Raw genomic sequence first — 57,671 nt, forward strand, 5'->3', positions numbered from 1 at the left:
TGGGCCGCTTCGGCGGCGCTGCTGGTCACCCGCCGAATGGTGCCACGTCCCACCGACGTTGCCCAGCACCGACGGAGCGGGCGCGGGCCGCCGGGCCGGTGCGCCGCGCTGCCGGCTCCGACCTGCGCCGCGCTGGCGGGCCGCACCTGGGTCGTGGCCCGTCGGTATGGTCGGGCGGGTGTCGCGGCCTGCGGTGCCGCGCCGGAGCGGAGGGGGACGATCGTGACGAGTCCGGGTGCGGTGCCGCCGGTACGCCAGTTGCGGCTGGTGGTCGAGGCCGAGGACTACGAGGCGGCCGTCCGGTTCTACCGTGACGTGCTGGGCCTGCCCGAGCAGGCGGCGTACTCCGGCGGTGACGGTGCCGAGGTGGTGATCCTGGACGCCGGCCGGGCCACGTTGGAGATCGCCAACCCGGCGCAGAAGCGGATGATCGACGACGTCGAGGTGGGCCGGCAGGTCGCGCCGCGCATCCGGGTCGCGTTCGAGGTCGACGACGCCCGGGCCACCACGCAACGGCTGGTCGACGGTGGCGCCGCCGAGGTGGCCCCGCCGACCACCACGCCCTGGCAGTCGGTCAACGCCCGCCTCGACGCGCCGGCCGACCTGCACATCACCGTCTTCCAGGAGCTGCGCACCCTCGACGAGCGCGCCGCGCTCGACGGGTTCGGCACGGACGGCTCGGGCACCGACGGGGACCCGGCACCGGTCGTGGACGGCCCGCCACCGACCCGTTGACTCCGCACCGGCCCGCCAACCGCGCCGCCGGTCCGCTGGTTCGCCGGCCACGCCACCGGCCCGTGGGGCCGGTGGCGTGGCCGCCGCTCAGAGACTGCGGTTCGTCCAGCTCCAGTAGCTGCCGTTCCACCATCGGCTCCACAGGTTGCCGGCGGTGTCCCGCAGGAAGATCGCCGGTCGGGTGGAGTTCTGCGGCGCGAGCACCGCCGTGCCGGTCAGGGCGGGCCGGAACGGTGGACTCTGGTCACTCCAGTACCAGTTGGACCCGTCCCAGTAGTTGATCCACAGGCCGCCCTCACGGCCGGCGAAGAAGGAGAACGGCGAGGTGCCGTTCACCGCGAGGGCACCGAGCGTGCCCGGGATCAGTTGCTCCGGCGGTGAGCCCAGGTTGTGCCACTCCCACTGGCTACCGGTCCACCAGCGCAGCCACGCGTTGTCGTCGCTGCCGGTGGCGAGGAGGTACGGCCGGGCGTCCGGCGCGACCTGCACCGCGCTGCGGGCGCCGAAGGGCGTACCCCCGTCGGTGAGGCAGACGCCGGGCGGCTGGCCGAGGTCGACCCAGGGCGCGGCCACGTCGTCGAAGCGGGTGGTCCAGAGCCGGCCGACGTTGCTGACGGTGTAGACCTGCGGCGTGCCGTTCTCCAGCAGCACACCGACCGGGCCGGTGGCCGCGATGCCGTCGGGCGGTGAGCCGATGTTCGTCCAGTTCCACACCGCCCCGTTCCACCAGTTGACCCACACCGTCTCGTCGCCGTCGCTGCGGACGAAGAGGTACGGGCTGGTGTCGTCCACCGCGACGGCGGCGAAGCTCGGCCAGCTCACGAAGTTGGCCCCCGGTGGGCTGCCCTGGTTGCGCCACTGCCAACTCGTCGCCGACCGCCACAGGCTCCAGACGTTCTGGTCGGTGCCGAGGACGAAGGCGTACGGGCGGCTGAAGCCGTCGACGATGGTCACGCCGATCGGCATCCGCAGGCCGACCCCCGGCGGTGTGCCCATGTTCGACCAGTTCCACTGCTCCGACTGGTCCTGCCAGTTGATCCAGAGGTTGCCGTCGGTCCCGATCACGAACACGTACGGATACCGGTCGCCCACCGCGACCGCGCCGACGATCTGCCGGGTCATCGGCGCTGTGCTCGCGGCGGCTGCGGTGAGCTGTTGCGTGCCGGCGGCGGCCGGTGCCGCCGTCACCGGTGTGGCCAGCGACGCGACCCCCAGCGCGATCGCGGTCGCGACGGCCAGGAACCGGCGCGTGATGGTGCTGACTCGCATGCTGTCCTCTCGTGGCAGGAGCATTGTCCGCAGGGAGTATGAGCCCTGCTCGCCTTCTCACTGCCGGGAAGGCGACCGGATCGCTTTCCCGACAACGGTTTGCGGTCCCGTCCACCCCGATCTCCCGCCACCGCACCGGAATCGGCGACTGCATAGGGTGGGCCGATGCTGCGGATCGGCCTTCCCGGGGTGCTCGCCCTCGCGCACTGCACCGACGTCGGCGGTGACCTGGTCGTCGTCGGCCCCGACGAGGGCGGTGAGTTCGTCGTGGTCTGGGTGACGGCGTCCGGTGCGAGGGTGGTCGACCTGGACGTCGTGCTCTCCGAGGCGCAGCGGTTCGCCAACCCGACCGTGGTGGCGCATCCGGACGGCGGGGTCGTGGTGCTGGCCGGTGTCGACCGTGCCGTCTTCGTCGCCGGGCCGGACGCTGCACCGGTGCCGTTGCGGGTGACCGGTCTCGACCGGCTCGCCACCGTCCGTCCGCTGCCCCTGATGCACGGCGGATCGGCCGTCTCCGACAGCGCCGTCTGGCACCTCGTGCTCTCGCACGGCAACCTGATGGGCGATCTGCGGTACGCGGCCCCGCTGCGGGTCGACCTCGCGGAGCGCGCGGTGCACTGGGAGGCCGCGCCGTGGCAGCTCGTCCCGGACGACTTCCCGGTCGACCTGGCGGGCATCCCGCAGGACGACCCGCACGTGTCGGTGAGCGCGACACTGCTGCGGGCGGGCGTGCGCTACGTCTGCTCGGAGGGCTCCCGGATCCGGAACAACATCGGCTCCGGGGCGGACTTCTTCGGCTGCGTAACGCTGGCCGCCGACGGCACGGTGGCCGAGTGGATCCACCAGGCGTCTGGCTGGCGGCAGATCAGCGGCAAGTGGGCGATCCGGGGCCGGTTCACCGGCTGCGGTGAGTACGCCCTGCTGGCACCGGTCTTCCGTCGGCTCTGGAGCGGGCGTACCCGGGTGCTGCGGCTGGCCGACGGCGAGCTGCTGACGCCACGGCTGCCGCGCGGTCTGACCAACGCCGAGATCCTCGACCACCACCCCGACCGGGGCTGGTGGCTGCGCCTGGACGCCGAGGTCGTGGCGGTGCCGGACATCGTCGGGTGACGGGTCGACCCGGGTCGGTGTGACCGGTACGCCGGTCGCGACGGGTGGCGTGACTGTCGCCGCGTACACTGGTCGGCACCTGGCCGCGCTTCGCGGCCCTCGCGCGAGGCGGTGATGGACATGGTGCTGGTCACCGTCCGCCGCTCGCGCCTGCGACGACGATAGTCGTCCGCTTCTCCGCGCGTTCCATCCGTCGTGCCCGCATCCGTGCGTGCGCTCGACGTGTCTCGTGACGATCCTGCTCGATCCCCACCGGGAGTCCCCGTGACCGTGCCCTCGCTGGCCTCGTCGTTGTCCGCCGCCGTCACCACCGCCGCCGCCGAGCTGCCGGGATTCGTCCCGCTGGTGCGCCGATCCGACCGGGCCGACTTCCAGGCCGACGGAGCGCTGGCGGCGGCGCGGACGCTGCGACGCCACCCCCGGGACGTGGCGGCGGAGATCGTCGCGGCCCTGCCGGCCGATGGTCTGGTGGCCACCGCCGAGGTCGCCGGGCCGGGCTTCGTCAACCTCGGTCTGACCGACACGGCGTTGCTGTCCCAGGTCGCCGGCCGGCTCGCCGATCCCCGGCTCGGCGTCGGCACCCCCGAGGCGGGCCTCACCACCGTGGTCGACTACTCGCAGCCGAACATCGCCAAGGAGATGCACGTCGGTCATCTGCGCTCCACGATCATCGGTGACGCGCTGGTGCGGATCCTGGAGCACCTGGGCGGGACGGTGGTGCGACGCAACCACGTCGGCGACTGGGGCACGCAGTTCGGGATGTTGATCCAGTACCGGTCCGAGCATCCCGCGCCGGACGCGGAGGAGGCCACCATGCGGGGGCTGGCTCTGCTCTACCGTCGGGCTCGGGCGACGTTCGACGCCGACCCGGCGTTCGCCGAGCGGTCCCGGCGGCGGGTGGTGGCCCTCCAGGGCGGCGACCCGGAGACGACGCGTGCCTGGCAGCAGATCGTTGCCGAGTCGACCCGCTACTTCACCGAGGTCTACGACCTGCTCGGCGTACGGCTGACCGCCGCCGACGCGGTGGGGGAGAGCGCGTACAACGCCGCACTGCCCGGCGTGGCCGCCGACCTCGCCGCCCAGCGGACGGCGGTGACCAGCGACGGCGCGCTCTGCGTCTTCTTCGACGACGTACGCGGACCGGACGGCGAGCCGACGCCGCTCATCGTGCGCAAGCGCGACGGCGGGTTCGGGTACGCCGCGACCGACCTCGCCGCGCTGCGGCAGCGGGTCACCGAACTGCGCGCCGACCGGCTGCTGTACGTGGTCGACGCCCGGCAGGCGCTGCACTTCCGGATGGTGTTCGACACCGCGCGGCGGGCCGGTTGGCTGCCGTCGGACGTCCCCGCCGCCCATGTCGCCTTCGGCACCGTGCTCGGTGCCGACGGGCGGCCGTTCAAGACCCGCGCCGGGGACACCGTCCGCCTGGTCGATCTGCTCACCGAGGCGGTGGACCGGGCCCGCGAGGTGGTCGCCGCCAAGAACCCCGACCTGACCGGCGCGGCACGCGACGAACGGGCCCGGCAGGTCGGCATCGGCGCGGTCAAGTACGCGGACCTGGCGACCAGCCGGACCCGCGACTACACCTACGACCCGGACCGGATGCTGGCGTTGACCGGCAACACCGGGGTCTACCTCCAGTACGCGCACGCCCGGGTGCGGTCCATCCTGGCCCGCGCCGCCGACGCCGACGAGACCGTGGACCCGACCGTCGCGCTGGACCCGGCGGAACGCGCGCTGATCCTCGACCTGGACGCCTTCGCCGACGTCCTCGACGAGGTGGTGGCCGGGTACGAGCCGCACCGGCTCTGTGGACACCTGCACCGGCTGGCGCAGAGCTTCACCACGTTCTACGAGCGGTGTCCGGTGCTGCGGGCCGAGTCGCCGTACCGGGGCAACCGGTTGGCGCTGTGCCGCCTCACCGGCGACACCCTGCGTACCGGCCTGGGCCTGCTCGGCATCGACGCCCCCGAGCGGCTCTAGCGTCTCGTGCGGCGCAAGCGTCGTCGTGGTAGGGCTTCTCGGTGTAAGGAGGGGTCCCCTGCTAACGCCTGGTGTATAGCAGGGGACCCCTCCTAACACCCCGGCGCTCAGCGCGGCTCGGACAGCCAGGGGATGAGGGTGTCCGGTGCCGCGACGGCCTGCCGGACCCGGTCCTGCTCTATCGGGGTCAGCCGCAGGGACCGCAGCCGCTCGCCCCACTCGGGTACCCGTTCCGGCTCGTCCAGCGCGTCCGACAGCTCGATCAGGCAGGCCAGCGCCACCGCCTGCTCCACCGGTGGCGCGGCCTCGCCGTGCCGGCGCAGTCCCGAGTTGAGCGCCCGGAACGCCGCCTGGTCGTCGCGCTTGAACTCGCGCAGGATCCGCGCGTTGTCCAGCACCCGGGCCAGTCCGGTCAGCTCTTTCGCACCGCCGTAGTCGAGGTCCGCCGGCTCGTCGCGTCGGATGAAGACGACGGTGTTGCCGGACGGGTCGACGACGCTGAACCGCGACGCCCCGGGCCGGTAGCGGGTGATCCGGGGCAGCCCTCGGGAGAGCACCCTGCCGTAGGTGCGACGCATCGCCTCGGTGAACGTCGCGTGGTAGGGCGCGACCGAGTCGACCAGCACCAGACAACTGCCGGTGTTCTCGGCCGCCGGGTCGAGGCCGCGCGGTGCCGGGCCGTAGTGCAGCTCGAAGCCGCTCCACCGGAAGGCCAGATAGACGTACGGCTTGCGCTGCTCGTACGTCACGGTGAAGCCGAGTGCCCGCCAGAAGGCGAGCATCTCCTCCGCCGAGGTGCAGGGCAGCAGGGGCACGGTGGTCTCGTTCGGGCGGACGCGGTCGTCGGGTTGCTCCTGCGGGCTCGGGTGCGACATGCCGGCAGTGTGCCAAGAGCGGCCGGGCCTGACCGGCACACCCGCACGCGCGGCGGGCCGACGTGATCTGATCTCGGGGCGGTCCGACGGGTGCGTATCGGGTGCTGTGGTGCACGCTCACACCGCCGTGTCGGGTGCGGCGCACGACCGAGTCGACACCCGTCTTGACAGTGGGCGAAGGGGCGTCGAGACTTCGAAACAAGCCCGAAACAGTGATTGTCGCCGATCGGTTTCGAGGGGCTTGTTAACGCTCACAATCGTTTCGACCCGGTGCGTCCGAGGAGAGTCGTCGATGCCGAGAGTCCTGGCCCGGGTGAGCGCCCTGCTCACCGCCTTCCTGCTGATGGTGTCCGCCGCGCCCGCGCCGCGCGCTGACGCCGCCGCACTCGACCCGTTCACCGGATACCTGATGGCGCACTTCATCGGGGAGTCGGCGAACGGGGAACAGCTCTACCTGGCCCACAGCCGCGACGGGCTGACCTGGCGCGACCTGAACAACGGCGCACCCGTGCTGCTCTCCACCATCGGCACGCGGGGCGTCCGGGACCCCGCCCTGGTCCGCTCGCCCGCCGGTGACCGCTACTGGATCGTCGCCACCGACCTGCGCATCGCCAGCGGCACCTCGTGGAGCGACGCGGCCAACCGGGGCAGCACCAACCTGGTCGTGTGGGAGTCACGCGACCTGGTGAACTGGTCCGCGCCGTGGCTGATCAACGTCGCCGGGGCGATCCCCGGCGCCGGCAACGCCTGGGCACCCGAGGCGATCTACAACCATGCCACCGGCGACTACGTCGTCTACTGGGCCACCAACTCCGCGCGCAACGGCGTCACCAAACACCGCATCTGGTACGTGCGGACCACCGACTTCCGCAGCTTCACCGCACCCCAGCTCTACATCGAGCGCCCCGGCACCCAGGGGCTGATCGACACACAGATCGTCGAGGTGCCGAACAGCGTCGGCGGCTACCGCTACTACCGTGCCTCCGCCGACGGGCACATCACCATCGAGGCCAGCAACTCGATCCTCGGCTCGTGGACCACCCTGGGCAACCTGTCGCACCTCGGCATCTCCAACGGCACCGGCGGCGGCAACGTGGTGGAGGGGCCGATGTGGGCCCAGTTCAACGGCCGCAACGAGTGGGCGCTCTGGCTGGACCAGTACGCCACCGGGCGCGGCTACATGCCGATCACCTCGACGAACCTGGGCAGCGTCAGCAACTTTCGGACCCGCACCGACTACGCCATGGGCGGCACCCGCAAACGCCACGGCTCGATCCTCAACCTGACTGCGGCCGAGGAGAGCCGGGTGCTCGCCCGCTGGGGCACCAGCACGCCGGTCAGACGGATCCAGGCGTACACCCACCAGGACCGGTACGTGCGGCACGTCAACTACGACGTCCGCATCGACCCGAACGTCAACCCGGCCCAGGACGCCCAGTTCCGGGTGGTGCCCGGTCTGGCGAACGCGTCCGGGAACGTGTCCTTCGAGTCCGTCAACCACCCCGGGTACTACCTGCGGCACTACGGTTTCGACTTCGTGCTGGCGGCCAACGACGGCAGCCCGGTGTTCGCCGCCGACGCCACCTTCCGGCAGGTCGCCGGGCTGGGCAACGCGTCCTGGAGTTCGTTCCAGTCCTACAACTACCCGGACCGCTACATCCGGCACTACGACTACCAGTTGCGGCTCGACCCGGTCGGCGACACCCAGGCGCGTAACGACGCCACCTTCCGCCTGACGTCCTGAGAGGTACGCCCGGCGAGCCCGCCGGCTCCGGCGCCACCCGGCGCCGGAGCCGGCGCGTCGTCGACCACTAGGTGGTGGTGGTGCCACGGGAGGCCGGCGGGCTCGTACGATTGCCCCGGAGTCGTGGACAGGACAGCGGGGAGGGGTCATGGGCAAGGGCATCTACGTGCAGGAACTGCCGGGCATCGGCAAGCGGTACGACGTCGACCTGGGCAGCAACACCCAGCGCATCTCGATCGTGGTACGCCGCGACGGCAACCGCGACCTGTACGTCTTCGCCGCCGGCGCGGACGATCCGGTGGCCGTGATCGAGATGTCCGAGGAGCAGGCCCGCAAGGTGGGCGCGCTGCTCTCCGGCACGTACTTCTCCGAGTAACCGGCGCGCCGCCCGCTCCGCCCCCTCTAGCCCGCTCCAGGAGTCCTCACCGTGCACGCTGACCTCGTGGGCTTCGGTGCCCTTGTGCTCATCGCCGGTTTGCTGGCCCGCTTCGGTCGCCGGATCAACCTGCCGACCGTGCCGTTCTTCATGCTCGCCGGCATCCTGTTCGGGCCGGGCACCCCGGGGCCCGTGCTGGTCGCCCACCCCGAGGACCTCAGCCTGCTGGCCTCGCTCGGTCTGGTGCTCCTGCTGTTCCACCTGGGCGTGGAGTTCCCGGTCGAGCAGGTGCTCGGCAGCGGCAAACGGCTGTTCGTCGCCGCCGCCGCGTACATCGCCCTGAACGTCGGCGCGGGGCTCCTCTTCGGGTTCGCCCTCGGCTGGGGCGGCTACGAGGCGTTCGTGATCGCCGGGGCGCTCGGCATCTCCTCGTCGGCTATCGTCACCAAACTGCTCATCGAGTTACGCCGGCTGGCCAACGCCGAGACCCCGGTGATCCTCGGCATCATCGTGATCGAGGATCTCTTCCTCGCGCTCTATCTGGCGCTGCTGTCGCCTCTGCTCTCCGGTGCCGGGTCGGCCGGTGAACTCACGCTGCGCATCGGGCTGAGCTTCTCGTACCTGGTCGTCCTGTTCGCCGTCGCCCGGTTCGGCGCCCGCCTGGTCGGCAAGCTGATCGACAGCCACGAGGACGAGCTGCTGGCGGTCCTGATGGTGGGGCTGGTGGTGCTGGTCGCCGGCATCTCGGCCGAGATCGGCGTCTCCGACGCCATCGGCGCGCTGATGATCGGCCTGGTGGTGGCCCGTACCCCGATCCGGGAACGGGCCGAACGGCTGGTGCTGCCGCTGCGGGACGTCTTCGCGGCGGTCTTCTTCGTGGTCTTCGGCCTGAGCATCGACGTGGGCGACTTCGGCTCGGTGGCGTTGCCGGTGTTGGCGGCCGTCGCGCTGACCGTCGTCACCAACGTGCTGGCCGGTCTGATCGCCGGGCGGCTGTTCGGGCTCAACCAGCGGGGTGCGGCCAACGTCGGCCTGACGGTGCTGGGGCGCGGCGAGTTCTCGCTGATCCTGGCCACCCTCGCTCTCAGTGCCGGCCTGGACGAGCGCCTTGGCCCGTTCATCGCCCTGTACGTGCTGGTGCTGGCGGTGGCGAGTCCGCTGCTCGCGGCGAACTCGCGCTATCTCGCCCGGATCATCCCGGATCGGCTGCTGCACGCCAGTTGGCGGTACGTGCGGGAGGAGACCATGAGCACCGCCTGCACCCACCTGGACCGCATCCAGATCACCGAAAGCGACGCCGAGGCGTGCCCGCAGTGCCTGGAGACCGGCGACGACTGGGTGCAATTGCGGATGTGCCTCACCTGCGGCGCGGTCGGTTGTTGCAGCGACTCGGCCAACAACCACGCCGAGGAGCACTACCGGCAGACCGGCCACCCGTTGATCCGGTCCCTGGAGGAGGGGGAGGACTGGCGGTACTGCTACATCGACGGCGCGCTGGTCCGGGCACCGATGGGCGCCGACCGGTGAGGCGGGCGCTCAGCGTCCCGCCGGTCGGGGCGTACCGACCCGGGTGACGCCGGAGCCGTGCTCGACCAGGGGCGCGACCAGTGCGGCGAGGACCCCGCCAAGCAGCGGGAAGACGATGAACACCCAGAGCTGGCGGAGGGCGGTCCCACCTTCGAAGATTGCCGGTCCGAAGGCCCGCGCGGGGTTCACCGCTGCCCCGGTCAGCGCCACGCCGACCAGGTTCGCCACGGCGAGGGCCATCCCGATGGCCAGGCCGGCGAAGCCGGACAGGTCGGTGCTGCGTTTGCCCACCACCAGCACGACCAGGACGAACAGGAACGTCAGGACGGTCTCCAGCAGCATCGCGCCACCGGCGTTGATGTGCGTGCCGTAGCCGTTGGCGCCCAGCACACCCGTCTGGTCGGTCACCCCGCCCCAGCGGACCAGCACCCAGAGCAGGAACGCGCCCAGGGCGGCACCGGCGAACTGCGCGACCCAGTACGCCACCGCCCCGATCGGCGAGATCTTGCCGGAGAGCAGGACGCCGAGGGTCACCGCCGGGTTCACGTGGCTGCCGGAGAGCTGCCCGATGGTGTAGACCAGCGCCAGCATGACGAACCCGAAGGACAGCGCGACCACCACCACGCCACCTTCGACGCGGGCCGCGACGGCGCTGCCCACACCGAGGAACACCAGCAGGAATGTGCCGATGAACTCGGCCACGTACCGCCTGACGTCGACCATGGCGTCAGTCTCGCCGAGCCCGCTGGACGCCGTCGGGCATACTGCGAAAGCGGCGACCGAGAGGCCGGACCGTGGCATTGTGGCTGGCGCGGGCCCGGCGTGTCGGACAGCTGGAGTGCCACGATCCTGCGAGGGGGCGGGTCAGCGGGTGCGGTTCAGGCGGCGGTAGAGCGGTGCCAGCCGCCGGTGCAGCTCCCGGTAGTCGGCGAAGATCTCGTCGTAGGTGGCCCGGTGCGCCGGGTCCGGGGTGAAGATCCGGTCGGTCCGCATCAGCGCGGGGATGTCGGCGAAGGCGAGCAGTCCGGTGCCGACCGCGCCGATCCAGCCCGCGCCCCGGGCGTTGACCGCCAGCGGCTGGGCGTCGCGCCGGATCTCCACGTCGAGCACGTCGGCGAAGATCTGGCACCACGAGTCCGACAGCGCGCCGCCGCCGGTGATCGCCATCGAGGTGACCCGCGCGCCGAGGAACCGGTCCACCGCCCCGGCCAGCCAGCGGGTGTTGAAGGCGACCCCCTCGAAGACCGCCCGCAGCAGGTCGGAGCGGTTGGTGTCGAGCGAGATGTTGAGGAAGGCGGCGCGCAGGTTCGGGTCGTCGACGGGGGCGCGTTCGCCGTACAGCCAGGGGGTGTAGAGCACGCCGTTGGCGCCCGCCGGCACGGTCGGGATGATCGCGTCGAACGCGTCGAAGATGGTGCCCTCGTCCCGACTGACGTGCCCGGCGGCGAGCAGCGGGTCGTCGTACTCCACGATCTTGTCCCGTAGCCACGTCAGGTTGGCCCCGGCGGTGGCCTGGAGGGCGGTCATCAGGTAGCGGTCGCCGATGGCGCACGGCACCGAGGCGATGCCCGCCGCCACGTCGGTCTTCTTGCCCGGCACGTGCGCCGCGATCCACGACGAGGTGCCGAGATACAGGTGGGGCTCGTGGTCGCCGGTGGTGCCCGCGCCGATAGCCGCCGCGGTGTTGTCGATCGCCCCGGCGACCACCTCGACCGACTCCGGCAACCCCAGGTGCCCGGCGGCGGCCGGGGTCAGCGTGCCGATGACGTCGGTGCAGGCCACGATCGGGGGCAGCTTGTCGCGGTCGATGCCGCAGTCGGCGACCAGGGCGGGGGAGTAGCGGATGTCGGCGGGCCGCCGGTTGTCGGTCACCCACGAGGTGAGGATCGAGTCGACGGTGGCCACCGTCCGCCCGGTCAGCTTCAGGTTGATCCAGTCCAGCACGTTCAGGAAGGACGCGGTCCGCGCGTACACCTGCGGCATCTCGTCGCGGACCAGCAGCATGTGCGCGGCCGGGTCCTTGCCGGTGGGCGAGGGCATCCCGCCGGTGAGCCGCAGCCACCGCGCGATGCGGCGCACCGACATCCCCTGGTACGCGGGGAAGCCGCCGAACTGGCGACGCAGGTGAGGTGCGCCGCGCATGTCGAGCCAACTGATGCACGGCGTCAACGGGTCCCCGGCGGCGTCCACCGCGATGGTGCCCTCGCCCTGCGTGGAGGCGCACACCGCGCGGACCGCCCGCATCTGCTCCGGATGCGCCCGGCCCAGCTCGGCGGCGACCTCCCCGAGCGCCGTCCACCAGGCCAGCGGGTCCTGCTCGGCACCGCCGCCGGGCAGCACGTGCAGCGGCACCGGCCGCTCGGCCCAGCCGGTCACCGTGCCGTCGGCGGCGACCAGGGCCGCCTTCATCCCGGACGTGCCGAGGTCGATCGCCAGGATCTGCGGCGCGCTGGCGGCCACCCGCCTCAGACCCCCTCGACCTGCGCGAAGACCCGGTCGAACCGGGCCAGCGCGTCGTCGATCACCTCGTCGGTGTCGGCCATCGAGGTGTACATCCGGGAGCCGGCAAGCGTGACGATGCCGTGCGCGGTGTACGCGGCGCCCATCTGCTCCATGAGCCGCTTGCGGGCCTTGTTCTCGCGCAGCAGCTTCACCGGGTTGCGCATGTCCAGCAGCATCACGCCGCTGCACTCCAGGTGCACGATCGAGCCCTGGTTGTACGCGACGTACGGCAGCCCGTAGGTGTCGATCAGCCGTTGCAGGCCCCGGGTGAGCCGGTCCCCGGCGCGTCCGGCGATCACCGGCGCGTTGGTGCGGGCCATCTCCTCGATCGCGAAGTACCCGGCCGCGCAGGAGAGCGGGTTGGCCGACAGCGTCCCGCCGACCTGGATGTGCGCGCCGCTCTTGCCGTCCAGCCCGGAGCCGAAGACCGCCATCACGTCGGAGCGTCCACCGACCCCACCCGCCATCGGGTACCCGCCGGAGACCGCCTTGCCCAGCACGGTCAGGTCCGGGGTCACGCCGAAGTAGCCGGCCGCCCCGCCCAACCCGAGGCGGAAGCCGGTGACCACCTCGTCGAAGACAAGCAGCGCGCCGAACTCGTCGCACAGCTCGCGGACCCCGGCGTTGAAGTCGCGGGGCGCCGGCCGGGTGCCGGACTCCGGGCCGACCGGCTCCACCACCACCGCCGCCGTGCCGCCGCGCAGCCGGTTCTCCACCAGCTTGCGCTTGAGCTGCCCGAGGTCGTGCGGGAACGCCTCCCGGGTCCGGCTGGTCGCCCCGAACGGGATGCCCTTGGCGTTCATCCGGTACGTGCCGGGCACCCGCAGCCCGTACACCATCGTGTCGGACCAGCCGTGGTACGCGCCGCCGACCTTGATCACCATCTTCTTGCCGGTGAACGCGCGGGCACCCCGGACCGCCGCCATCACCGCCTCGGTGCCGGACCCGAGGGAGCGGTACATCTCCACGTGCGGCATGTAACGGTGGATGATCTCGGCGAGCTTGAGTTCGTACTCGTGGAACAGGCCGGTGACCGGCCCGGAAGCGCGGACCACCTCGGCCACCCGCTCGTTGACCGGGCCGTAGTTGCTGCCGAGGATCGTCGGCCCGCCGGCCTGGAGGAAGTCGATGTAGGTGTTGCCGTCCCGGTCGACCAGGTACGCCCCGTCTGCCTTCTCGACCGCCAGCGGGAACGGGTAGTTGAAGGCCAGGTTGTGCTGCACCCCGCCGGGGATGCGCAGCTTGGCCCGGTCGGTGATCTCCCTGCTGGCCCGGCACTTCGTCTCGAAGTAGTTCAGCACGTCCAGCATCGCGTCGTGGCGCAGCCCGCGCAGCGGCTGGGCGGTCAGCGCCTTGAGCCGGCGCATCACGTCGTCGACGTCCGGATACTCGCTGATGGCGTACCCGAGTCGGGCGGACTCCGCCCCCGGTGCCTCGACCTCGGCGGCGGCCCGGGCGTCAGTCGCCCCGGCCTCGGCGTCGGCGGCGTTCTCGGCCTCGGCGTCGGTCCGGGTGGCGGCTGCGGTCTGGGCGGCGGCGGTCGCGTCGGCGCTGGGCAGGTCCTCGTCGGCGGGTACCCGCAGCGGCTCGACCGCCTCGGTGATCTGCGCGGCGATCCGCTTCTCGTCGGCGCGCAGCTTGCCGAAGGCGATCTCCCGGATCGCGGTCGGGATGGTGTAGACCTTGCCCGTCTCGCTGGTCAACGCCAGCAGGTACGCGATGGAGACCTTCTCCAGCAGCGCCATGTTGAACACCGCCCGGTCCGGGTCGGTGCCCATGGCCACCACGCCGTGGTTGGCGATGATGAAGGCGTTGTCCCCGCTGGCCACCTTCTTCTGCACGTTGCGGGCCAGGAAGCCGGTGCCGGACGGGGCGTAGTCGATGATCGCCACCTCCCGGCCGAGGAAGCGCACCTGCTCGTCGGTGAGCGCCGGGATCGGCTTGCGCAGGAAGGCCAGCGCCGACGCGTACGGCTGGTGGGTGTGCACGATCGCGTTGACGTCCGGGCGTTCCCGATAGATGTTGGCGTGCATCCCGCACTCGATGGACGGCTTGAGGTCGGCTCCGGTGCCGTCCGGCACGTGCTTGCCGTCGAAGTCGACGAGACAGATGTCCTCGACCCGCATCCGGTCGTAGTCGTAGTTGCTCGGGGTCACCGCGTACAGCCGGTGGCCGGGCACCCGGACCGAGACGTTGCCCTCGGTGGCCTTGAGATATCCCCGGGCGAGCATCGTCCGGCACATGTCGACCACATGCTGTCGGGAGAGTCGGTGCTGCACGGTGCGCTCCTCGGTCGGATCGGCGGCGTGCCCCATCCTCGCCCGGGGACGCGGATCGAAACACCGTCCCGTCAGCAGCGAGAATCGGCGGCTCTTTATCCCGACGTGACAAAATCGGCCGGTGAGCGCCCCCGTCTCCGCCACCCCCTGGCGGCGTCTCCCCGCCGACCTGGCCGCCTCCATGCGTCCGCACCTGCCGGCGACGGTCGCCGCCGTGGCGGGCGCGGTCACCGAGGCCACCCCCGCCTTCGCCGGCATCGCCGACGACAAGTTCGTCCGCGACGTGCACACCGCCGTCCAGGTCGCCCTCGACCGGTTCCTCGACCTGGTCGGCACCGACGAGCCCGCGCTGCCGCCCCGGATCCGGGAGGTCTTCGTCGCCCTCGGTGCCGCCGAGGCCCGCGAGGACCGGGGGCCGGAGGCCCTGCTCGCGGCCCTGCGGATGGCCGCCCGGCTACTGCTGCGGACCGCCTCGCAGTCGCTGGCCCGGCTCCGCCCGGTCGACACCGAGGAACTGATCGACCTCTCCGACGCGGTCAGCGCGTACGTCGCCGAACTGGCCGCGGCGAGCACCGACGGGTACGCCCTCCAGGTGCGCGAGCAGGCCGGTGAGGGCGACCGCCGCCGGCAGCTCGCCGAACTGCTGCTGCGCGGCGACGGCATGCCCAGTGCGGTGGCCGCAGCCGCCGCCCGGATCGGCTGGCCGGAGCTGGACAGCGTGGTGCCGGTGCTCCTGCCGCCCGACCAGGCCCGCGACGCCCGGTTCCGCTACGGCGTCGACGGCCTGGTCATCGAGCGCGGCCGGGACGCGGTGCTGCTGCTGCGGGCCGGTCCCCGGGCGGCCCGCGCCCCGCTGGCCGAGGCGCTGGCCGGTCGGCGGGCCGTGGTCGGCCCCGAGCTGGACTGGCCCCAGGTGCCGGCCGCCGTACGCCTCGCCGAACTGGCCGCCGGCCTGGTCGGCCCCGACCCCGGCCCGGTCTTCGCCGACGACCACCTGATCCCGTTGACCCTGCGCGGCGAACCGGGGGCCCTGGCGGTGCTCACCGCCCGCCGGCTGGAACCACTGGCCCACCTGCGTCCGGCCCAGCGGGACAACCTGCTGGTCACCCTGCACTCGTGGCTGCGGCACTGGGGCTCGCGGGCCGAGGTCGCCGCCGAGCTGTTCGTCCACCCGCAGACGGTCAGCTACCGGCTCAAGCGCCTGCGCGACCTGTACGGCACCGACCTGGACGACCCGGCGATCCGCTTCGAGCTGCTGGTGGTGCTCACCAGCCACCTCAACGCCCCACCGCTCCGCGTCGGCCGACCGGACTGAACGGCGTGGTCACCCGGCCGTCGGCGTGACGAACTCCGGTTGGTCGAGCACGCGCAGCCAGGAACCGTCGGGCTGCCGTCGGACCACCTGGGCGCGGCCACCCGCGCCGTCCCTCGGCGGGGTGGAGGTGAGGGCGAGATCGCCGGACCGGAGAGTCGGCAGCGGCTCCTCCGGCTCGAAGCGGGGCCGGTTCGCCAGCACCTTCTCCCACAGGGCCTGGATGGCGGCGCGCCCGACGGTCTGGCCGCCCGGCGGGTAGGCCATCACGGCGTCCTCCTCGTACAGCGCGGCGACGCCCTCGGCGTCACCGGCGTTGGAGCGCTCGACGAACAGGCGCGTGATGTCCTCGGGCTGCATCGCCTTCTCACGGTCTGGCACGACGATCCCTTCGCTGGTCCGGCTACGGCTCCAGCCTGCCCGCCCAGGGTCCAGCAATCCAACAGATAGTTCTTCCGGCATCTAGAATTCCCGCTTATGGAGTTGAGGCAGTTGGAGTACTTCGTCGCGGTCGCCGAGGAGGCCAACTTCACCCGTGCCGCCGAACGGGTCCGGATCAGCCAGTCCGGAGTGAGCGCGCAGATCCGAGGGCTCGAACGGGAGCTCGGCGCGACCCTGTTCGACCGGTCCACCCGGACCGCGACCCTCACCGACGCCGGCCGGGCCGCACTCGTCCACGCGCGGGCGGCCCTCGCCTCGGCCGATGCGGTGCGGCAGGCCGTCGACGACGTGACCGGACTCGTCCGGGGCAGCCTCACCGTCGGCATGGTCACCGGCTGCACCATCACGCCGTTCTTCGAGGCGTTGGCCGCGTTCCACCAGGCGCATCCCGCGGTGGAGATCACCCTGGTCGAGGAGACCTCGGTCCGGCTCCTCGACGCCGTACGCTCCGGCGCCGTCGATCTCGCCCTCGTCGGCACCGCCGACGCCCACGCGCCCGGCCTGAACACCGTCACCGTCACCAGTGAACGTCTCGTCGCACTGGTGCCACCGGCACACCCGCTCGCGCACCGGACGACGGTGGCGCTCGCCGAACTGACGGCCCACCGGCTCGTCTGCATGCCGGAGGGCACCGGCATCCGGACCGTCCTCGACCGCGCCTGCCTCCGCCACCACGTCCGGCCGACCATCGCCGTCCAGGCAAGCGCCGCCGACGCCGTCGCCGACCTGGCCGCCCGGGGGTTGGGCGTCGCGGTCCTGAGCGAGTCGATGGCCGGGTACTACACGAGTCGCCTGACCGCCCTGCGGATCGAGGACGTCGACGAACGCGCCCAGCTGGCCCTGGTCTGGACCGCGACACCGGGTCCCGCTCTCGACCGGCTGGTCGCACAGTGCCGGGACATCCTGGTCGGCGCCCTCCGCTGACGGCTCGTCGGCTGCGGAATTGACGTGCGCGACCATGCCGCGAAGTTGTTAGGCTGGCTGGGCGCGGGTCAGCCGCGCATACGCGAAACGAGGAGCGCGACATGCTGTCGGGGGACGACGACATCTCAGGGTGAGTGTGCCCGCCGCCGACCGGCCACTGCCGGGGCGGCCTGTCACGTCACCGCCCTGTCTGTCCGACCGGGGCGCCGGTCGCGTCCCGGCCTTCCTCCCGAGGTCTCACTGCCATGTCCGACGTCTGCGTCGTCTGCACCAACCTGTCCTTCTCCTGGCCCGACGACACCCCCGTGTTCCGGGACCTGTCCTTCACCGTGCCGCCCGGCCGCACCGGCCTGGTCGCGCCGAACGGCGCCGGCAAGTCGACCCTGCTGCGCCTGATCGCGGGGGAACTGGCCCCCACCGGGGGCGGGGTGACGGTCGAGGGGGTGCTCGGCTACCTGCCGCAGGACCTCCCGCTCGCCGGTGAGCTGACCGTCGCGCAGGTGCTGGGCGTCGCCCCGACCATCGCGGCGCTGCGGGCGATCGAGGCCGGCGACGCCAGCGAGGAGAACTTCACCGTCGTCGGCGACGACTGGGACGTCGAGGAACGCAGCCGCGTCGAACTCGACCGGCTCGGTCTGGACGAGGTGGCGCTCGACCGGCCGCTGCACACGCTCAGCGGCGGGCAGGTGGTCTCCCTCGGCCTGGCCGCCCAACTGTTGCGCCGCCCCGACGTGCTGCTGCTCGACGAACCCACCAACAACCTCGACGTCGACGCCCGGCACCGGCTGTACTCGGTGCTGGAGAACTGGCCCGGCTGCCTGCTGCTGGTCAGTCACGACCGGATGCTGCTGGACCGGATGGACCGCATCGCCGAACTCGACGGCGGGCAGGTCCGGTTGTTCGGCGGGAATTTCACCGCCTACGAGGAGGCCGCCCGGGCGGCCCGGGAACTGGCCGAGCGCACCGTGCGCAGCGCCGAGTTGGAGGTCAAGCGGGAGAAGCGGGAGATGCAGCAGGCCCGGGAACGGGCCGAGCGCCGGGCCGGCAACGCCGCGCGCAACCTCGGCAACGCCGGCCTGGCCCGGATCGTCGCCGGTGGGCTCAAGCGCAGCGCGCAGGAGTCGGCCGGACGGGCCCAGCAGGCGCACGCCAGCCGGGTCAGCGACGCGCAGGGACGCCTCGACGAGGCCAGCCGGGCGCTGCGCGACGACCAGGCGCTCACGCTGGACCTGCCGGAGACCGACGTACCCGCCGGTCGCACGCTCGTCGAGGGACAGCGGATGCAGGTGCGCCACGCCGGCCGTCCACTGTTCCCCGGCGACGGTCTGGAGCTGACCATCCGGGGTCCGGAACGGATCGCGCTCACCGGCCCCAACGGCGTCGGCAAGTCCACCCTGTTGCGTCTGCTCACCGGCCAGACTTCGTCCGAGGGCGGGCAGGTGCGTCGGGCCGACGGCCGGATGGCGTACCTGTCGCAGCGGCTGGACCTGCTCGACCTCGACCGGACGGTGGCGGAGAACCTCGCCGCGTACGCCCCCGAGCGACCGCAGTCGCAACGGTTGAACCTGCTGGCCCGCTTCCTGTTCCGGGGTGCCCGGGCCCAGTTGCCGGTCGGTGTGCTCTCCGGCGGCGAGCGGCTGCGGGCCACCCTCGCCTGTGTCCTCTATGCCCAACCCGCCCCGCACCTGTTGCTGCTCGACGAACCCACCAACAACCTGGACCTGGTCAGCGTGGGCCAGTTGGAGAACGCGCTGAACGCCTACCGGGGCGCGTTCGTGGTGGTCAGCCACGACGAGCGCTTCCTGCACGCCATCGGCGTACGGCGGTGGCTGCGCCTCGACCGCGACGGCCTGCGCGAGGTGCCCGCCCCCGACGCGGACTGAGTGAAGGTGGGTGGATTTGTTGTCGCTCCAGCGACAACAAATCCACCCACCTGAGGGTCGGTCGGGATCAGAACGGGCTGAGCACCAGGCCGGCGGCGCGCGGGTCGCCGTCGTGCACCAGCGACTCGAACGCGCCGACGTCGTCGAAGGCGAAGGCGTACGCCTTACCGTCGCGCATGTTGGCGTGGATGATCCGGGCGTACTGGTTGGTCGGGTTGCTGCGATAGAACTCGGCGGCGTTGGTGCTGGGCTGGGTGTGGATGGTGCCGAGGGTGCCCCGGTTCAGCGCGGCGCAGAGGGTGCGGGAGATCGGCCCGACCACCTGGTCGTTGGGGGCGGGCAGGTCGCCGTCGCAGCCCCAGACGCTCGCCGACGAGGGGCGGTTGAACGAGGCGACGACCTGTCCGGCGCTGTTGGTGAAGGTCATCACCCGGCCCGAGGTGCGCCCGAAGTAGCGGACGTCGGGCCGGTCGCCGAACGGCACCACGGTCAGCGTGCGGCTGGTGTACGCGTTCCACGCCGAGGCGATGTAGGAGTCCAGGTAGGTGCTGCTGAACAGGCCCGCTCCGGCGGCCTTGCCCGGTGCCAGGACCCGCAGCACGGTGCCGTCGGCGCGGGTGTACACGGTGTTCGCCCAGCCGGACTGGGACCGTACGCCGTTGATGATCGCGGTGCGGCCGTTGGCGACGACGTCGCCGGTCCGCTTGGTGACGCCGTTGGCGCCGGTCACGGTGACGGCGTGCGGCACCGCGAACATGTCCACCTGGGAGCTGTTGAGCCAGAGCCCGGCGTCGTTGTAGGTGAACTCGCTCCAGTCGAACAGGATGTCGCGGTTGGCGTCGCCGGCCGCCCACGGGGCGGGCTGCACCAGGCCGGTCGGGGTGAGGAAGAACTTGAGCTTCTCGCCGAAGGAGAAGTAGACGCGACCGGAGAAGCCGCGCGGGAAGCGGACGGTGGCGCTGGCGCCGTTGGCCGGACCGGGGATCGAGGCGTCGGGCGCGGGTGACGGCGGGATCTGTCCGCCGGACCAGGGGATGAACGTGCCGGCCTGGTTGACGTAGCCGAGGCGGCCGGAGGAGAGCTGTACGCCGATGACGTACACGTGGACGGCTCCGGACCGGCCGGTGTTGTTGGTGACGGTGACGGGCAGCAACGCCGGGCCGACGGCCTGGGCGGGCGCGGCGGCGACGAGCGCGGTCGGGACGGCGGTGATCAGGGCGGCGGCGACCGCCAGCAGTCTTCTTCGGACAATCACGGGTACTCCTCCGTTCGGTGGTGACACGGGGTGAGAGAGCGCTCTCTCAGACTGTGACTGTTAAGGATGTTTGTCAATAGATGTGCGGCGATGTCGTGAGGTTCGGAGTCGGTTCCTCACCCCTGGTAGCGGCCCACCGAATGATCGCGCCGGTGTCCGGCCCCGGCCGGTACGCTGCCCCGGTGATGTTCTCCGTCGTCTCGCCGCCACCCACCCGGTAACGGCGCTTCCGCCGACCCGGCTCTGACCTATTTCGAGCCCGGGTGCGTCTCGTGCTGCCCGGGCGGCGACGACAACGGAGAATTGTTTGCACACCAACGTGCCCCCGTCAGTGGGGCGGGGAATCCTTTACGTCATCATCGCGGCGGTCGCCTGGGGCACCGGTGGCGCTGTCGCCGCGATCCTCTACGCCATCAGCGGGCTCGGACCCGTCGCGGTGTCCTTCTGGCGGTTCGTCGGCGGTGTCCTGCTGCTGGCTGTCGGATACCTGGTGCTCCGCCACCGGCGTCCGGCCCGGTCCACTCCGGTCGACGGGCGGTCGGTCGGCGCGCCGCAGCACGGCACCCGGTGGCCTGCGATCGTGACCACCGGTGTGGGGTTGGCGGTCTACCAGACGGCCTACTTCGCCGCCGTGGCGTACGCCGGGCTGGCCATCGCCACCGTCGTCACCCTCGGGTCCGGACCGGTGTTGATCGCCATCGGTGCCCGCCTGTGGACGGGGGAGCGGCTGGGTCGTGCCGGTACGGCCACCGTGGCGATGGCGCTGGTCGGGCTGATCCTGCTGGTGGGCGGCCCAAGCGCGGGCAGGGCGCCGGCACTCGGCCTGGCGTGCGCGCTGCTCTCCGCAACCGGGTACGCCTGCGTCACCCTGCTCAACCGGAAGCGGGGCCGAGACGGCACCGGCGGTGACCCCGGCACCACGGCGCTGGGCGGCTTCGTCGTGGGGACGCTCGTCCTGCTGCCGGTGGCCCTGCTCGAAGGGATCCTGCCCACCTCGGGCGACATCGGCCGGACACTGGGCCTGCTGGCCTACCTCGGCGCGGTGCCCACCGCCCTCGCGTACGGGCTGTTCTTCGCCGGCCTGGCGTCGGTCCGGGCGACCACGGCGTCGGTCCTGGCGCTGGTCGAGCCGGTCACCGCAGCCGTCATCGCGGTGCTGCTCCTGGACGAACGGCTCACCCCGGCCGCCGTCCTGGGGTCGTCGGTGCTGCTCGGCGCCGTGGTCGTACTGGCGCTCGCGGAACGGCGGGCCGCACCCACACCCGTTAGGTGAACCCGGGGCCGCTCCCGTTCCGACGGGGGCGGCCATCGGGTCCGCTGCCCGAGTTCCCGGCCCGGCCGGCTCGTCACGGGCGGATGAGACACATCCCGCCACCGGTCGGACCGTCCATGGTGGCCAGCGCGTGCGGCACGTCGGCGAGCCCGATGGTGCGGGTGACCAGCGTGGCCGGCCGCAGCACCCCGGAGGTGACGAGCCGGAGCAACTCCGGATAGGCGTGCGCCGGCATGCCGTGGCTGCCGCGCAGCTCCAACTCGTAGGCGATCACGAGATCCATCGGCACGGCCGGGTGTCCCTGGGCGGCGGGCAGGAGCCCGACCTGCACGTGTCGTCCCCGGCGGCGCAGGCTTCGGACGGAGGCGGTGCAGGTGGCGTGACTGCCCAGCGCGTCGAGGGACAGGTGGGCGCCGCCGCCGGTCGCCTCCCGGACCGCCTCGGCCACCGCGTCCGGCCCGTCCAGGGTGCGCCCGTCCAGACAGACCGCCGCGCCGAGGCGCCGGGCGAGGTCGAGCGCACCGGGCGCGACGTCGACGGCCACCACCCGGGCACCGCACGCCAGCGCGATCATCACCGCCGACAACCCCACCCCGCCGCAGCCGTGTACGGCCACCCACTCGCCGGCCGCGACCCGTCCCTGCGTGATCACGGCCCGGAACGCGGTGGCGAACCGGCAACCGAGCGCGGCGGCGGCCGGATAGTCCAGCTCGTCGGGGAGCCGAACCAGGTTGACGTCGGCGTCGCGGACGGCCACCTGTTCGGCGAACGAGCCCCAGTGCGTGAAACCGGGCTGGCTCTGCCGTTCGCAGACCTGCTGGTCGCCCGCCTGGCACGACGGGCACCGACCGCAGGCGCAGACGAAGGGCGCGGTGACCCGGTCACCCGCTCGCCAGCCCCGCACGCCCGTGCCGACGGCGGTGACGACACCGGCGAACTCGTGCCCGGGTACGTGCGGCACGACGATGTCCAGATCGTGTCCCTGCCAGCCGTGCCAGTCGCTGCGGCACAACCCGGTCGCCTCGACCCGGACGATCGCGCCACCGGGCGGCGGCGTCGGGTCCGGCACGTCGCGGACCTGCGGCGGGACACCGAACTCGTCGAAGATCACGGCACGCATGGCCGCATCCTGGCACGTCACCGGTCCGCCACGGAACCCCGGCCGGCAGGACCGCGCCCGGACCGGGCGGGCCGGTGACGTGACGCGGCTAGCCGGTGGGTTGGCGGGAGGCGGTCGCGCCGAGGTCGGCCGCGAGCGTGCGGGTCACCTGGTCGATGCCGCCGGCCTGCGCGGTGGCGAAGACGAACCGGTCCGGCCGCAGCAGGACGGCGTCCACCCGGTGCCGCCGTAGCCAGGCGTCGACGGTCCCGTCCAGGTCGACGACGTGGACCTGGGCGGCATCGCTCGCCGGCAGGCGCGCCGGGTCGGTGCCGGCCGGATGCGTCACGACGGACCGTACCGGCCCTGGCAGCCCGGACAGTTCCGCCGGGAGGCCACGCCCGACCAGTGCGAAGCCGTCGCCGAGCAGATCGTCGAGCAGCCGCGGCGTCGAGTCACCGCCGACAGCCACCCGAGGCTGCGGAAACATCACCCCGACGGCACCGTCGCGCCGGCCGCCGGCGAACAGCCCCCGCTCGTACGCGGGCAGCGGCTTGAACTCGAAGTGCCGCACGAATCGGCGTACCCGGGGCACGGTCTGCACCGCCCGCAGCACGCTGTCGCGGACCCACGCCGCCCGCCGACTACGGGCCAGGAACACCCGACCCAGACGGACGCTCGTCTCCGCCATCGCCGCCGTGTGCGGCCGACGTTCCGTCTCGTACGTGTCGAGCAGCGCCGGGGCGGCCACGCCGGACAGCACCAGCGCCAGTTTCCAGGTCAGGTTCGCCGCGTCCCGCAGTCCGCTGCACAGCCCCTGCCCGAGGAAGGGCGGCATCTGGTGGGCGGCGTCGCCCAGCAGGAACACCCGTCCCTCCCGCCACCTGGCGGCGATGAGGTGGTGGAACGTGTAGACCACGGCGCGGGTGACGGTGAAACGGTCCGGATCCACGTACGGCGACACCAGCTCGGCGATCTTCGCCGGATCCCGCATGTCGGCCTCGGTCTCGCCCGGTCGGAGCATGAACTCCGCCCGATAGCTGCCTCGCGACCCGGGGGAGACGAACGCGGGCCGCCGCCAGTCACAGACGAAGGTGGTGTGCGGCGCGCGGATCCCGTCCGGGGCCACGTCACCGGAGACCGCCAGCCACGGCTCGGCGTAACTCGCCCCCGCCAGCGGGATCCGCACCGCCGTGCGGGTGGTGCTCCGCGCACCGTCGCAGCCGAGCACGAACCGGGCCCGGACCGGGTACGACCGGTCGGCCACCACGTCCCGCACCACCAGATCCGCGCCGTCCTCGTCCTGCCGCAGGTCGACCAGTTCCGTGCCCAGCCGCAGCGTCACATGCGCGAACCGCTCCAGCCCGGTACGCAGAGACTGCTCCAGCAACGGCTGGTCGAAGAAGTTCAGCGGGGCGTGCCCGAACCCGAAGTCGACCTCGTCGAAGGCGATGGTGGCGAACCGCCGGCCGGCGGCGTTGACGTAGTCGGCGCGTACCGGTTGGTGCAGGTCGCCGACGATCCGGTCCAGCAGGCCGGCCTGCTGATAGATGCGCAGCGCCTCGTCGTCGCAGGAGAACGCGCGCGGCTGCCCGTGCGGTTCCGTGCTCCGCTCCACGACGAGCGTGCGGACGCCCCGCATGCCGAGCAGGTTCGCGGCCAGCGCACCGACCGGACCACACCCGACGATGACGACGTCGACCTCCTGGACCTCGCCGGGCGACGACGACTGGGCCGGGTTCATCTCGTTCCTCCACACCTGGCCGCCCGGGGTGGCCGGGCGGGACTGTTGACTGGTTCAGCACAGCGGGCGGGTGTGGAGGTTTCGTAGATTTCCGGTTGGGGTTCTGGTTTCTCGTGGGTGGGGTTTCCGGCAGGCCCGACCCGCTCCGGGCGGTCAGGCTTGATCCCTGCGCGGGTCGGGCCTGCCGGAAACCCGACCTGGTTTGCCTGACTGGGGCGGCTTGGCCTACCGGGAATCTGAACGTCGTTGGTCTGGCAGAGGCGGGTCGGCGTGCTGCGAGTCTGACGTTGTTGGTCTGGTCGGGTTGGCCTGCTGGGGAGCTGGTCTGGTGGGTGCTGGGGTGAGGGGTTCGGCGTGCGCTGAGTCTGGCCTGGTTCGTCTCGGTCAGGGGTGGGGGAAGCGAGAGCGGATGAGGGTGTTGCCTTGGGTGGCGGCCAGGTGGGCGCCGGTGGCGAGGGCGGTGGGGTCGCGGCGGGCGATGCCGCGGATGCGGTGCAGTTCGGGCGCGAGGACCGACTCGCCGAGGCGGTCCACCACCGACAGGCCCTCGTCGGCCAGCTCCGCCGCCGTCGACGGATCACCCGCCGCCAGGTACGCCTCGGCCATCGCGCTGTACGTGACGGTGCGGGTGGCCCGCAGCCCAGGGCGGTAGATGCCCTCCACTGCGGCCCGCATCGCGGGGAGCCGGTCGTGCTCGCCACCCCGCGCGGCCGCCCACTCCAGGAAGAAACCACCTGTGGTCACGAAGTGCGGCATGCCGTTGGCGGCACCGATCTCGCGGCACCGGTGCGCCGCCGCGCGTACCGCCGCCACGTCGCGTTCCTGCATCCCCATCCAGGCCGCGAAGAGTGCCGCGTTCGCCCGGCCGTACGGGTCGGCGAGCCGCTCCGCCAGCCGCTCCGCCTCGGCGATGTCCCGCCGGGCGTCCTCGGTCGCACCGCGCAGCGACCGGACCAGGGCCCGGAAGTTGTACGCGGCCAACACCGGCAGCCGACCGACCTGGCGGCCCAGCAGATCCGGGTCGACCGTGCGCAGCCGATCGACGGCGGCGGTGAGCCGCTGGTCGGCCTCGACCAGCGCACCGGTGAAGTAGCCGACCACACCCCGCAGGTACTCTCCGGCCGCCGCGATCAGCCCGGTGCCGTCGTCGGCCCGGACCAGCCGCTCGGCCAACTCCCCGCAACCGGCGTAGTCGGCCTGGTTGGCGGCCAGCTCGCCGAGCGCCCACAACGCGGGCCGTACGTCGGTCTCCGCTCCGACCAGCGCCAGCAGCTCCCGGGCTCGGGCGCAGACCTCGTCGACGGCGTCGGCGCCGACGCCGACCGTCATCTGCAACAGGGCGGCCCGGTGCAACTGGACGGCGAGTTCGGTGGCCGCCGCCGACGGCGAGGTGCCGGCGAGCGGCGACAGTCGCCGGGCCGCCCGGTCCAGGTGGCCGAGCGCGTCCTCGTACGCGAACCGCCGCGTCGCGTCGTCGGCCGCCGCCAGTGACCAGCGTAGATGGTCCTCGCCGTGCCCGAGTCCGATCGCCTGCCCGAAGTGGTGGGCCAACTCGGCCGGGGCGACACCGCCGATCCGCTGGTACGCCAGGGCCAGCCGGGCGTGCAGCGCGGCGCGTCGGGGCGGCGGCAACTGCGCGTACGCGACCTCGGCGAACAGCGGATGACGGAACCGCACCGCACCCGGCCCGGCCTCGGCGACCAGCGCTGCCGTATACGCCGCCGTCAGCCCCTCGGTGAGGTGCGCCGCCGAGACCTCCAGCACCGTCGCCATCGTCTGCGTGTCCAGGTCGCGTCCGGCCACGCCGAGCAGCTCCAGGCAGTCGCGGGCCGCGTCGGGCAGGGCGCCGAGGCGCAGCCGGACGGTGTCCCGGACGCTCGGCGGCAGGTCCGCGTCGGCCGGGTCGGTGCCGGCGCGCAACAGCTCGGTGATGAAGAACGGGTTGCCCCCGGTCCGGGTGGCCAGGCGCGCCGCCACCTGCCGCTGCGGGGGCGTGCCGGTGCGTCGTTGGACCAGGTCGGCCACGTCGATGTCGGTCAGCCCGGTCAGCCGCAGGTGGCGGAAGCCCGCACCACGGGCCAGGTCGGCCACCGTCGCCACCAGCGCCGGGTGGTGCTCGTAGGGGCGCATCGTGGCCAGCACGAGAACCCGGGCGTCGGCCAGGGTGGTGGCGAGGAATCGCAACAGCAGTAGCGAGTCCGGGTCGGCGGCGTGCAGGTCGTCCAGCACCAGCAGCAGGCCGTCCGCACCGGCGACCGTCCGCACCAGGTCCGCCACCGCCTCGTACGCGCGGAACCGCGCCGTCGGGTCGGGTGCCGCGTCGCCGGTCGACCCGTCCGCCGGTCCGGCCGCGAAGCCGTCCAACCGGCGCGCCGATCCGGTCGTGCCCGCCTGCGGCATCGCCGCCAGTGTGCGCACCACCTGGTTCCACAGCCAGAACGGCGGTGCCTGCCCGACGTCGGGGCAACGACCCCACACCGCCGGTACGCCCCGCGTCCCGGCGAGCGCGGCGGCGAGCGTGGTCTTGCCGATCCCCGGCTCGCCCACCACGACGGCGACCCGGCCACCGCCGCCGATGACGACCTCGGTCAGCGCCGCCATCAGCCCGGCCAGCTCGGCCTCCCGACCGACCAGGGAATCCGAACGCTCCGCCGGAGCCCCGACCATGCTGGTCGTCCCGTGGACCGGTCCGGGCTGGTAGTCCGGAGTGGACGCGGACGTGCCGGCGACCTCGGTCGGCGTGGCGTCCGGCGCGACAGGCGTGGCCGGCGGCGGCACGGACTGGGCCAGGATCCGGCCGTGTAGCTCGCGCAGCTCTTCGCCGGGGTCGATGCCGTACTCGTCGGCCAGGACCCGGCGGCCCTCGTCGAAGGCGGCCAGCGCCTCGGTCTGTCGCCCGGACCGGTAGAGCGCGAGCATCAACTGGGCGCGGGCGGTCTCGCGGACCGGGTTCGCGGCCACGAACTGGCGCAACTCGGCGAGTACGGCGGTGTGCCGTCCGGCCGCCACGGCAGCCGTGAACCGTCCCTCCTCGGCACCGAGGCGTGCCTCGGTCAGCCGGGCGGCCTCGGGACGCACCGCACTCAGCTCGGCCGCACCGGTCAGCGGCTCACCCCGCCAGAGCGTCAGCGCCTCGGTGAAGCCCCGCTCGGCCGAGACGGCGTCGCCCGCCGCGAGCGCGTGGGCCGCGTACGCCGCCAGCCGCTGGAAGCGGACCGCGTCGATGTCCTCCAGCTCGACGCGCAGCTCGTACCCCCTGGGGTGGCTGCGCAGCACGCGGGCCGGCTCGCGGTGGCTGCGCTGCGGTTCGACCGCGCGGCGTAGTCCGGCCACATAGGTGCGCAGCGTCATCTCGGCGCTGGCCGGCGGCAGTCCGTCCCAGAGCGCGTCGACCAGCCAGTCGGTGGCGACGAACCGGTTCGGGCGCAGCAGGAAGAGCGCGAGCAGCGCCCGCTGCTTCGGCCCACCGAGCGGCACGGTGTGCCCGTCCCGGATGGCCTCCAGCGGTCCCAACATGCGGAACTGCACCTGACCACCACACTGTCCGGTCCCCACCTGGTCGGGTCGAGTATGCCAGTCGTCCGCACCTCGACCGGGGCGCGCCGCACGCGCCGGTGCGATATAACGGCGTCCGTGGATATGGTGGAGATCGAGACCGAGATGGCGGACCTGGACGCCCGCTACCGCTCGGTGGCGAACAAGCCGGTCGACGTCACCGCACTGGACCGGTTGGCGGAGCTCGGTGCCGCCGTGGACGCGGAGCTGACGGCGCTGGGTGTGCAGGAGCGCGCCGAGCGGGTGCTGCGCGCCATCGTCGACAGGTACGTCGCCGACGAGACCGCCCGGGTCGAGATCCGGCGGAGGTTCGACCGGTACCCGTCGTTCCGGTGGGCGGCCCATCTGCCCACCGACTGCCGGACTGCCGAGGGGTTCCGGGACGACCTCGTCCAGCTCTCCGCCCGGGACCAGGGCGCCGACACCCGCGACGAGATCATGACGTTGCGGGCGATGTGCGACCGGGCCCGGCGAGCCGGGATCGACGTGGATCCCGTCCTGGCGGAGGTGGCCGCGATGTCCAGCGACGAGGACCGGTACGGGATGGGCTCCCTGCGCGACATCATCCTGCGCCACCGCACCCGATGAGGGCGTGGCAGGATGAGACGTGCCCGATGATCGGAGACCGTCGATCACGTTCGAGACGAGCTGTGTCGTCGCCGCGTCGCCGGACGAGGTCTACTACCACCTGACCGACCCGCACAGCTACATCGGCTTGTCGCCGCTGATCGTGGCGGTCTCCGACGTGCGGACCGACCGGGACGCCGACGGCCGCGCGGTCACCGACTACATCGCCGTCGAACGGTTCCGGATGGTCGGCCCGCTGCGCTGGGACAACCACATTCGGGTGCGGATGGTGGCGACCCGTCCCGGCAGCCAGATCGTCAGCGACGTGCGGAGCCCGGCGTGGGTGTGGCTGCGCGCGGTGGTCGACCTGACGCCCGAGACCGGCGGTACGCGGATCCGGGAGTCGGTCACCGCCGGTGCCCCGCTGCTGTTGCGGCGCTTCGTGGCGGGACAGGCCCGTCAGGTCGCGGCGTACCGGGCGACCGAACTGACCCGCCGGATGGCGACCCGACCCTGACCGCAGGTCCACCGGCGACCCGGTTGCTCCTGGTCAGACCGATCCGACCCGCCTTCCCGGCCACCCGGCCGGGATGCGTTCCAGCACCCCGCCCGCGAAGACGTCCCGCAGGCCGAGCGGCTTGAGATGGACATAGCCAATGTGGCAGTCGCAGATCGCGTTGCTGCACGGCCGAGGTGCCAGCGCGGCCCGCCACGACCCGTCGTACAGGTTGCCGATCGGGGTGTCGATGAAGTGGCAGCGGCGCACCGTACCGTCGCCGCGCACGGAGATCGCGGTCTCCCCGGCATGACAGGGGCGGTCCAGGGACAGGTGCGGACGCACGCTGTAGCCGAAGTGCGGGTCCAGCTCCGTCCAGGTCGCCTCCTCGGCGGCGTCGTAGCGACGCCCCTCGGCGGCGTTGACCCACAGATAGACCTCGTCGGGCAGCAGCGCCCGCAGCGCCCGCGCCTCGGCCAGGTGCTCGGGCAGCCCGACCACCCCGACCGAGTACCGGACACCCAGCTCGGACAGGCGGGCGCAGCGTCGCAGGAAGCGTTCCCGGGTGACCTGCCCCGGGTGGTAGGTGGTCCAGAGCGCGGCGGCGCTCGGATCGGCGTCTTCGAGCCAGTCCACCCGGGCCGCCAGGTTGGTCTGGATCACCACCCGCTCCACGTGCGGCAGGTGGGACAGCGACACCATCGCGTCCCGGTACCAGCGCCGGGTCAACCCCTCACCCCAGGGCGTGAACAGCACCGACAGGCGTACGTCGGTGGTGGTGCCCACCCAGTCGGTGAACCGCGCCAACGCCTCCCGGTCGGCGCGGAGCAGCTCCGGCGGGTCCCGGCGCTTGGCGAACGGGCAGTACGGACAGTCGTAGTTGCAGCTCGCCAGCGGGCCACGGTAGAGGATCGCCAGGTTCATCGCGGCACGTACCCGGCCATCGCGTGCTGCACCTCGGCGGAGGTCAACCAGGGGCCGACGGCGTCCGACCGGGCCAGCCCGGAGGGGGTGAGGCGGAGCCCACCGTCCGTGGCCCAGCCCCGCTCGACCAGCCGGTCGAGCTGCGGGAAGTCCACGCCCGGCGGGCGACCGAACCGGGCCCGGTAGGCGTCCGGGTCGACCCCGTCGACGCGCAGCAGCGACTTCAGCAGCCACCGGCGGCGCTGTTCGGTGCCGTCGAGGTGGTACCCGAACTCGGCGTACCGGAAGTCCTCGGCCGGTCGGGCCAGGTAGTCGTCGAGCACCGCGCGCACCTGCGAGACGCTGACCGCGTAGTCGAAGGAGTAGTGCAGCGCGGTGGTGTACGAGCGGGCGCCGCAACCCAGGCCGACCATGCCGTCGTCCTGGCAGCAGTAGTCGGGTCCGTCCGGGGCCGGCACGTCGGCCCGGCGGAACTGGCGCATCGACTCCTGCCGGTAGCCGGCCGCGCCGAGCGTCTCCACGGCCTGCCGGTAGAGCGCGAGGCGCTGCGCGTCCCAGTCCGCGCGGGCGTGCGTGCGCCGGCCCAGACCGGTGAGCGGCCGGACGTAGAGCGGGTAGAGGTACAACTCCTCAGGACGCCAGGCCAGCGCCGCGTCGAGGCTCTCCCGCCAGGTGTCGGCCGTCTGCCCGTCGATGCCGTAGATCAGGTCGATGTTGAGCACCGGGACACCGGCGTCGCGGATCGCCGCCAGCGCCGTCTCCACCTCCGTGCGCCGCTGCGGTCGACCGGCGGCGCGGGCCTCGACGTCGAGGAAGCTCTGTACCCCGATGCTGACCCGGGTGGTGCCGTACGCGGCCAGCACCGCGAGCCGGTCCGGCGTCGCGGTGGCCGGTGAGGTCTCCACCGACAGCGGTACGCCGGGCAGCCGCGCCCCGAGGGTCGTGGTGGCGATGTCGAACAGCTCGGTCAGCTCGTCGGCGGTCAGATGGGTGGGGGTGCCGCCGCCGAAGGCCGCGCGGGCGTACCCGGTCGAGCCGCCGAGCGCCTCGGCGACCTGCTCGGCCTGCCGACGAAGCTGCCGCAGGTAGGCGGTGACCTGCTCGGCGGGCGCGTTGGCCCGGGTGAACAGGTTGCAGAAGCCGCAGCGCATCTCGCAGAACGGCACGTGCAGATAGAGGAAGAGGGCGTCCCGTGCCTGGTCCCGCCACACGTCGGTCAACGACGGGCGGGGGCGCAACGCCCGGTACGAGGTCTTGTGCGGGTAGGCGTAGAGATACTGCTGGTACGGCGAGCCGTCAAGACTCGTGTCGGTGCTGGTCACCATTCTCCAGGGTGCAGGGTGAAGTGCGCGTACGGGACGGTCCACACCACGTCGTGGCCGATCCGGTGCCCGGTGTGCCCGTCCTCGCCGTACGCGGTGCCGTGGTCGGAGCAGATGATCGTGAAAACCGGCCGCCCTCGGCCGGTGACCAGCGCGAACAGCCGCTCCATCCGGCCGTCCACGTACTCCAGGGCGGCGGCGTGACTGGCCAGGTCGTCGTCGGCGGCGCCGGGCAGGTGGTGCCGGTTCGGCTGGTGCAGGGCGGCCACGTTGAGGAAGGTGAACAACGGCCGGGTCGGCGGCAGATCGGCCACCACCGCCGCCAACCGGTCGAGCTGGGCGTCCACACAGGTGGGCGACGTGACGCCGAACTCCGGCTCCCAGTGCGCCTCGCGGAACAGCCCCGGCAGGACCGCCCCGAGCGGGCTGCGTCGGTTGAAGAAGCCGACGCCGCCCAGGCACAGCGTGTGGTAGCCGACGTCGGCGAGCGCGGTCGGCAGGTCCGGCGCGTCGAACACCCACGTGTCGGCGCCGGAGGTCTCGCTGCCCGGGAAGGCCGCCGCGTAAAGCCGTTCGTGTCGACCCGGGGGCACCGGCGTGGGCAGGAACCCGGCGAAGAAGGCGTGGTGCGCGGCGTAGGTGAAACTGGCCGGGGAGTGCCGGCGTTCCCACCGGCCGCCCGGCAACGCCCGCGTCAGGTGCGGCGTCCGGCCTGCCGCCGCCAGCTCGGCCGCCACGTCGTAGCGCAGCGTGTCGAGGGTGACCAGCAGCAGGTCGTGGTCACCGATCAGGCTCCGCATCCGACCACCTCCGGCGACGCGGCCGGGCCCGCCCGACCGGGCCGCCACCCGCCGTCGGTCAGGGCGTGCACCTGGGCGGCGTAGCTGTCCCGGCCGTCGGCCAGCACCCCGGGCAGCAGGTCACCGAACGCGTTGACCTCGGCCACCGCGTGCCGCCGCCAGCCCAGCAGGAACATCAGGTCCACGCCGACGTGCAGCGAGTCGGGGAAACAGGCGGCGGCCCGCTCGCACGTCTCCATCGCCGCCGACCACTGCCGGGCCCCGGCGGCCCGCCGCACCTCGTCGAGATCGCCACGCGCGTTGCCCAGGTGCAGGTTGGTCAGCGGCCCCCGCGCCGCCCGAACCACCACGTGGTCGGGCCGACCGGCGATCACCAGCACCCGCAGGTCGACCACCCGGTCACCGATCCCGGCCTTGGGCAGCCACTGCTCCACGTGCAGACCTTCCGGCGCGAGCCGGTCCACGATGGCCGCGATCTGCGGCTCGTCGGTGTAGCGGCGTAACCGCAGCGAGTTGAACAGCGCCTCGGCGGTCTGCTCGATGGTGGTGACCGCCTGCACCCGGCCGGCGCCGACCGCCAACGCGATGATCCCGGCGGCCGAGGAGCCGTGCGCCGGCTTGACGAACACCCGGCCCCAACCGGCCTGCGCCATCGCCGAACGCAGCTCGGCGTAGCCACCGACCTGCGGCAGCGCGTCCGGCACCGGCACCCCGGCCGCCGCCAGCCGCGCGTGGCAGCGCCGCTTGTCGCAGAGCACCGCGACGTCCTCCGGCGGGTTGAGCAGGGTCGCGCCGCCGGCGGCCACCCGGGCCATGCCGTCCACCAGACCGGCGTACGCGTCGGCGAGGCCGACCAGTTCGCCGTGCCGCGCGACGGTGGCCGACCGGCGCAGCAACTGGTCGACCCGGGCGTCCTCCCCGGGCGAGTCCACCCGCACCAGCGTGCCGGCCGGGGGCGGTGCGGCCCCGGTCAGCACCTCGACCCAGGGCAGCACCTCGGGCCGGGGCAGACCGGCGGCCAACACCGCGTCGGTGAACATCGACACCCGACGGTTGCCGGGATTGCCGACCACGGTCAACCGCATGTCACTCCGAGACCGCGGTGTAGCGGTAGCTCTCGCCGTCGTCCTCCTCGTCCGCCTCCTGCGGGTCGGAGACGTTCACCCGGACGTCCGGCAGGGCGGCGACCACCGACGCGGCGACCTCCTCGGACAGATAGTGGTGGTGCAGGTCCAGCACCGTCAGGTGGGTCAGCGGCTGACCGGCGAGCAGCGCCTCCGCCCCCTCGTCGCCGAGAGTGCCGTTGGACAGGTCCAGCACCTCCAGCCGGCGCACCACGGGCGCGGTCGCCAGGGCCGCCGCGATGTCGTCGGTGATCATCGAGTTGCACAGGCCCAGGCGGCGCAGCGCCGGGAAACGCTCGTCGGCCAGCAGCGGGGCGAGGTCCGCCAGCTCGGTGGTGCCGCCGTAGTCGTCGGTGCCGAGCCACAGTTCGAGGTCGGCCAGCTCGGGCAGATCGGAGTCGAGCACCGCGCCGACGAACTCGCGGGACAGCCCGCCGCTCTGCACCACCAGTTCGCGGAGGTTGTCGTGCTGGACGGGGGAGAAGTCGAACTCCTCACCCCCGCGCACCCACAGCACCTCCAGGTCCGGGTACGCCGTCAGCAGCGGACTGACGTCGCCGACCTTCATCCAGGAGACCTCGCACTCCTCGAAGACCATGTCACCGAGGAACAGGGCCCGCAGTGCCGGCAGCCGATCGGCCGCCGCGCAGATCTGTTCGATCGGCGCGGGGTTGAAGGCCGCGTACCCCCAGGCACCGATGACCAGCGACTCCACCGTGTCGCCGACCTGCGCGACGAACCGCTCGAAGGTGGCGGCGAACTCCTTGGAGAGTGCGCCTTCCTCGTTGTCGTCGAACTCGGGATGGCTGACGCGCCACGAGACCGGGCCGGTCACGGTCGGCAGCGGCCCCTCAAGCGGAAAGTCGACCACCGGACGGTCGGCGAACTCGGCGAGGTGCGAAGAGAACGTCATGTCCGCTCACTCCCCGACTGCGGTGAAGCGGTAGGTGCGGCCGCTGTACACGTCCGGGGTGCGTCCCTCGGACACGTCTACGCGTACGCCGGGCAGGGCCGCGACGACCCGCTGTTGCGCCTGCTCGGACAGGTAGTGGTGGTGCAGGTCGAGCTCGGTCAGGTGGGTCAGCGGCTGCCCGGCCAGGAGCGCCTCCAGACCCTCGTCGGTGAGGTTGCCCATCGACAGGTCGAGCACCGAGAGTCGGGGCACCACCGGTGCGTCGGCGACCGCTCCGGCGACCACGTCGGCGATCTCGGCGTTGCGCAGTCCCAGCCGCCGCAGCTCCGGCATCCCGGCACCGGCGAGCAGCGGGGCGAGGTCGTCGGGGGTGGCGTCGCCGCCGTAGTCCGATCGGCCCAGCCACATGTCCAGCCGCTCCAGGGCCGGCAGGTCGCACTCGCCGACCGCCCGCACCACCGCGCCGGGCAGGCCACCGGACTCGAACCGCAGCTCCCGCAGGCCGGTGTGCGTGACGGCGTCCAACCGCAGACCCTCGCCGCCGCGCACCCACAGCGTCTCCAACTGCGGGTAGGCCGCCAGCAGCCCGGTGATGTCGTCGTGGGTCAGCCAGGAGAGCTCGCACTGCTCGGAGAGCAGGTCGGCGAGGAAGAGCGCCCGGAGCCCGGTCCACTGCGAGGCCGCGTTCACCAGGAGGTCGACCGGCAGCGGCCGTTCGTACGCCATCCCCCACTCGCCGACCACGACGGCGCGGACCGACTCGGCCGGGACCTCGTCGAGCATCGCTTCGACCAGGGCGACGAACTCCTCGGGCTCGGGCTCGTCATCGATGTCGCCCACCTCGAGCCGCCAGGCCACCGCCGACGGATCCGCCGGCACCTCCATCCCCGAGGTGAAGGGGAGCACCGGTAGACCGGCTAACGACGACACGTGCGTTCTGAACACTCTCAACCTCCGACCTGACCGCGATAGCGGCGAGACCGTAACAGGCCGCTCCGACAGGCATGTTCCAGGAGGCCACCCGTGGTCGCCGGGGTGGGACGGGCTCCGGCCCGGCGGAGACCGCCGGGCCGGAGGTGGTGCTGTCTACGGGGTGTGCGGATCAGCTCGTCCGCACCGACCCGTTGACCTTGGTGTCACGGATGGTCGCGCCGACGGCGTTCACCGAACCGTTGACCCGGCTCTCCACGATCGAGACCACCGAGGCGTTGTGCGCGTGGATCGCGCCGTTCAGGTTCGAGTTGAACACGATCAGACCGGCGCCCGGGTTGACCTTGATGGCGCCGTTCTGGGTGACCCCGTCCATGCAGGTGATGCCGGAGGAGATCGTCATGCTGCCGTTGTGCCGACCGCGCAGGACGGTGGTGCACTCCGGGTAGCTGGGCTGGGTCTGCACGTTCAGCTCGTCGAAGGCGACGACCGCGCGGGCGTTGTTCGTCAGCGGGTCGTCCAACTTGAGGACGTCAAGTCCCTTCTGGATGTCGTTGGAGTAGATGTAACCGTTGTGGTAGTACGTCGACCAGGCGCCGCCGAGGATCCGACGCGTGTCCGACAGCGGGCCCCGCTCCCAGAAGGCGATCTCGACCGGGTTGGCCGAGTCGGTGAAGTCGATGACCGAGATGCCACCCTGGTACCACGCCTGGACCATGATGTCGCGGCCCATCGCCGGGATCAGCGAGCCGTTGTGCGCCACGCAGTTCTCGAGGGCGGAGTTCTCCCGCGGGATCTTGAAGTAGCTCTTGAAGACCAGTCGACGGTCGGCACCGGAGCCGACGATGTCGTACAGCGCGTTCGCGCCCTGGTTGGCCCGGTAGGCCGGGGTGCAGATGGCGCCGCTGCCGCCGCCGAGCTCGTCGGTGAAGACGACCTTGGTGCCGGCGTTGTTGAACGTGGCCGAGTGCCAGAACGCGAAGTTGGTGTCGCGCACCTGGCTCAGGACCACCGGGTTCACCGGGTCGGAGATGTCCATCAGGACGCCATCACCCATGCAGGCGCCGGCGGCCAGGTCCAGGTCCGGGTAGGCGGTGATGTCGTGGCAGCCGCTGGTGTTGGTGTTGCCGCCGTCCGGGAAGAGGACCGGGGTGGCGACCACGGAGGCGCTGGTCGGGTTGTCCAGCGGCACGTCGATGATGGAGATCTTGTCGTGCGGCGGCTTGCAGTAGAACGCGTTGTTCGACGGGCTGTACGACTGGACGTACACGTAGACGCTCTTGTCGTCCTTGCTCGGCACCAGCGTCAGGGTGTGCGAACCGCAGTCGGTACGGACCGACTTGATGTAGCGCGGGTTCGCCTTGTCGCTGATGTCGAAGATCCGGACGCCCTCCCAGGCGCTCTGCTGGGCCACCGAGCCGGCGCTGCTGCTGCACGAGTCGTCGCTGCGGGGCGAGTCGACCGCGAGGAACAGCAGGTCCCCGTAGACCGACGGGTCGCCCTGCGCGCCGACGCAGACGACCTGGCTGACCACCTGGGGTGAGGCCGGGTTGCTGACGTCGAAGATGCTGAACCCGTTGTAGTTGCCGGCGATGACGTGGTTGTCCTGGAACGCCAGGTCCGAGTTGTACGCGGCCTCGCTGGCGAACCCGCCGAACTTCGGGACGTTGGCGATCTGGGTGAGGTTGGGGCTGCTGACGATCTCGTCGACGGCCGGGATGGTGTTCGCGGTCTCGGCGGCGCTGCTCGATGGCGCCACCGCGACACCGGCGACGAGAAGGGCGCCTGTGGCGGCCAGGCTGATTCCCAGCCTTCGGCTCCCTCGTGGGGTAGGTCTGAACATGTAGGAACACCCTTCGTCAGGGATGAGCAGGGTTAGCGGAGGTTAACCCTGCGGTGGGTGCTCGATCGTCGGCCATGTGGTCACGGTTTAGCAACACGACCGCCGATGTCCCGGCGCAAACTGCCGCAGGTGGGGCTAAACGATCGTTCTGCCGTTCGCAACCCTCCCGTCGCAGCTCAGGCCCGCGCTACCATCCCGGCCAACTGTGAACGGCGGGAGTCGAGTTGTGCTAGGTGTGCGGATCCGTGGGCTGCTGCGGCAGTCCCGGAAGCTTGTGCTGATCGAGTTGGCCGTGCTCGCGGTGCTGGCCGTCGGGATCGCGGTGGCCGTGTCGTGGCCGGACAGCGCGCCCCCCGCGCCGACGGCGCAGACGAACGAGCCACCGCCGCTCGACCTGCCCGGCATCCCGGACGCCACCGCACCGGTGCTGATGCCGGGCGGCCCTGGCGAACCGGCGAAGACCCTGTCGGCCAACGAGATGTCGCCGATGGCCCGGCCTCCGCACAACAACGCCGACACCCGGTTCGTCACCATGATGATCCCGCACCACGAGCAGGCCCTGGTGATGGCCAAACTGGTCGGTGACCGGGCCGAGAACTCGAACCTGAAGATCATCGCGGACCGGATCCTGGCTGCCCAGGACCCGGAGATCAAGACCCTGGAGACCTGGTTGACCGACCGGGGGCTGGACCGCAACTCCGGCGACGGGCACCGGCACGAGATGGCCGGCATGCAGACGGCGGAGGCGCTGAACCGGCTGACCGCCGCCCGGGGCGCCGAGTTCGACCGAATGTTCGTCACGATGATGACCGAGCACCACCAGGGCGCCATCGCGATGGCGAACGAGGTCCTGACGCTGGGCACCGACATCATCATCAACGAGTTCGCCAGCAGCGTCGTCGTCGAGCAGGGCGTAGAGATCAACCGGATGCGCGAGGTGCTGACCGGCCGCCGGTAGCCGTGGCGCGGTCCCGCCCGTCCGACGTACCGGAAGTTGTCGGTGGTCACCGATAGCGTCGGGCGGACGCCGACGAAGGGACCAGCCATGACGGGGAGCAGTCCACAGTCCGAGAGCAGCCTGTCGCCCGAGCGCGCGGACCTGCTGCAGGCGTTGCGTCAGCAGCGCTTCTTCCTGCGCAACACCGCGCGGGAGTTGACCGACGCGCAGGCGGCGACGTGCAGCACGGTCAGCGCGTTGTGCATCGGTGGTCTGATCAAGCACGTCGCGGACGTCGAACGAGGCTGGGCCGACTTCATCGTCGACGGCCCGGCCGAGGCACCGGATCACCACGACCCCGCCGTCCACGAGCGCCACGCACAGTCGTTCCGGCTGCTGCCGGGCGAGACCCTGGCCGGCGTGCTCGCCGCGTACGACGAGGTCGCGGACCGCACCGACGAACTGGTCCGGAGCCTGCCCGACCTGGACGCCAGCCAGCCGCTGCCCGCCGCACCCTGGTTCGAGCCGGGTGCCCGCTGGTCGGCCCGACGGGTGCTGGTGCACGTCATCGCCGAGACGTCGCAGCATGCCGGGCACGCCGACATCATCCGGGAGGCGATCGACGGCGCGAAGTCCATGGGCTGACCCGGGGGCACGACCTCAGCGACGGCCTCGACTCGTCATCGTCCCCGACCGGCCCGCGCGGGAGGCGGCCGGCGTCGGTGCCGCCGACCCGTGGCGGATGATCCACTCGGCCACCGCCAGGTTGATCAGCCAGCCGGCGGCGTGCAGCCACGCCCGGGTCAGCTCGCCCGGTGGTTCGGCGACCACGAGCCACGGCAGGTGGGTCAGGAACTGGGTGCCGGCGCCCTGACCGATGGCGTACCCACGGATCATCCACGCGCGGTGCCGGCTGACGTCCCGCCGCAGGATCGCGCGGAGACCGAGGACGATGCAGCCGGCCATCGCGCCGCCGAAGACCAGCCGCAGACCGATGAGGAACGCACCGTCGATGGGCATGAGGGGATAGAACGCGGCCATCCACATGCCGGAGAGCGAGGCGAGGATCCCGGCTGGCACCAGCAGCCGACCCGCGACGCGGTGCCATCCCGGTCGCCGACGCCGGAAGCCGGGCATGAACTGGAAGGCGCCCAGCAGGCAGTACACGCTCGCCGTGACGATGTGCACCAGCACCGGCACCGGGTCGGCGACGAAGCGGGCGTTGGCGGGCGTCACCGCCGGATCGCCGGACAGCTCGACGGTCCGGACGGCCCCGGCGACCACCGGGACGAGCGCGAGCAGGATCAGGCCGGTGGGTATCGCCCACTCGTGTCTGCGGAGGAAGCGGTTCGTGGACATGAATCGATGCTGGGTTCGCGACGGCGCGAACTCATCAGTGCATGGGCTCGGGGCCCGTCGGTCCTCGGAGTGAGCCGACGCTCGTACTTACGGCGTCGCGCCGACCGGGGAGCGCTACCGGCCGCGTACCCGGTGCGTCTCGTACGCCCAGATGGCGATCTCCACCCGGTTCCGTGCGCCGAGCTTGGCCATCAGGCTCGCCACGTGTGTTTTCACCGTGCTGAGACTGACGTGGAACTCGTCCGCGATCTCGCTGTTGGTCCGTCCCCGGGCCACCGCCGTCAGGATCTGCTCCTCCCGGTCGGTGAGCGGGTCGACGGGTTGCCGGGGCGGCGCGGCCGGTCCGGCGTCGGCGAAGGCGCGCAACAGGCGGGTGGTGACGCTGGGCGCGATGAGCGCGTCGCCGTCGGCCGCGGCGCGGACCGCCTGGGCCAGCAGCGCCGTGCCGGCGTCCTTGAGCAGGAAGCCCCGGGCGCCGGCGCGCAGCGCGGCATAGACGTACTCGTCGAGGTCGAAGGTGGTGATGACGACGACGGCGAGCGGTTCGGTGACCCGGGGGCCGGCGAGCCGCCGGGTCGCCTCGATACCGTCCACACCGGGCATCCGGATGTCGAACAGGCACACGTCGGGACGCAGTCGCCGGGCCAGTTCCACAGCGTGGTGACCGTCGGCGGCCGTACCGACGACCTCGATGCCCGGCTGGGCGTCGAGGATCATCGTGAGTCCGCTCCGGATGATCTCCTGGTCGTCCGCGACGACCACCCGGATCCGCCGGTCACCGTCGTCGCCGGACGGGTTCGGTCGTCCGGTGGTCGGTCGGGTCACGCGGGTGCCCCGGCCCGGGGCAGCACCGCGTCGACGATCCACCCCTGTTCGGGACCGGGTCCGGCGGCACAACTGCCGCCGAGCAGCGCCGCGCGTTCGGCCATCCCGGCGAGCCCGTACCCGGAACCGGGAAGCGGTCCGGCCGGGCTCTCGCCGTCGTCGCTGACACGTAGCCGGACCGAGGCGTCGTCGACCTCGACGCGTACCCGGATGCGGGTCGCGTGCCGCGCGTGCCGGCGGGCGTTGGTGACCGACTCCTGCACCAGCCGGAAGACCGCGCGGTCGACGGACGGGGCGAGGCCGCCAGCGTCACCGACGATCTGTACCTCCACGACCGGGCCGTCCGGTGCGTCCGCCGCGAACCCGGCCAGGTCCGCGATGCGCGGCGTGGGCGTCAGCGCGGCGGGCTCGTCGGTCCGCAGCACCCGGACCAGGCCGCGCATCTCGGCCAGCGCCCGCGACGCCTCGGCCTCGATGAGCTGCAACGCCTCGATCGCCGCCTGCGGGTGGGTGGCCACCACGGCGAGCCCGGCCTGGGCCCGGATCGCCATCGCCGACACGTGGTGCGCGACGGTGTCGTGCAGGTCGCGGGCGAGACGTTCCCGTTCGAGCAGCGTGACCTGGTCCAGCTCGCGCTGCCGGGCCCGCGCCCGGTACCGCACGCTGGTGCCCAGCGTGGCGGCGGCGAACAGGACGACGAAGGCGGCGACGGTGTCCGCGAGACCGGCCTGACCGGCGGCGGTCCACAGTCCCAGCTTGCCCACCACGATCAGGCCGCCGAGCACGACCTCCTGCCCGGAGCCCCAGCGGAACAGGGCGTACACCAGTAGCAGGACGAAGGCCAGGACGTCCTGTTGGAGAGCGTCCCGGTCGGTCAGCAGCGGAACCAGCCCGCAGACGCCGAAGGCGAGCGCGACCATCGGCAGCGGCCAGGTCCGGCGCCAGAGCACCGTGGCCGTCAGCGCCACCGCCACGGCCACCGACAGCGGTCGCCAGGCCAGCTCGGGCCGGACGAGTCCCTCGACGAGCGCGACCGGCGCGAGGATCGCGAGCAGCAGCCAGTCCCGCCACACGCGACGCGGCGCGCCGGGCGGGGCGGGTTCCTCCCACACCGAGCGCAACAGAGCCGACACGAGTCCATCGTAGGAACGGGACGGCTCCGCCGGATCGGCCCAAAGTACGAGCGGCCCGCGTTCAATGCAAGGAAGGGCCCCCTACTAACGCCTCCGGTATAGGAAGGGTCCCTTCCTAACATCAGGGCCGGGCGCGGTCGGGGGAGTCTTCGCCGGTTCGCCGCTCATGATCATTGTTGCTGGCAGGATCCAGATCATGCCCGCGTTGCGCCGCGCCATGACCACCTGGACCGTCTCGGTGCCCATCGCCGCGCTGCTGGTGCTGGGGCTGACCTGGGACCGCAAGCTCACCGGCGTGATGGTCATCGTGGTGGCGCTCTTCCTGGCCGGCGCGGTGCTGGCGGCCGTGCACCACGCCGAGGTGGTCGCGCACAAGGTCGGCGAGCCGTACGGGTCGTTGGTGCTGGCGGTGGCCGTCACCGTCATCGAGGTGGCGCTGATCGTCACGCTGATGATCAGCGGCGGGGAGAAGACCGAGTCGCTGGCCCGGGACACCGTCTTCGCCGCCGTGATGATCACGTGCAACGGCATCCTCGGCCTGTCGCTGCTCATCGGCGCGCTGCGCCGCCGGCTGGCGGTGTTCAATCCGGAAGGAACCGGCGGCGCGCTGGCCACCGTGGCCACCCTCGCCACGCTGTGCCTGGTGGTGCCGACGTTCACCATCGGCCGCGCCGGCCCGCAGTTCAGCCCGGCCCAGCTCACCTTCGCGGCCGTGGTGTCGCTCGCGCTCTATGCGCTGTTCGTGATGGTGCAGACCGGTCGCCACCGGGACTACTTCCTGCCCGTCGGCAGCGAGGGGGAGGTGCTGCCGGAGGAAGCGCACGCCGACCCGCCGTCGACCCGACAGGCCATGGCGAGCCTCGGGCTGCTGCTGGTCGCCCTGGTGGCCGTGGTCGGCGACGCCAAGTCGGTCTCTCCGGCGATCGAGGCGGGTGTGGCCGCGGTGAACCTGCCGCCGGCGTTCGTCGGCGTCATCATCGCGTTGCTGGTGCTGCTGCCGGAGACGCTCGCCGCCGCCCGCGCGGCCCGCCGGGACCGGGTGCAGATCAGCCTGAACCTCGCGCTCGGCTCGGCGATGGCCAGCATCGGGCTGACCATCCCGGTCATCGCGATCGCCTCGATCTGGCTGGAGGGGCCGCTGCTGCTCGGCCTGGGCGGTACCCAGGTGACGCTGCTCGCGTTGACCGTGGTCACCGGCGTGCTGACCGTGGTGCCGGGTCGGGCCACCCTCCTGCAGGGCGGGGTGCACCTGGTGCTCCTGGCCGCCTTCGTCTTCCTCGCCGCCAGCCCCTGAGGCAAGACCGCAAGCCCTGCGGACGAGACGCGAGTCGCTGAGGGCAGACCGAAAGTCCCTGCGGCAACGCCGCCAGCCCTGCGGCAACGCCGCCAGCTCTGAGGTCACGTCGCGCCCGGCGGAAAAGGATCAGGTGGACGGTGCGTCGGTGAACCGGACCGGTCGGTACGGCGTACCAGACGGTGACGGGCGTGACGGTCCTACCGTCGGGGTACTGGTCCGGCGTCGATGCGGGAGGCACAGGGTGCGGGTAGGTGCGGGGCAGCGAAGCCGGGGAAGGCTCGCCGGTCTGGCGGTGGCGCTGGTGGCGGCCACCGCGTGCATGGTGGAGCCGGTGGGCGCACCGACCGGGCCCGCCGAGCCACCCGCACCGGCCTCGCCGAGCACCGAGGTGACCCGGGCCGACGGCACCGACACGGTCGAGGAGTTCGAGCAGGACATGGCCGACGCCACGCGCCTCGCCGAACGGTACTGGGCCGAGTACTTCCGGGCCTCCGGCCGGTCGTTCCAGCCGATCCGCCGCATCATCCCGTACGAGCGGGACGGTGAGATCTCCTGTGGCGGGCAGGAGGTGCCCCGCAACAACGCGGTCTACTGCACCGTCAGCGACTACATCGCCTACGACGTCAACTGGTCGTTCCGGGCGTTCCGGCAGATCGGCGACGCGTTCGTGTTCTATCTGCTCGGGCACGAGTACGCGCACGGAGTCCAGACCCGGCTCGGCATCCGCTACGAGTTCACCATCCAGCAGGAGTTGCAGGCCGACTGCATGGCCGGGGCCTACCTCGGGGACTCCGTCCGCGCCGGCACGCTGACCCTCGACGAGGGTGACCTGGACGAGTTCAACGAGGGCCTGCTGGCCGTCGGCGACGACCCCGGTCAGCCGTGGTTCGCCGAGGGCTCGCACGGCACCCCGGAACAGCGCTCCGAGATGTTCTTCCGGGGTTACGAGCGCTCCCTGGCCGCCTGCGATCTCGGTTGACGAACGTCACCGTGTCGGGCGTCGCGCGACAGGCGGTTCCGGCGGGCTGGAAGGATCGACCGGGTACCCGACCCGAGGAGGATCCGGTGAGCAGCGCCCGACCGGCCGCAGTGCTCTTCGACATGGACGGCACGCTGGTCGACAGCGAGCGGTTGTGGGACGTCGCCCTGCAGGAGCTCGCGGAGAGCTACGGCGGCACCCTCTCCGCCGACGCCCGTCGCGCGATCGTCGGCACCGGGATGGCCGACTCGATGCGTATCCTGCACGACGACCTGCGCCAGCCGCACCGGGATCCGCAGGTGAGCGCCGAGTGGATCAACGCCCGCATCCTGGAGCTGTTCCGCACCGGCCTGCAGTGGCGTCCCGGCGCGCTGGCGCTGCTCGGCGCCGTCCGGGAGGCCCGGATCCCGACCGCGCTGGTCACCTCCAGTGGCCGGGCACTGGTCGAGATCGCCCTGAACACTCTCGGCCGGGACAGCTTCGACGTGGTGGTCTGCGGTGACGAGGTCGACTCCACCAAGCCGCACCCGGAGCCCTACCTGACGGCGGCGCGGCTGCTCGGCGTACCGATCGACGAATGTGTGGCGATCGAGGACTCGGCGACCGGGGTGGCCAGCGCGGTCGCCGCCGGTGCGGCGGTCCTGGCCGTGCCGGCCGAGGTGCCGCTGAGCCCTCGCGACGGCGTACACCAACTGGAGAGCCTGCTCAGCGCGGACCTGGACCTGCTCGCCGCCCTGCTGGTGCGATCGCGGGCCTGACACCCGCGCCACGGGAACGACCGGGCCGGACGCCCGCGCCACGGGAACGACCGGGCCTGACACCCGCGCCACGGGAACGACCGGGCCGGACGCCCGCGCCACGGGAACGACCGGGCCCCGACACCACGTCGCCGTGGTGTCGGGGCCTGTGACGTCGGTGCTCAGTCGTGGGCGATCGCGCCCAGGACGTTGATCCGGGCGGCCCGGATCGCCGGCAGGACGGCGGCGACCACACCGATGATCGCGGCCAGACCGAGGAAGAGTCCCATCTGGCCCCAGGGCAGCACCAGCGTGTTGATCCCCTCGCTGCGCAGCGCCTCGACCACCGCCGCACCGAGGCCGGCGCCGACCACCACGCCGAGCAGCGCGCCGAAGACCGAGATCACCACCGCCTCCACGGTGATCATGCCCATGGTCTGCGACCGCCGCAGGCCGATGGCGCGCAGCAGGCCCAGCTCGCGGGTCCGCTCCAGCACCGACAGGGCCAGGGTGTTGATGATGCCGAGTACGGCGATCACGATGGCCAGCGCCAGCAGGATCTGGATCATCGTGAGCAACGTGTCGAGCTGACCGGCCTGCTGCTCCACGAAGGCGTTCAGGTCGACCACCGACACCTCGGGGCTGTTCGCCAGCAGCGTCTCGATGCGCGGCTGGACGTCGGCGACCGACGTGCCCGGTTCGAGCTGGATGAAGCCCTGGCTCGGCTGCGGCACGGTGAAGTTACGGGCGACCTCCGTCGGCAGCACCATCTGCACGCCGGTGAACAGGGGAGTGTCCTCGAAGATGCCGGTCACCGTGTACGTGCTCGGCTCGCCCCGAGCCAACTGCACCGACATCGTGGAACCGACCGACAGTCCCCGCTCCTTCGCGGTCTCCTCGCTGACCAGCATCTGCCCCGCGTCGATCCGGTCGATGTCACCGGCGGCGGCGTTGAGGCTGTAGACCTGGCGCAGCGCGGCCGGCTCGGTCACCGCGCCGACGAAGGTACGCTCGTCGGCGACCATGGCCAGGTCGCCGTAGAGACCGTCGGCGACGCGTACGCCGGGGATCGCCTTCGCCTCTTCCAGCACGGCCGGGTCGAAGGTGGGCGGACGGGGGCCGGTCTGCGCACCGGCGATCACCAACTCGGCCTTGATGCTGTCCCGGGCCAGGCCACTGATGCTGCTCTTGGCCGAGTCCAGGATCACCGTGATGCCGGTGACCAGGGCGATACCGACCATCAAAGCGGCGGCGGTGATCGCGGTGCGGCGTGGGTTGCGCCCGGAGTTGAGCCGGCCCAGCTTGCCCGGCACCCAACCGGCGAACACCGCGCCGAGCGCCGCCACCACCGGCTTGCTGATCAGCGGCGTCAGCAGGGCCACTCCGATGAACGTGAAGAGCACACCGCCGAGGATGGTGGCCAGGGTGTTGCCGCCCGCGTGACCACCCAGCCCGAGGAAGAGCAGGACGGCACCGATCGCGGTCACCAGCGCCCCAGCGACGGTGATCTTGGTGAGCGGACGGTCCGGGGTGGCCACGTCCTGCATCGCCGCGATCGGTGGGATCCGGGCGGCCCGCAGCGCGGGTAGCAGCGCCGCCAGCACCGTGATCACCAGGCCGACCCCGAACGCGCCGATCACCGCCGATGCGGGTACGCCCACCCCGGCCAGGGTCAGCCCACCGGAGATGGTGCTGAACAGGTACGCCAGCAGGGCACCGATCCCGATACCGGCAGCCAGGCCGAGCATCGAGGCGATCAGGCCGATGGCGATCGCCTCCAGCACCACCGAGCCGATGATCTGCTTGCCGCTGGCACCCACCGCCCGCAGCAACGCCAACTCACGGGTGCGCTGCGCCACGATGATCGAGAACGTGTTCAGGATGAGGAACGTGCCGACCAGCAGCGCCACCGCGGCGAAGCCGAGCAGGATCCGGTTGAAGAAGGTCAGCCCCTCCTTCAGTCCGGCGGCGGCGTCGGCGGAGAGCTGCTCCCCGGTCTTGACCACGTAGTCGTCGCCGAGCGCTGACGCCACGCTGTCGCGCAGCGCGTCGTCGGAGACGCCCGACGCGGCGGTGACCGTGATGCTGTTGAACACGTCCGGCTCGCCGAGCATCAACCGTTGCGCCGCCGGGGTCGTGAACATGACCTCGTTGGTGCCGCCGATGGAATCGCGGTCGCCGCTGTAACCGAAGACGCCGACGATGGTGAAGTCCTCGCGTGGCCCCAGGGTGAGCACGCCCACCCGGTCGCCGACGGCGACCTTGCCCGCGTCGGCCAACGCCTTGTTGATCACGATCTCGTCGTCGGCCTGAGGTTCGCGGCCCTCGCGCAACCGCACCAGGTCGTTCTCACCGAGCCAGTTGCCGCCGAGCTGCGGCGGCCCGAACGAGCCGACCACCTTGCCGTTGCTGCCGATCATCCGCGCGCCGTCGGAGATCACCACACCGGTGGCGTCGGCCACCCCCGACACCGCCCGGACGGTCTCCACCGTGTCGGCCGGGAAGGGAGCCTGGACCTGCTCGCCCTCCATCTCGCTGACCGCGAGCTTCGGCTTCGCCGACACGCTGACGTCGACGTCCTCGTACGCCTCGGCGAAGATCTGGTCGAAGGTGCGCCCGAGCGTGTCGGTGAGCACGAAGGCGCCGGAGACGAACATGACGCCGAGCACCACGGCCAGGCCGGACAGGACCAGCCGGACCTTCCGCGCAAGGAGGCTCTTCAGAGTCGCCCGGAACATCAGCCGGCCACCTCGGCGGGCGTGTCCAGCTTCTTCATCGTGTCCAGCACCGTGTCGGCCGTCGGCTCGATCAGCTCGGAGACGATCTGGCCGTCGGCGAGGAAGACCACCCGGTCGGCGTACGCGGCGGCGGTCGGGTCGTGGGTCACCATGACGATGGTCTGGCCGTGCTCACGCACCGAGTTGCGCAGGAAGTTGAGCACCTCCGCGCCGGCCCGCGAGTCGAGGTTGCCGGTCGGCTCGTCCGCGAAGATCACCTCGGGGCGGGCCACCAGCGCCCGGGCGCACGCCACCCGCTGCTGCTGACCGCCGGAGAGCTGCGCCGGCCGGTGGTCCAGCCGGTCCCGCAGGCCGACCGTGTCGATCACCACGTCGTACCAGGCCGGATCGGGCTTGCGGCCGGCGATCGACAGCGGCAGCAGGATGTTCTCCTTGGCGGTCAGCGTGGGCAGCAGGTTGAACTGCTGGAAGATGAAGCCGATCTTGTCCCGGCGCAGCTTCGTCAGGCCCGAGTCACCGAGACCGGTGACCGTCGTGTCGCCGACGTGCACCGTCCCCCGGGTGACCGTGTCCAGCCCCGCCAGGCAGTGCATCAGCGTCGACTTGCCGGACCCGGACGGGCCCATGATGGCCGTGAACCGGCCACGCTCGAACTCGGCGCTGACCCCCCGTAGCGCGACGACCTGGGCCTCGCCGCTGCCGTACACCTTCCACACATCGCTCGCCCGGGCTGCGGCCGGTGCCGACTGGCCTGTCGTAGCGGTCACGTCTCGTACCTCTCCGTCGGTCTCGAATCGCGCCGCCCCCGCTGGTCCGGCACGAGTCCATCTTCTGTGCTGCCCGACGCGGATCCGTCCGACTCCGGGCGGAGACGAGGCGGATTTCCGGGTGCGGGTACCCCCTAAGCGCCGTCAGGGTTGCCCCCGACGCCGCGCCGCTCGGCCACCCCCTCGCGGCCGGGCGAGATCATCGTGAACGGTGCCGCCGGGTGAGGGTCAACCCGTTTCCGCCACCGGCGGTCACTGTAGGTGACCAATGCAACGCGGGCGTTACGCGCCGGGCCGGACCAGACCCGACTCGTACGCCAGCACCACCGCCTGCACCCGGTCACGCAGCCCGAGCTTGGTCAGCACGTGCCCGACGTGGGTCTTGACGGTGGTCTCGCTCACCGACAGCGCCCGGGCGATCTCGGCGTTGGACAGCCCCCGGGCGACCTGCACCAACACCTCCCGCTCCCGCTCGGTCAGCGTGCTGAGGCCCTTCGGGGGCGTCGCCGCCGGGTCGGGCAGGGCCTCGGCGAAGCGGTCCAGCAGCCGCCGCAGGATGCGCGGGGCCACCACCGCGTCGCCGGCGGCCACCGTACGGATCGCGGTGACCAGGTCCTCGGCCGGTACGTCCTTGGCCAGGAAGCCGCTTGCGCCGGCCCGCAGCGAACCCACCACGTACTCGTCGAGGTCGAAGGTGGTCAGGATCAGCACCCGGACCGGCAGCCGCGCGTCGACGATGGCCCGGGTCGCGGTGACCCCGTCCATCCGGGGCATCCGGATGTCCATCAGCACCACGTCGGGCAGCAGCCGCCGGGACAGGTCCACCGCCTCCGCGCCGTCGCCGGCCTCGGCCACGATGTCCAGGTCGGTCTCCGCGCCGAGCACCATCCGGAAGCCGGTACGCAGCAGCGGCTGGTCGTCGGCGAGCAGGATGCGGATCGGTCGGCGCGACGGCGTCGCTTCGGTCATCTCGTCCTCCACGTTCGCCGTCACCTGGACGTCCCGGCGTCCAGCAGGGTCTCCACCGGGATCCTCGCGTGCACCCGGTAACCACCGCCGGGCCGCGCGCCGGTGCGCAGGACACCACCGTAGAGGGCGACCCGCTCCCGCATCCCGACCAATCCGTGCCCGACCCGGCCGGTGTCCGGCGTCGGGCCCCGACCGGTGTCGGTGACCTCGACCTCCACCGCGTCGTCCGCGAAGCTCACCCGGACCTGCGCGGTGGCCGTTCCGGCGTGCTTGAGCGCGTTCGTCAGCGCCTCCTGCACGATCCGGTACACGGTCAGCGCCTCGCCCTCCGCCAACGCGGCGGGCGCGCCCCGCACCGTCAGCGTCACCGGCAGACCCGCCTCGCGTACCTGCTCGGCCAGCGACTCGATGCCGGCGATCCCCGGCTGCGGGGCCAACTCGGCCGCCGGCTCCGCCTCGGTACGCAGCACGTCGAGGAGCCGACGCAGCTCCCGCAGGGTGGCCCGGCTGGTCTCCTCGATGGTGCCGATCGCCTCCTCGGCGGCGTCCGGGTCACGCCGCAGCACCCGCCGTACCCCGGTGGCCAGCACGCCCATCACGCTCACGTGGTGGGCCACCACGTCGTGCAGTTCCCGGGCGATGCGCCGCCGCTCGTCGGCGACCGCCTGCTCGGCGAGGGCGCGCTGGGTGGCCTCGGCGATCCGGGCCCGTTCCCGCAGCGCCTGGGTGCTGGCCCGCCGGGCGTGCACCGTGCGGCCCACCGAGAACGACACGATGCCGATCAGGAGGTTGTTCGCCACCAGGTAGGCGGAGTTGACCTGCGGCATGGCCTCGAAGGGCGTCAGCGTGGCCACCAGCGCCACCGGCAGCCAGAGCACCACCGCCGCGACCACGGCCGGGCGCACCGGCCGGTACGCGGCCATCGTGTAGGTGAGCACCACGAAGGTGAAGCTCTGCGTCGCCGGGGAGATCTCCAGCGTGAGCGGCAGGGCCAGGGTCGCCAGCGAGGCCAGCACCGCCGGCCACGGTGCCGTCCGGCGCACCAGCACCGGCGCGGCGCACACCAGGCTCCAGCCCAGCGCGGCGAAGAGCGGCCGGGGCCAGAAGTCCCGGGGCGTCAGCAGGGTGAGCACGACCTCCGCCACCGCCAGCCCGACGACCAGCAGCCCGTCCGCGGCCAGCGGGTGCCGACGCAGCCAGTCCCTCGGATCCGTACCCACGCTCCGACGCTATCCGCCCGTTCGGGCGAAAGATCGTCTCCTGCGGTGACCTGGTCTCCTCCCTGGGGAGGAGAGGTGCCTACTCGTCGGCGCCCGGAGCCGCCGGCCGGGACCGGGCGTCGCGCAGCGGATCCGCCACCGCCACCTGCTCGGGAAAGGGCGGCGGGGTGCCGCCGAAGGTGGGGCACAGGGCCTGGTGGCTGCACCAGTCGCAGAGCCGGCTCGGCCGGGGACGGAAGTCCTGGTTGGCGGTGGCCTGCTCGATCGCCCGCCACAACGCCACCACGGTGCGCTCGAAGCGCACCAGCTCCTCGGCGTCGGGCGCGTAGTCGCACACCTCGGCATCCTTGAGATAGAGCAGCCGCAGCACCTTGGGCACCACGCCCCGGGTCCGCCAGAGCACCAGCGCATAGAACTTGAGCTGGAACAGGGCGCGGGCCTCGAACGCCTCCCGCGGTGCACCGCCGGTCTTGTAGTCGACCACCCGCAGCGCGCCGTCCGGCGCGACGTCGAGCCGGTCCAGGTAGCCCCGGATCAACAGCTCGTCGTCGACCACCGCCGAGATCAGACTCTCCCGCTCGGCCGGCTCCAGGCGGCGCGGGTCCTCCACCGTGAAGTAGCCCTCCAGCAGCGCCGCCGCCGAGGTCAGGAACTGCGTCACGGCGGCCGGGTCGTCACCCTCGAAGATCCCGGACAGCTCCGGCTGCTCGGTGACCAGCCGGTCCCACTGCGGCGCCACCAGGTCACCGGCCGCCTCCGGGGTACGCCCGGCCGACGGCAGGTCGAACAGGCGCTCCAGCACCGCGTGCACCAGCGTGCCCCGGGCCTGCTCCACGGTGGTCCGCTCGGGCAGGCGGTCGATGCTGCGGAAGCGGTAGAGCAGCGGGCAGGTCTTGAAGTCGGCCGCCCGCGACGGCGAGAGTGAGGCGCGCACCGCCGCCGGCAGTTGCGTCGGAGTCGGGGCCTGTCGAGTGATCACCGGATCCGCCGTCATGCCCGGAAGGTTAGGGCACGAGTGTGACAGGACCACCGGCACCGCACCGGTAGGTGATCTCCCGCCGCGTAGCATCGGGCCGGTGGAACAAGGGAGTCGACCGCGCGCCGGCCGGCGTACCGGCATGCGGGTGGGCCGGGTCTTCGGGGTGCCGCTGTATCTGAACGCCTCGATCCTGCTGCTCGCCGTGCTGATCATCGTCCTCTACGGGGAGCTGGCCGGCCAGCGCCTGCAACTCTCCCCGCTCGGCGGTTACCTGGTCGGCGCCGGGTTCGTCGTGTCGCTGCTCGGCTCGGTGCTCCTGCACGAACTCGGGCACGCTCTCACCGCCCGACGATTCGGCATCGGGGTGCGCGGGATCACCCTGGAACTGCTCGGCGGGTACACCGAGATGGACCGCGACGCCCCGTCCCCCCGGGTCGACCTGTACGTGTCCCTGGCCGGTCCGGCGGTCTCCGCGGTGCTCGGTGCGATCGCGGTCGCCGCCACGCTGGCCCTGCCCGACCGCACCGTGGCCGACCAACTGGCGTTCCAACTGGCGGCGAGCAACATCATCGTCGCGGTCTTCAACATCCTGCCCGGCCTGCCGCTGGACGGCGGGCGGGCACTGCGAGCGGTGATCTGGGCGGTCACCCGCAACCGGCACGCCGCCACCGAGATCGCCGGCTGGGCCGGGCGGCTCCTCGCCGTCGGCACCGCCCTGCTGGTGGCGGTGCTCTACGCGGTGGATGTGCTGAGCCTGCTCGCCCTGCCGCTGACGGCACTGGTCGCGCTCACCCTCTGGCACGGCGCCGGGCAGTCGATCCGGATGTCCCGGATCGGCCGCCGGCTGCCCCTGGTCGACCTGGCCCGGCTGGCCCGACCGACCTTCGGCGTACCCACCGGGACCCCGCTCGCCGAGGCACAGCGTCGCGCCGCCGAGGCGGCAGCGCAGCGGTCCGCGACGGTGGAGCCGCACGCGACCGGGGTGACCTCGGCGGACGTCGGAGCGTCGACCGCCGTCGGTCCCGACGACCGGACGCGAGCGTCGAGCGCGGCGCTGCTGGTCACCGACTCGGCGGGCCGGCCGGTGGCGGTGGTGGACCCGGCCGCCGCAGCGGCCGTGCCCGAGGCCCGCCGCCCCTGGATCGCCGTCGACGCGGTGGCGCGTTCCATCGCCGACCTGCCCACCCTGCCGGTCGAGACCGACGGGGAACGGGTGCTGGAGGGGGTGCAGGCCCACCCGGCCGCGCAGTACCTCGTGACGGCAGGCGAAGATGTCGTCGGCATTCTGCACATCGCGGATCTGGCGCGACTGCTCGAACCTCACCGGAAGATGAACACGTGACCGTGACCCACTCCGCCGGCCCGGCCACCCCGGGCACCGAACTGCCCGCCGAGAGGGCGGAGCCACCCGCCGTGCACCGCGGGCCGTTCCGCCCCGGTGACCGGGTGCAGTTGACCGACCCGAAGGGCCGGATGCACACCATCACCCTGGAGCCGGGCAAGGAGTTCCACACCCACCGGGGCATCCTCGCGCACGACGCGCTGATCGGCCTGCCCGACGGCAGCGTGGTCAGCACCTCCGGCGGGGGCACCGCCTTCCTGGCGCTGCGGCCGCTGCTGTCGGACTACGTGCTGTCGATGCCGCGCGGCGCGCAGGTGATCTATCCCAAGGACTCGGCGCAGATCGTCGCCATGGGCGACATCTTCCCGGGCGCGAAGGTCCTGGAGGCGGGCGCCGGCTCCGGCGCGCTGAGCTGCTCGCTGCTGCGGGCCGTGGGCGCCTCCGGCGAGTTGCACTCGTACGAAGTGCGGGACGACTTCGCCCAGATCGCCCGGCGTAACGTCGAGGCGTTCTTCAACGGGCCGCACCCCGCCTGGCACCTGCACGTGGGCGAGGTGGCCGGATGCCCGGAGACCGGCTTCGACCGGATCATCCTGGACATGCTGACCCCGTGGGAGAACCTCGACATGGTCGAGCGGGCGCTGCTGCCCGGCGGTGTGTTCATCGGCTACGTGGCCACCACCCCGCAGTTGTCCGAGCTGGTCGAGGCGCTGCGCGAGCGGGGTGGCTGGACCGAGCCGCGGGCCTGGGAGTCGTTGGTGCGGGACTGGCACGCCGAGGGGCTGGCGGTCCGGCCCGACCACCGGATGATCGCCCACACCGCCTTCCTCGTCTCCGCGCGTAAGCTCGCCCCCGGAGTCACCGCCCCGCCCCGCCGACGCAAGCCCAGCAAGGGCAGCGAGGCGTACGCGCAACGGCGTCAGGCGCTGCGCGCGGCGGAGGAGGCGGCCCGACAGGCGCCGACCGACGGTGCCGAACCCGACACGACGCAGGAGACGGACAGGCCGTGACGGCGGATTGGGGCGGCGCGGAGTGAACGGGCTGATCCTCGGCGCGGGTCGACGTGGGCCGGTGCCGCCGGTCCGGGCCGGCGGGGTGGGGTGACGGCATGAGCCGTCCCGGTTTCGGCGGTGGCGACCTGCCGGCGGTCTTTCCGGACTGGTCCCCCTACACCGACCTCGAATCGGCGGCCCGCGCCTACCTGCGGGACCCCGACGTGGCCCTGGAGGCGCTCGGCGGCGTGCTGCGCGGCGCCTCGGTGCTCGGCTTCACGCTGGAGCGCTTCGTCAACGAGGTCAACGGGGTGTGGCAGGAGGTCGTCGTCTGCGACGGCAGCCGGCTGGTGCTCTGGCACGGCGAGGACGTGCCGCCGGGGGAGGGCCCGCCCGGTTCGATGACCTCGTCCCTGCGGGTGGTGCCGGTCTCCTCGGTCACCGAGGTGGGGTGCCGACGTCGGCTGTTCCGCCACGACAACGGTGAGATCCGGGTCGACAGCATCGACGTCTACCTGCTGCTGACCTCGCTGGACGAGTCACCGCCCAGCGAGGAGGCCGCCGGTGGGCCCCGGCACGACGCGCTGCGGTTCGGCAAGACGCTCGACGACGGCGGTGCCGGGCAGATCGCCCGGCTGGAGGAGTTCGCCCGGCTGGTCGCCTCGGTGGTCGGCCGGCCACTGCTGTAGCGGCCGGCCGCCCGGCCGTCACCGTGGCGTGGCCGGGCCGGTCAGTCCTCGGCGTCCGGGCCGGCCACCTCGACGCCGTCGCTGCCGCGGACGACGTGGATGCACTCGCCCGGGCACTCCTTCGCCGAGTCGATCACCTCGAGGCGAAGATGTTCCGGCACGTCCACCCGGGCGCCCGGGGCCTGCTGGAGTTCGCCGTCGGGGCCCTTGACGTAGGCCAGGCCGTCGACGTCGAACTCGAAGACGTCCGGCGCGTACTGCACGCACAACCCGTCGCCCGTGCACAGGTCCTGATCCACCCAGACCTGCAGTTGGTCGGTCGCGACCTCGACCACCGGTGCACCCCCCATGTTCTCCCGTCCCACCCCACGACGGTACCCGAATGCCCGTACCCGCCCAGCTACCCACCCTTGGCGATCAAGCTTCGGTGACGGGCGCGTTGCGGAGGACCGAATCGGGCTCATAGCGGCTAGTGTTAGGGCAGAACGTTCGAGCCCCCCGGGGAGGTGGGACGTGGCACGCAGCGACGACGCGGACTCGCGCGCCGCACGGTGGGAGAAGGAGGCCCACGATCTCTCCACGCAGGTCGCGTTCCTGCAAGAGGAACTCGCTCTCGTGCGGCGCAAGTTGACCGAAAGCCCCCGACACGTCCGGCAGCTCGAAGAGCGGCTGGCGGCCACCCAGGCGCAGTTGGCGCGGCTGACCGAGAACAACGAACGGCTCGTGGGCACCTTGAAAGAGGCTCGCGCGCAGATCGTGACGCTCAAAGAGGAGATCGACCGTCTCGCCCAGCCCCCCAGTGGCTACGGCGTCTTCCTGGCCCGGCACGAGGACGGCACGGTCGACGTCTTCACCGGCGGGCGCAAACTGCGCGTGGCCGTCTCACCCTCGCTGGACGTGGGTGAGCTGCGACGCGGCCAGGAGGTCCTGCTCAACGACGCACTCAACATCGTCGACGCGTTCGGGTTCGAGCGGGTCGGCGAGGTGGTCATGCTCAAGGAGGTGCTGGCGGGCCCCGACGGTGTCCCGGGTGACCGGGCGCTGGTGGTCTCGCACTCCGACGAGGAGCGGATCGTGCACCTGGCCGAGACCCTGATCGGCAGTGCGATCCGGGCCGGCGACTCGCTCATGATCGAACCCCGCTCGGCGTACGCGTACGAGCGGATTCCCAAGAGCGAGGTCGAGGAACTGGTCCTGGAGGAGGTGCCGGACGTCGACTACGCCGACATCGGCGGCCTGCAGTCCCAGATCGAGCAGATCAGGGACGCGGTGGAACTCCCGTTCCTGCACGCCGACCTGTTCCGGGAGCACCAGCTCCGGCCGCCGAAGGGCATCCTGCTCTACGGTCCGCCCGGTTGCGGGAAGACGCTCATCGCCAAGGCGGTCGCCAACTCGTTGGCGAAGAAGATCGCCGAGCGGCGGGGGGAGGAGAAGCACACCAGTTTCTTCCTCAACATCAAGGGTCCCGAGCTGCTCAACAAGTACGTCGGCGAGACCGAGCGGCACATCCGGCTGATCTTCCAGCGGGCGCGGGAGAAGGCCGGCGAGGGCACTCCGGTGATCGTCTTCTTCGACGAGATGGACTCGATCTTCCGGACCCGGGGCTCCGGTGTCTCCTCCGACGTGGAGAACACCATCGTCCCGCAGCTCCTCAGCGAGATCGACGGTGTCGAGGGCCTGGAGAACGTCATCGTCATCGGTGCCTCCAACCGGGAGGACATGATCGACCCGGCGATCCTGCGGCCGGGTCGGCTCGACGTGAAGATCAAGATCGAGCGTCCGGACGCCGAGGCGGCCAAGGACATCTTCTCCAAGTACATCCTCTCCGGCCTGCCGCTCTCCGCGGACGACCTGGCCGAACACGGTCAGGACGCCCAGGCCACCGTCGCGGCGATGATCGACGCGGTGGTGCTGCGGATGTACTCGGAGACTGAGGAGAACCGCTTCCTCGAGGTCACCTACGCCAACGGCGACAAGGAGGTCCTGTACTTCAAGGACTTCAACTCGGGCGCGATGATCCAGAACATCGTGGACCGTGGCAAGAAGATGGCCATCAAGGAGTTCCTCACCTCCGGTCGCAAGGGACTCCGCCTGCAGCACCTGCTCGACGCGTGCGTCGACGAGTTCCGCGAGAACGAGGACCTGCCCAACACCACCAACCCCGACGACTGGGCCCGCATCTCCGGTAAGAAGGGCGAGCGGATCGTCTACATCCGCACGCTCGTCTCCGGCGGCAAGGGCGCCGAAGCCGGTCGCTCCATCGAGACCGCGAGCAACACCGGCCAGTACCTCTGACCGGTCGCGCCACCGGGGCCCGTGACATCGCGTCACGGGCCCCGTCGCGTACCTCCTCTTCGTCGAACCGGGTCGGACCTGGCAGATGCTGCACGCGACGCCCGGGCCGGATCCGCCCGGTGGCCACCGACTCCGGCGCGCGCTGACGGGCCGGGAGACCGCTGCGTTCGCTGCCCGAGACACGCGAGCGGGCCACCATCGAGCCCATGATCGTCGAGCGCTCCGGGGGCGCAGTGGTGCGACCCGCGGCGTTCCGACCCCACCGGCACGCCCCCGCGTGCGCGAGCGGCGACTACGCTCGACGTGACGGGGGACCGGTCGGGCAAGCGAAGCGGGTAGGTCGATGAGCGTAAGACGGATCATGGGCACCGAGGTCGAGTACGGCATTTCCGTGCCCGGTCAGGCCGGTGCCAACCCGATGGTCACCTCCTCCCAGGTGGTGAACGCCTACGGCGCCCGCCCGGAACTGAACCGGGGCGGTCGGGCCCGGTGGGACTACGAGGAGGAGTCACCGCTGCGGGACGCCCGTGGCTTCACCTACTCCGGGGCCGCGTACGACCCGGCCGAGGCGCTCGCCGACGACGACCTCGGGCTGGCCAACGTGATCCTCACCAACGGGGCCCGGCTCTACGTCGACCACGCGCACCCGGAGTACTCCACTCCGGAGGTGACCAACCCTCGGGACCTGGTGCGCTGGGACAAGGCGGGGGAGCGGGTGATGGCCGAGGCGGCGCGCCGGGCGGCCACCATCCCGGGCAGCGCGCCGATCCACCTCTACAAGAACAACACCGACAACAAGGGCGCCAGCTACGGCGCGCACGAGAACTACCTCATGCGCCGGCAGACCGCCTTCGCCGACATCGTGGCGTACCTGACCCCGTTCTTCGTGACCCGGCAGATCGTCTGCGGCGCCGGTCGCGTCGGCATCGGGCAGGACGGCGGCCAGAGCGGCTTCCAGATCTCGCAGCGGGCCGACTTCTTCGAGGTCGAGGTGGGGTTGGAGACGACGCTCAAGCGGCCGATCATCAACACCCGGGACGAGCCGCACGCCGACGCCGACAAGTACCGCCGCCTGCACGTCATCATCGGCGACGCCAACCTGTCGGAGATCTCCACCTATCTCAAGGTGGGCACCGCCGCGCTGATCCTCACGATGATCGAGGAGAAGGCGCTCGGCCCCGACCTCGGCATCGCCGACCCGGTCGGCGAACTCCGCGCGGTCAGTCACGACCCGTCGCTGACCCACCGGATGCGCATGCGCGACGGTCGCCGGTTGACCGCGTTGGACGTCCAGTGGGCGTACCTGGAGCGGGTGCGGGCCTTCGTGGAGGACCGGTACGGCAGCGACGTCGACGAGCAGACCACCGACGTGCTGGACCGGTGGGAGAACGTGCTGGACCGGCTCGGCCGCGACGTCATGCTCTGCGCCGACGAGCTGGACTGGGTGGCCAAGCTGCGGCTGTTGGAGGGCTACCGGGAGCGGGAGAAGCTCGGGTGGGGCTCGCACAAGCTCCAACTGGTCGACCTGCAGTACTCCGACGTCCGTCCGGAGAAGGGGCTCTACCACCGCCTGGTCTCCCGGGGGGCGATGAAGACGCTGCTGCCCGA

At 72.0% G+C, this 57,671-nt stretch carries 48 protein-coding genes and 1 pseudogene (2 of these 49 only partly in view); 22 read left to right on the forward strand and 27 right to left on the reverse strand.

All coding sequences use genetic code 11. The annotated features are described in order from the left end of the window. Positions 1-29, reverse strand: partial view of a helix-turn-helix transcriptional regulator gene (locus ACZ31C_RS11790; RefSeq protein ID WP_396693755.1) — the start only. It extends 421 nt beyond the left edge of the window; 29 of the gene's 450 nt are visible here — the first part of the coding sequence; it begins with the start codon at positions 27-29; the stop codon falls past the left edge of the window. 193 nt (positions 30-222) lie between these two features. Here ACZ31C_RS11790 and ACZ31C_RS11795 point away from each other — a divergent pair, with 193 nt between their 5' ends. Next, positions 223-735 (forward strand): VOC family protein, encoded by a 513-nt coding sequence (locus ACZ31C_RS11795; protein WP_465795243.1) that lies wholly within the window; start codon positions 223-225, stop codon positions 733-735. An 87-nt stretch (positions 736-822) separates the two neighbouring features. Here ACZ31C_RS11795 and ACZ31C_RS11800 read toward each other — a convergent pair whose 3' ends face one another. Then, positions 823-2,004, reverse strand: a complete 1,182-nt coding sequence (locus ACZ31C_RS11800; RefSeq protein ID WP_465795244.1) for a PLL family lectin — start codon at positions 2,002-2,004, stop codon at positions 823-825. Between the two features lie 165 nt (positions 2,005-2,169). Between ACZ31C_RS11800 and ACZ31C_RS11805 the strand changes: the two genes are divergently transcribed. Continuing rightward, positions 2,170-3,114 carry a hypothetical protein gene (locus ACZ31C_RS11805; RefSeq protein WP_465795245.1) on the forward strand — a complete coding sequence of 315 codons (945 nt, stop codon included), beginning with the start codon at positions 2,170-2,172 and terminating at the stop codon, positions 3,112-3,114. Positions 3,115-3,378: 264 nt separating this feature from the next. Next, the gene (argS, locus tag ACZ31C_RS11810) at positions 3,379-5,097 is read left to right on the forward strand and encodes an arginine--tRNA ligase (RefSeq protein WP_465795246.1); all 1,719 of its coding nucleotides are present in this window, start codon (positions 3,379-3,381) and stop codon (positions 5,095-5,097) included. Between the two features lie 107 nt (positions 5,098-5,204). On the opposite strand, the gene ACZ31C_RS11815 is transcribed toward argS, so the two are convergent. Then, entirely contained in the window at positions 5,205-5,972 is a 768-nt protein-coding gene (locus ACZ31C_RS11815; RefSeq protein WP_465795247.1) for a VOC family protein, read from the reverse strand. A 292-nt stretch (positions 5,973-6,264) separates the two neighbouring features. Between ACZ31C_RS11815 and ACZ31C_RS11820 the strand changes: the two genes are divergently transcribed. From ACZ31C_RS11820 to ACZ31C_RS11830, 3 genes are all read left to right on the forward strand, one after another. Next, positions 6,265-7,716: a glycoside hydrolase family 43 protein gene (locus ACZ31C_RS11820; RefSeq protein WP_465795248.1), complete on the forward strand. Its 1,452-nt coding sequence runs from the start codon at positions 6,265-6,267 to the stop codon at positions 7,714-7,716. Between the two features lie 148 nt (positions 7,717-7,864). Then, positions 7,865-8,092 (forward strand): cation:proton antiporter regulatory subunit, encoded by a 228-nt coding sequence (locus ACZ31C_RS11825; protein ID WP_131053759.1) that lies wholly within the window; start codon positions 7,865-7,867, stop codon positions 8,090-8,092. A 51-nt stretch (positions 8,093-8,143) separates the two neighbouring features. Further along, positions 8,144-9,619, forward strand: a complete 1,476-nt coding sequence (locus ACZ31C_RS11830) for a cation:proton antiporter domain-containing protein (protein WP_465795249.1) — start codon at positions 8,144-8,146, stop codon at positions 9,617-9,619. Between the two features lie 9 nt (positions 9,620-9,628). Here ACZ31C_RS11830 and ACZ31C_RS11835 read toward each other — a convergent pair whose 3' ends face one another. The 3 genes from ACZ31C_RS11835 to ACZ31C_RS11845 form a co-directional block, all read right to left on the reverse strand. Further along, on the reverse strand, positions 9,629-10,342 hold the full coding sequence (locus tag ACZ31C_RS11835) for an MIP/aquaporin family protein (protein ID WP_465795250.1): 714 nt from the start codon (positions 10,340-10,342) through the stop codon (positions 9,629-9,631). A gap of 141 nt (positions 10,343-10,483) precedes the next feature. Beyond that, positions 10,484-12,079, reverse strand: a complete 1,596-nt coding sequence (locus ACZ31C_RS11840; RefSeq protein ID WP_465795251.1) for a xylulokinase — start codon at positions 12,077-12,079, stop codon at positions 10,484-10,486. A 5-nt stretch (positions 12,080-12,084) separates the two neighbouring features. Then, positions 12,085-14,400, reverse strand: coding sequence for an aminotransferase class III-fold pyridoxal phosphate-dependent enzyme (locus tag ACZ31C_RS11845; RefSeq protein WP_465795252.1), 2,316 nt, complete (start codon positions 14,398-14,400; stop codon positions 12,085-12,087). Positions 14,401-14,521: 121 nt separating this feature from the next. On the opposite strand from ACZ31C_RS11845, the gene ACZ31C_RS11850 reads away from it, so the two are divergent. Continuing rightward, the gene (locus tag ACZ31C_RS11850) at positions 14,522-15,715 is read left to right on the forward strand and encodes a PucR family transcriptional regulator (protein ID WP_465795253.1); all 1,194 of its coding nucleotides are present in this window, start codon (positions 14,522-14,524) and stop codon (positions 15,713-15,715) included. 9 nt (positions 15,716-15,724) lie between these two features. Here ACZ31C_RS11850 and ACZ31C_RS11855 read toward each other — a convergent pair whose 3' ends face one another. After that, a complete protein-coding gene (locus ACZ31C_RS11855; protein WP_465795484.1) occupies positions 15,725-16,072 on the reverse strand; it encodes a YybH family protein in 348 nt (115 codons plus the stop codon). 117 nt (positions 16,073-16,189) lie between these two features. On the opposite strand from ACZ31C_RS11855, the gene ACZ31C_RS11860 reads away from it, so the two are divergent. Continuing rightward, complete coding sequence (locus tag ACZ31C_RS11860; RefSeq protein WP_465795254.1) at positions 16,190-17,077, forward strand: LysR family transcriptional regulator; 888 nt, start codon at positions 16,190-16,192, stop codon at positions 17,075-17,077. Positions 17,078-17,322: 245 nt separating this feature from the next. Further along, entirely contained in the window at positions 17,323-18,960 is a 1,638-nt protein-coding gene (gene abc-f, locus ACZ31C_RS11865; RefSeq protein WP_465795255.1) for a ribosomal protection-like ABC-F family protein, read from the forward strand. Positions 18,961-19,027: 67 nt separating this feature from the next. On the opposite strand, the gene ACZ31C_RS11870 is transcribed toward abc-f, so the two are convergent. Next, a complete protein-coding gene (locus ACZ31C_RS11870; protein WP_465795256.1) occupies positions 19,028-20,215 on the reverse strand; it encodes a beta-1,3-glucanase family protein in 1,188 nt (395 codons plus the stop codon). A 331-nt stretch (positions 20,216-20,546) separates the two neighbouring features. On the opposite strand from ACZ31C_RS11870, the gene ACZ31C_RS11875 reads away from it, so the two are divergent. Further along, the gene (locus ACZ31C_RS11875; protein WP_465795257.1) at positions 20,547-21,488 is read left to right on the forward strand and encodes a DMT family transporter; all 942 of its coding nucleotides are present in this window, start codon (positions 20,547-20,549) and stop codon (positions 21,486-21,488) included. A gap of 73 nt (positions 21,489-21,561) precedes the next feature. Here the strand turns inward: ACZ31C_RS11875 and ACZ31C_RS11880 are convergent, their stop codons facing one another. The 3 genes from ACZ31C_RS11880 to ACZ31C_RS11890 all read right to left on the reverse strand — a co-directional run bounded on the left by ACZ31C_RS11880 (position 21,562) and on the right by ACZ31C_RS11890 (position 27,847). Beyond that, complete coding sequence (locus ACZ31C_RS11880) at positions 21,562-22,608, reverse strand: zinc-dependent alcohol dehydrogenase family protein (protein WP_465795258.1); 1,047 nt, start codon at positions 22,606-22,608, stop codon at positions 21,562-21,564. Positions 22,609-22,696: 88 nt separating this feature from the next. Continuing rightward, positions 22,697-24,331 (reverse strand): bifunctional 3-(3-hydroxy-phenyl)propionate/3-hydroxycinnamic acid hydroxylase MhpA, encoded by a 1,635-nt coding sequence (gene mhpA, locus ACZ31C_RS11885; protein ID WP_465795259.1) that lies wholly within the window; start codon positions 24,329-24,331, stop codon positions 22,697-22,699. 384 nt (positions 24,332-24,715) lie between these two features. Continuing rightward, the gene (locus ACZ31C_RS11890; protein ID WP_465795260.1) at positions 24,716-27,847 is read right to left on the reverse strand and encodes a BTAD domain-containing putative transcriptional regulator; all 3,132 of its coding nucleotides are present in this window, start codon (positions 27,845-27,847) and stop codon (positions 24,716-24,718) included. A gap of 117 nt (positions 27,848-27,964) precedes the next feature. Here ACZ31C_RS11890 and ACZ31C_RS11895 point away from each other — a divergent pair, with 117 nt between their 5' ends. Further along, positions 27,965-28,474 (forward strand): hypothetical protein, encoded by a 510-nt coding sequence (locus ACZ31C_RS11895; RefSeq protein WP_465795261.1) that lies wholly within the window; start codon positions 27,965-27,967, stop codon positions 28,472-28,474. 19 nt (positions 28,475-28,493) lie between these two features. Continuing rightward, positions 28,494-28,970 (forward strand): SRPBCC family protein, encoded by a 477-nt coding sequence (locus ACZ31C_RS11900; RefSeq protein ID WP_465795262.1) that lies wholly within the window; start codon positions 28,494-28,496, stop codon positions 28,968-28,970. Between the two features lie 33 nt (positions 28,971-29,003). Here ACZ31C_RS11900 and ACZ31C_RS11905 read toward each other — a convergent pair whose 3' ends face one another. From ACZ31C_RS11905 to ACZ31C_RS11935, 7 genes and pseudogenes are all read right to left on the reverse strand, one after another. Further along, entirely contained in the window at positions 29,004-29,873 is an 870-nt protein-coding gene (locus tag ACZ31C_RS11905; protein ID WP_465795263.1) for an STM4011 family radical SAM protein, read from the reverse strand. Further along, positions 29,870-31,195, reverse strand: a complete 1,326-nt coding sequence (locus ACZ31C_RS11910) for an STM4012 family radical SAM protein (protein WP_465795264.1) — start codon at positions 31,193-31,195, stop codon at positions 29,870-29,872. The genes ACZ31C_RS11905 and ACZ31C_RS11910 overlap by 4 nt, the downstream gene beginning before the upstream one ends. Further along, the gene (locus ACZ31C_RS11915; RefSeq protein WP_465795265.1) at positions 31,192-31,995 is read right to left on the reverse strand and encodes an STM4013/SEN3800 family hydrolase; all 804 of its coding nucleotides are present in this window, start codon (positions 31,993-31,995) and stop codon (positions 31,192-31,194) included. Before ACZ31C_RS11915 ends, ACZ31C_RS11910 begins: the two co-directional genes overlap by 4 nt. Then, complete coding sequence (locus ACZ31C_RS11920) at positions 31,983-33,080, reverse strand: STM4014 family protein (RefSeq protein ID WP_465795266.1); 1,098 nt, start codon at positions 33,078-33,080, stop codon at positions 31,983-31,985. The genes ACZ31C_RS11915 and ACZ31C_RS11920 overlap by 13 nt, the downstream gene beginning before the upstream one ends. Position 33,081: 1 nt before the next feature. Continuing rightward, complete coding sequence (locus ACZ31C_RS11925) at positions 33,082-34,032, reverse strand: STM4015 family protein (RefSeq protein WP_465795267.1); 951 nt, start codon at positions 34,030-34,032, stop codon at positions 33,082-33,084. Between the two features lie 6 nt (positions 34,033-34,038). Further along, entirely contained in the window at positions 34,039-34,938 is a 900-nt protein-coding gene (locus ACZ31C_RS11930) for an STM4015 family protein (protein ID WP_465795268.1), read from the reverse strand. Positions 34,939-35,416: 478 nt separating this feature from the next. Then, a pseudogene (locus ACZ31C_RS11935) lies at positions 35,417-36,805 on the reverse strand (LVIVD repeat-containing protein); the annotation flags it as partial. A gap of 226 nt (positions 36,806-37,031) precedes the next feature. On the opposite strand from ACZ31C_RS11935, the gene ACZ31C_RS11940 reads away from it, so the two are divergent. Beyond that, positions 37,032-37,763, forward strand: coding sequence for a DUF305 domain-containing protein (locus tag ACZ31C_RS11940; RefSeq protein WP_465795269.1), 732 nt, complete (start codon positions 37,032-37,034; stop codon positions 37,761-37,763). Positions 37,764-37,850: 87 nt separating this feature from the next. Continuing rightward, complete coding sequence (locus ACZ31C_RS11945) at positions 37,851-38,387, forward strand: DinB family protein (protein ID WP_465795270.1); 537 nt, start codon at positions 37,851-37,853, stop codon at positions 38,385-38,387. Positions 38,388-38,402: 15 nt separating this feature from the next. Here ACZ31C_RS11945 and ACZ31C_RS11950 read toward each other — a convergent pair whose 3' ends face one another. The 3 genes from ACZ31C_RS11950 to ACZ31C_RS11960 form a co-directional block, all read right to left on the reverse strand. After that, entirely contained in the window at positions 38,403-39,101 is a 699-nt protein-coding gene (locus tag ACZ31C_RS11950) for a DUF2306 domain-containing protein (RefSeq protein ID WP_465795271.1), read from the reverse strand. A 114-nt stretch (positions 39,102-39,215) separates the two neighbouring features. Then, complete coding sequence (locus ACZ31C_RS11955; RefSeq protein ID WP_465795485.1) at positions 39,216-39,818, reverse strand: response regulator; 603 nt, start codon at positions 39,816-39,818, stop codon at positions 39,216-39,218. A 104-nt stretch (positions 39,819-39,922) separates the two neighbouring features. Beyond that, positions 39,923-41,059 (reverse strand): sensor histidine kinase, encoded by a 1,137-nt coding sequence (locus ACZ31C_RS11960; RefSeq protein WP_465795272.1) that lies wholly within the window; start codon positions 41,057-41,059, stop codon positions 39,923-39,925. A 196-nt stretch (positions 41,060-41,255) separates the two neighbouring features. On the opposite strand from ACZ31C_RS11960, the gene ACZ31C_RS11965 reads away from it, so the two are divergent. The 3 genes from ACZ31C_RS11965 to ACZ31C_RS11975 all read left to right on the forward strand — a co-directional run bounded on the left by ACZ31C_RS11965 (position 41,256) and on the right by ACZ31C_RS11975 (position 44,093). Beyond that, positions 41,256-42,353 (forward strand): calcium:cation antiporter, encoded by a 1,098-nt coding sequence (locus tag ACZ31C_RS11965; protein WP_465795273.1) that lies wholly within the window; start codon positions 41,256-41,258, stop codon positions 42,351-42,353. Positions 42,354-42,567: 214 nt separating this feature from the next. After that, positions 42,568-43,335: a neutral zinc metallopeptidase gene (locus ACZ31C_RS11970; protein ID WP_465795486.1), complete on the forward strand. Its 768-nt coding sequence runs from the start codon at positions 42,568-42,570 to the stop codon at positions 43,333-43,335. 110 nt (positions 43,336-43,445) lie between these two features. Next, positions 43,446-44,093, forward strand: coding sequence for an HAD family hydrolase (locus ACZ31C_RS11975; protein WP_465795487.1), 648 nt, complete (start codon positions 43,446-43,448; stop codon positions 44,091-44,093). A gap of 161 nt (positions 44,094-44,254) precedes the next feature. On the opposite strand, the gene ACZ31C_RS11980 is transcribed toward ACZ31C_RS11975, so the two are convergent. The 5 genes from ACZ31C_RS11980 to ACZ31C_RS12000 form a co-directional block, all read right to left on the reverse strand. Next, complete coding sequence (locus tag ACZ31C_RS11980; protein ID WP_465795274.1) at positions 44,255-46,810, reverse strand: ABC transporter permease; 2,556 nt, start codon at positions 46,808-46,810, stop codon at positions 44,255-44,257. After that, positions 46,810-47,577 (reverse strand): ABC transporter ATP-binding protein, encoded by a 768-nt coding sequence (locus tag ACZ31C_RS11985; protein ID WP_396693700.1) that lies wholly within the window; start codon positions 47,575-47,577, stop codon positions 46,810-46,812. Before ACZ31C_RS11985 ends, ACZ31C_RS11980 begins: the two co-directional genes overlap by 1 nt. 282 nt (positions 47,578-47,859) lie before the next feature. Next, a complete protein-coding gene (locus tag ACZ31C_RS11990; protein ID WP_449945362.1) occupies positions 47,860-48,546 on the reverse strand; it encodes a response regulator in 687 nt (228 codons plus the stop codon). 20 nt (positions 48,547-48,566) lie between these two features. Continuing rightward, the gene (locus ACZ31C_RS11995) at positions 48,567-49,766 is read right to left on the reverse strand and encodes a sensor histidine kinase (RefSeq protein WP_465795275.1); all 1,200 of its coding nucleotides are present in this window, start codon (positions 49,764-49,766) and stop codon (positions 48,567-48,569) included. Positions 49,767-49,845: 79 nt separating this feature from the next. Next, complete coding sequence (locus tag ACZ31C_RS12000; protein WP_465795276.1) at positions 49,846-50,760, reverse strand: RecB family exonuclease; 915 nt, start codon at positions 50,758-50,760, stop codon at positions 49,846-49,848. A gap of 124 nt (positions 50,761-50,884) precedes the next feature. Between ACZ31C_RS12000 and ACZ31C_RS12005 the strand changes: the two genes are divergently transcribed. The 3 genes from ACZ31C_RS12005 to ACZ31C_RS12015 all read left to right on the forward strand — a co-directional run bounded on the left by ACZ31C_RS12005 (position 50,885) and on the right by ACZ31C_RS12015 (position 53,768). Continuing rightward, entirely contained in the window at positions 50,885-52,087 is a 1,203-nt protein-coding gene (locus ACZ31C_RS12005) for a site-2 protease family protein (protein WP_465795488.1), read from the forward strand. 41 nt (positions 52,088-52,128) lie between these two features. Then, positions 52,129-53,097, forward strand: a complete 969-nt coding sequence (locus ACZ31C_RS12010) for a tRNA (adenine-N1)-methyltransferase (RefSeq protein ID WP_396751714.1) — start codon at positions 52,129-52,131, stop codon at positions 53,095-53,097. Between the two features lie 98 nt (positions 53,098-53,195). Further along, on the forward strand, positions 53,196-53,768 hold the full coding sequence (locus ACZ31C_RS12015; RefSeq protein WP_117227855.1) for a hypothetical protein: 573 nt from the start codon (positions 53,196-53,198) through the stop codon (positions 53,766-53,768). A gap of 41 nt (positions 53,769-53,809) precedes the next feature. On the opposite strand, the gene ACZ31C_RS12020 is transcribed toward ACZ31C_RS12015, so the two are convergent. Continuing rightward, positions 53,810-54,103, reverse strand: coding sequence for a ferredoxin (locus ACZ31C_RS12020; protein WP_350694950.1), 294 nt, complete (start codon positions 54,101-54,103; stop codon positions 53,810-53,812). Positions 54,104-54,281: 178 nt separating this feature from the next. Between ACZ31C_RS12020 and arc the strand changes: the two genes are divergently transcribed. Together arc and dop are read left to right on the forward strand one after the other, a co-directional pair. Then, a complete protein-coding gene (gene arc, locus ACZ31C_RS12025) occupies positions 54,282-56,063 on the forward strand; it encodes a proteasome ATPase (RefSeq protein WP_396751662.1) in 1,782 nt (593 codons plus the stop codon). Between the two features lie 343 nt (positions 56,064-56,406). Beyond that, positions 56,407-57,671, forward strand: partial view of a depupylase/deamidase Dop gene (gene dop / locus ACZ31C_RS12030; protein WP_465795277.1) — the 5' portion only. It continues 253 nt past the right edge of the window; 1,265 of the gene's 1,518 nt are visible here — the first part of the coding sequence; its start codon is at positions 56,407-56,409; the stop codon falls past the right edge of the window.

The sequence above is a fragment of the Micromonospora sp. NPDC023869 genome (assembly GCF_055559695.1).

Excerpts from the sequence above, each read along its gene's own strand:
- ACZ31C_RS12005 (WP_465795488.1), top strand. The coding sequence starts at position 50,885 with ATGCGGGTGGGCCGGGTCTTCGGGGTGCCGCTGTATCTGAACGCCTCG.
- ACZ31C_RS11800 (WP_465795244.1), bottom strand. The coding sequence starts at position 2,004 with ATGCGAGTCAGCACCATCACGCGCCGGTTCCTGGCCGTCGCGACCGCG.
- ACZ31C_RS11890 (WP_465795260.1), bottom strand. The coding sequence starts at position 27,847 with ATGTTGGGACCGCTGGAGGCCATCCGGGACGGGCACACCGTGCCGCTC.
- ACZ31C_RS11815 (WP_465795247.1), bottom strand. The coding sequence starts at position 5,972 with ATGTCGCACCCGAGCCCGCAGGAGCAACCCGACGACCGCGTCCGCCCG.
- ACZ31C_RS11825 (WP_131053759.1), top strand. The coding sequence starts at position 7,865 with ATGGGCAAGGGCATCTACGTGCAGGAACTGCCGGGCATCGGCAAGCGG.
- ACZ31C_RS12015 (WP_117227855.1), top strand. The coding sequence starts at position 53,196 with ATGAGCCGTCCCGGTTTCGGCGGTGGCGACCTGCCGGCGGTCTTTCCG.
- ACZ31C_RS11990 (WP_449945362.1), bottom strand. The coding sequence starts at position 48,546 with ATGACCGAAGCGACGCCGTCGCGCCGACCGATCCGCATCCTGCTCGCC.
- ACZ31C_RS11925 (WP_465795267.1), bottom strand. The coding sequence starts at position 34,032 with ATGACGTTCTCTTCGCACCTCGCCGAGTTCGCCGACCGTCCGGTGGTC.
- ACZ31C_RS11820 (WP_465795248.1), top strand. The coding sequence starts at position 6,265 with ATGCCGAGAGTCCTGGCCCGGGTGAGCGCCCTGCTCACCGCCTTCCTG.
- ACZ31C_RS11950 (WP_465795271.1), bottom strand. The coding sequence starts at position 39,101 with ATGTCCACGAACCGCTTCCTCCGCAGACACGAGTGGGCGATACCCACC.
- ACZ31C_RS11835 (WP_465795250.1), bottom strand. The coding sequence starts at position 10,342 with ATGGTCGACGTCAGGCGGTACGTGGCCGAGTTCATCGGCACATTCCTG.
- ACZ31C_RS11860 (WP_465795254.1), top strand. The coding sequence starts at position 16,190 with ATGGAGTTGAGGCAGTTGGAGTACTTCGTCGCGGTCGCCGAGGAGGCC.
- ACZ31C_RS11905 (WP_465795263.1), bottom strand. The coding sequence starts at position 29,873 with ATGAACCTGGCGATCCTCTACCGTGGCCCGCTGGCGAGCTGCAACTAC.
- ACZ31C_RS11965 (WP_465795273.1), top strand. The coding sequence starts at position 41,256 with ATGCCCGCGTTGCGCCGCGCCATGACCACCTGGACCGTCTCGGTGCCC.
- ACZ31C_RS11955 (WP_465795485.1), bottom strand. The coding sequence starts at position 39,818 with ATGATCCTCGACGCCCAGCCGGGCATCGAGGTCGTCGGTACGGCCGCC.
- ACZ31C_RS11880 (WP_465795258.1), bottom strand. The coding sequence starts at position 22,608 with ATGCGTGCCGTGATCTTCGACGAGTTCGGTGTCCCGCCGCAGGTCCGC.
- ACZ31C_RS11945 (WP_465795270.1), top strand. The coding sequence starts at position 37,851 with ATGACGGGGAGCAGTCCACAGTCCGAGAGCAGCCTGTCGCCCGAGCGC.
- ACZ31C_RS11980 (WP_465795274.1), bottom strand. The coding sequence starts at position 46,810 with ATGTTCCGGGCGACTCTGAAGAGCCTCCTTGCGCGGAAGGTCCGGCTG.
- ACZ31C_RS12000 (WP_465795276.1), bottom strand. The coding sequence starts at position 50,760 with ATGACGGCGGATCCGGTGATCACTCGACAGGCCCCGACTCCGACGCAA.
- abc-f (WP_465795255.1), top strand. The coding sequence starts at position 17,323 with ATGTCCGACGTCTGCGTCGTCTGCACCAACCTGTCCTTCTCCTGGCCC.
- mhpA (WP_465795259.1), bottom strand. The coding sequence starts at position 24,331 with ATGAACCCGGCCCAGTCGTCGTCGCCCGGCGAGGTCCAGGAGGTCGAC.
- ACZ31C_RS11915 (WP_465795265.1), bottom strand. The coding sequence starts at position 31,995 with ATGCGGAGCCTGATCGGTGACCACGACCTGCTGCTGGTCACCCTCGAC.
- ACZ31C_RS11920 (WP_465795266.1), bottom strand. The coding sequence starts at position 33,080 with ATGCGGTTGACCGTGGTCGGCAATCCCGGCAACCGTCGGGTGTCGATG.
- ACZ31C_RS11805 (WP_465795245.1), top strand. The coding sequence starts at position 2,170 with ATGCTGCGGATCGGCCTTCCCGGGGTGCTCGCCCTCGCGCACTGCACC.
- ACZ31C_RS11855 (WP_465795484.1), bottom strand. The coding sequence starts at position 16,072 with ATGCAGCCCGAGGACATCACGCGCCTGTTCGTCGAGCGCTCCAACGCC.